Annotated in this window: 53 protein-coding genes (2 of these 53 cut by a window edge); 28 read left to right on the top strand and 25 right to left on the bottom strand. The window is 59.5% G+C overall.

Going from position 1 to position 57,671, the window contains the following annotated elements:
• The 4 genes in view from AB6Q56_RS02475 to AB6Q56_RS02460 are tightly spaced (at most 19 nt apart) and all read right to left on the bottom strand, a layout consistent with a single transcriptional unit that may run on beyond the window.
• On the bottom strand, positions 1-971 hold the 5' portion of the coding sequence (locus tag AB6Q56_RS02475) for a site-specific DNA-methyltransferase (protein WP_434515615.1). It extends 769 nt beyond the left edge of the window; the window shows 971 of its 1,740 coding nt (coding positions 1-971); its start codon is at positions 969-971; the stop codon falls past the left edge of the window.
• Between the two features lie 3 nt (positions 972-974).
• Entirely contained in the window at positions 975-3,278 is a 2,304-nt protein-coding gene (locus AB6Q56_RS02470; RefSeq protein WP_434515614.1) for an AAA family ATPase, read from the bottom strand.
• Positions 3,268-3,447, bottom strand: a complete 180-nt coding sequence (locus AB6Q56_RS02465) for a hypothetical protein (protein ID WP_434515613.1) — start codon at positions 3,445-3,447, stop codon at positions 3,268-3,270. The genes AB6Q56_RS02470 and AB6Q56_RS02465 overlap by 11 nt, the downstream gene beginning before the upstream one ends.
• 19 nt (positions 3,448-3,466) lie before the next feature.
• Positions 3,467-6,343, bottom strand: coding sequence for an SNF2-related protein (locus tag AB6Q56_RS02460; RefSeq protein WP_434515612.1), 2,877 nt, complete (start codon positions 6,341-6,343; stop codon positions 3,467-3,469).
• A 136-nt stretch (positions 6,344-6,479) separates the two neighbouring features.
• On the opposite strand from AB6Q56_RS02460, the gene AB6Q56_RS02455 reads away from it, so the two are divergent.
• The 11 genes from AB6Q56_RS02455 (at position 6,480) to AB6Q56_RS02405 (ending at position 18,465) form a co-directional block, all read left to right on the top strand.
• Positions 6,480-6,887: a hypothetical protein gene (locus AB6Q56_RS02455; protein ID WP_434515611.1), complete on the top strand. Its 408-nt coding sequence runs from the start codon at positions 6,480-6,482 to the stop codon at positions 6,885-6,887.
• A 75-nt stretch (positions 6,888-6,962) separates the two neighbouring features.
• Entirely contained in the window at positions 6,963-7,406 is a 444-nt protein-coding gene (locus AB6Q56_RS02450) for a hypothetical protein (RefSeq protein ID WP_434515610.1), read from the top strand.
• A 158-nt stretch (positions 7,407-7,564) separates the two neighbouring features.
• On the top strand, positions 7,565-8,503 hold the full coding sequence (locus AB6Q56_RS02445; protein ID WP_434515609.1) for a nucleoside recognition domain-containing protein: 939 nt from the start codon (positions 7,565-7,567) through the stop codon (positions 8,501-8,503).
• A 99-nt stretch (positions 8,504-8,602) separates the two neighbouring features.
• Entirely contained in the window at positions 8,603-8,965 is a 363-nt protein-coding gene (locus tag AB6Q56_RS02440; RefSeq protein WP_434515608.1) for a CidA/LrgA family protein, read from the top strand.
• Positions 8,962-9,684: an LrgB family protein gene (locus AB6Q56_RS02435; RefSeq protein ID WP_434515607.1), complete on the top strand. Its 723-nt coding sequence runs from the start codon at positions 8,962-8,964 to the stop codon at positions 9,682-9,684. The genes AB6Q56_RS02440 and AB6Q56_RS02435 overlap by 4 nt, the downstream gene beginning before the upstream one ends.
• 115 nt (positions 9,685-9,799) lie before the next feature.
• Positions 9,800-11,206, top strand: coding sequence for a DUF3369 domain-containing protein (locus AB6Q56_RS02430; RefSeq protein ID WP_434515606.1), 1,407 nt, complete (start codon positions 9,800-9,802; stop codon positions 11,204-11,206).
• 48 nt (positions 11,207-11,254) lie between these two features.
• A complete protein-coding gene (locus tag AB6Q56_RS02425; protein WP_434515605.1) occupies positions 11,255-12,016 on the top strand; it encodes a putative bifunctional diguanylate cyclase/phosphodiesterase in 762 nt (253 codons plus the stop codon).
• Entirely contained in the window at positions 12,013-13,116 is a 1,104-nt protein-coding gene (locus tag AB6Q56_RS02420; protein WP_434515604.1) for an ABC transporter substrate-binding protein, read from the top strand. The genes AB6Q56_RS02425 and AB6Q56_RS02420 overlap by 4 nt, the downstream gene beginning before the upstream one ends.
• Positions 13,113-15,410, top strand: coding sequence for an ATP-binding protein (locus tag AB6Q56_RS02415; RefSeq protein WP_434515603.1), 2,298 nt, complete (start codon positions 13,113-13,115; stop codon positions 15,408-15,410). Before AB6Q56_RS02420 ends, AB6Q56_RS02415 begins: the two co-directional genes overlap by 4 nt.
• A gap of 90 nt (positions 15,411-15,500) precedes the next feature.
• Positions 15,501-17,864 carry a PAS domain-containing sensor histidine kinase gene (locus tag AB6Q56_RS02410; protein ID WP_434515602.1) on the top strand — a complete coding sequence of 788 codons (2,364 nt, stop codon included), beginning with the start codon at positions 15,501-15,503 and terminating at the stop codon, positions 17,862-17,864.
• Positions 17,857-18,465 (top strand): response regulator transcription factor, encoded by a 609-nt coding sequence (locus AB6Q56_RS02405; RefSeq protein ID WP_434515601.1) that lies wholly within the window; start codon positions 17,857-17,859, stop codon positions 18,463-18,465. Before AB6Q56_RS02410 ends, AB6Q56_RS02405 begins: the two co-directional genes overlap by 8 nt.
• A 52-nt stretch (positions 18,466-18,517) precedes the next feature.
• On the opposite strand, the gene AB6Q56_RS02400 is transcribed toward AB6Q56_RS02405, so the two are convergent.
• Both AB6Q56_RS02400 and AB6Q56_RS02395 read right to left on the bottom strand, forming a co-directional pair.
• Entirely contained in the window at positions 18,518-18,850 is a 333-nt protein-coding gene (locus tag AB6Q56_RS02400) for a hypothetical protein (RefSeq protein ID WP_434515600.1), read from the bottom strand.
• Positions 18,851-18,939: 89 nt separating this feature from the next.
• Positions 18,940-19,938 carry an ankyrin repeat domain-containing protein gene (locus AB6Q56_RS02395; RefSeq protein WP_434515599.1) on the bottom strand — a complete coding sequence of 333 codons (999 nt, stop codon included), beginning with the start codon at positions 19,936-19,938 and terminating at the stop codon, positions 18,940-18,942.
• Positions 19,939-20,005: 67 nt separating this feature from the next.
• On the opposite strand from AB6Q56_RS02395, the gene AB6Q56_RS02390 reads away from it, so the two are divergent.
• Positions 20,006-20,530: an energy transducer TonB gene (locus AB6Q56_RS02390; RefSeq protein ID WP_434515598.1), complete on the top strand. Its 525-nt coding sequence runs from the start codon at positions 20,006-20,008 to the stop codon at positions 20,528-20,530.
• A 126-nt stretch (positions 20,531-20,656) separates the two neighbouring features.
• Complete coding sequence (locus tag AB6Q56_RS02385) at positions 20,657-22,294, top strand: methyl-accepting chemotaxis protein (protein ID WP_434515597.1); 1,638 nt, start codon at positions 20,657-20,659, stop codon at positions 22,292-22,294.
• Positions 22,295-22,350: 56 nt separating this feature from the next.
• On the opposite strand, the gene AB6Q56_RS02380 is transcribed toward AB6Q56_RS02385, so the two are convergent.
• The 5 genes from AB6Q56_RS02380 to AB6Q56_RS02360 all read right to left on the bottom strand — a co-directional run bounded on the left by AB6Q56_RS02380 (position 22,351) and on the right by AB6Q56_RS02360 (position 29,582).
• Positions 22,351-23,550 (bottom strand): CaiB/BaiF CoA transferase family protein, encoded by a 1,200-nt coding sequence (locus AB6Q56_RS02380; protein WP_434515596.1) that lies wholly within the window; start codon positions 23,548-23,550, stop codon positions 22,351-22,353.
• A gap of 1 nt (position 23,551) precedes the next feature.
• Positions 23,552-24,337, bottom strand: a complete 786-nt coding sequence (gene murI, locus AB6Q56_RS02375; RefSeq protein ID WP_434515595.1) for a glutamate racemase — start codon at positions 24,335-24,337, stop codon at positions 23,552-23,554.
• A gap of 64 nt (positions 24,338-24,401) precedes the next feature.
• Positions 24,402-25,643, bottom strand: coding sequence for an NADP-dependent isocitrate dehydrogenase (icd, locus tag AB6Q56_RS02370; protein WP_434515594.1), 1,242 nt, complete (start codon positions 25,641-25,643; stop codon positions 24,402-24,404).
• A gap of 169 nt (positions 25,644-25,812) precedes the next feature.
• Positions 25,813-26,799: an acyltransferase family protein gene (locus tag AB6Q56_RS02365; RefSeq protein WP_434515593.1), complete on the bottom strand. Its 987-nt coding sequence runs from the start codon at positions 26,797-26,799 to the stop codon at positions 25,813-25,815.
• 545 nt (positions 26,800-27,344) lie between these two features.
• Positions 27,345-29,582 carry an NADP-dependent isocitrate dehydrogenase gene (locus AB6Q56_RS02360; RefSeq protein WP_434515592.1) on the bottom strand — a complete coding sequence of 746 codons (2,238 nt, stop codon included), beginning with the start codon at positions 29,580-29,582 and terminating at the stop codon, positions 27,345-27,347.
• Positions 29,583-29,796: 214 nt separating this feature from the next.
• Between AB6Q56_RS02360 and aceK the strand changes: the two genes are divergently transcribed.
• From aceK to AB6Q56_RS02335, 5 genes are all read left to right on the top strand, one after another.
• Positions 29,797-31,569 (top strand): bifunctional isocitrate dehydrogenase kinase/phosphatase, encoded by a 1,773-nt coding sequence (aceK, locus tag AB6Q56_RS02355; protein WP_434515591.1) that lies wholly within the window; start codon positions 29,797-29,799, stop codon positions 31,567-31,569.
• 66 nt (positions 31,570-31,635) lie between these two features.
• Complete coding sequence (locus tag AB6Q56_RS02350; RefSeq protein WP_434515590.1) at positions 31,636-32,763, top strand: NAD(P) transhydrogenase subunit alpha; 1,128 nt, start codon at positions 31,636-31,638, stop codon at positions 32,761-32,763.
• Complete coding sequence (locus tag AB6Q56_RS02345; RefSeq protein ID WP_434515589.1) at positions 32,763-33,044, top strand: NAD(P) transhydrogenase subunit alpha; 282 nt, start codon at positions 32,763-32,765, stop codon at positions 33,042-33,044. Before AB6Q56_RS02350 ends, AB6Q56_RS02345 begins: the two co-directional genes overlap by 1 nt.
• Before the next feature lie 2 nt (positions 33,045-33,046).
• A complete protein-coding gene (locus AB6Q56_RS02340; protein ID WP_434515588.1) occupies positions 33,047-34,417 on the top strand; it encodes an NAD(P)(+) transhydrogenase (Re/Si-specific) subunit beta in 1,371 nt (456 codons plus the stop codon).
• 68 nt (positions 34,418-34,485) lie between these two features.
• Entirely contained in the window at positions 34,486-35,706 is a 1,221-nt protein-coding gene (locus tag AB6Q56_RS02335; protein ID WP_434515587.1) for a methyl-accepting chemotaxis protein, read from the top strand.
• A 62-nt stretch (positions 35,707-35,768) separates the two neighbouring features.
• Here AB6Q56_RS02335 and AB6Q56_RS02330 read toward each other — a convergent pair whose 3' ends face one another.
• Genes AB6Q56_RS02330 through coaBC form a run of 3 tightly spaced genes read right to left on the bottom strand, consistent with a single transcriptional unit; the run spans position 35,769 to position 38,010 of the window.
• Positions 35,769-36,368, bottom strand: a complete 600-nt coding sequence (locus tag AB6Q56_RS02330) for a c-type cytochrome (RefSeq protein ID WP_434515586.1) — start codon at positions 36,366-36,368, stop codon at positions 35,769-35,771.
• Positions 36,368-36,817 (bottom strand): dUTP diphosphatase, encoded by a 450-nt coding sequence (gene dut / locus AB6Q56_RS02325; protein WP_434515585.1) that lies wholly within the window; start codon positions 36,815-36,817, stop codon positions 36,368-36,370. Before dut ends, AB6Q56_RS02330 begins: the two co-directional genes overlap by 1 nt.
• Positions 36,817-38,010 carry a bifunctional phosphopantothenoylcysteine decarboxylase/phosphopantothenate--cysteine ligase CoaBC gene (gene coaBC, locus AB6Q56_RS02320; protein ID WP_434515584.1) on the bottom strand — a complete coding sequence of 398 codons (1,194 nt, stop codon included), beginning with the start codon at positions 38,008-38,010 and terminating at the stop codon, positions 36,817-36,819. Before coaBC ends, dut begins: the two co-directional genes overlap by 1 nt.
• Before the next feature lie 48 nt (positions 38,011-38,058).
• Here coaBC and radC point away from each other — a divergent pair, with 48 nt between their 5' ends.
• The 3 genes from radC (at position 38,059) to rpmG (ending at position 39,241) form a co-directional block, all read left to right on the top strand.
• Positions 38,059-38,739, top strand: a complete 681-nt coding sequence (gene radC / locus AB6Q56_RS02315; RefSeq protein WP_434515583.1) for a RadC family protein — start codon at positions 38,059-38,061, stop codon at positions 38,737-38,739.
• Between the two features lie 81 nt (positions 38,740-38,820).
• Positions 38,821-39,054 carry a 50S ribosomal protein L28 gene (gene rpmB / locus AB6Q56_RS02310; RefSeq protein WP_150429468.1) on the top strand — a complete coding sequence of 78 codons (234 nt, stop codon included), beginning with the start codon at positions 38,821-38,823 and terminating at the stop codon, positions 39,052-39,054.
• A 19-nt stretch (positions 39,055-39,073) separates the two neighbouring features.
• Positions 39,074-39,241: a 50S ribosomal protein L33 gene (gene rpmG, locus AB6Q56_RS02305; RefSeq protein ID WP_011288870.1), complete on the top strand. Its 168-nt coding sequence runs from the start codon at positions 39,074-39,076 to the stop codon at positions 39,239-39,241.
• Positions 39,242-39,292: 51 nt separating this feature from the next.
• Here rpmG and AB6Q56_RS02300 read toward each other — a convergent pair whose 3' ends face one another.
• Entirely contained in the window at positions 39,293-39,790 is a 498-nt protein-coding gene (locus AB6Q56_RS02300; protein ID WP_434515582.1) for a disulfide bond formation protein B, read from the bottom strand.
• A 127-nt stretch (positions 39,791-39,917) separates the two neighbouring features.
• Here AB6Q56_RS02300 and AB6Q56_RS02295 point away from each other — a divergent pair, with 127 nt between their 5' ends.
• From AB6Q56_RS02295 to AB6Q56_RS02280, 4 genes are all read left to right on the top strand, one after another.
• Positions 39,918-40,622: a winged helix-turn-helix domain-containing protein gene (locus tag AB6Q56_RS02295; protein ID WP_434515581.1), complete on the top strand. Its 705-nt coding sequence runs from the start codon at positions 39,918-39,920 to the stop codon at positions 40,620-40,622.
• A complete protein-coding gene (locus AB6Q56_RS02290) occupies positions 40,609-42,045 on the top strand; it encodes an ATP-binding protein (RefSeq protein ID WP_434515580.1) in 1,437 nt (478 codons plus the stop codon). The genes AB6Q56_RS02295 and AB6Q56_RS02290 overlap by 14 nt, the downstream gene beginning before the upstream one ends.
• 255 nt (positions 42,046-42,300) lie before the next feature.
• Positions 42,301-42,480, top strand: a complete 180-nt coding sequence (locus tag AB6Q56_RS02285; RefSeq protein WP_150429464.1) for a hypothetical protein — start codon at positions 42,301-42,303, stop codon at positions 42,478-42,480.
• A 389-nt stretch (positions 42,481-42,869) separates the two neighbouring features.
• Positions 42,870-43,996 (top strand): IS3 family transposase gene (locus AB6Q56_RS02280; RefSeq protein WP_374755713.1). Its coding sequence is split into 2 segments (ribosomal slippage): positions 42,870-43,128 and positions 43,128-43,996, totalling 1,128 coding nucleotides; the frame shifts between segments, so codons are not numbered across the junction.
• Positions 43,997-44,008: 12 nt separating this feature from the next.
• On the opposite strand, the gene AB6Q56_RS02275 is transcribed toward AB6Q56_RS02280, so the two are convergent.
• From AB6Q56_RS02275 to AB6Q56_RS02235, 9 genes are all read right to left on the bottom strand, one after another.
• The gene (locus AB6Q56_RS02275) at positions 44,009-46,060 is read right to left on the bottom strand and encodes a TonB-dependent receptor plug domain-containing protein (RefSeq protein ID WP_434515579.1); all 2,052 of its coding nucleotides are present in this window, start codon (positions 46,058-46,060) and stop codon (positions 44,009-44,011) included.
• A gap of 315 nt (positions 46,061-46,375) precedes the next feature.
• Positions 46,376-47,353 (bottom strand): IS5 family transposase, encoded by a 978-nt coding sequence (locus tag AB6Q56_RS02270; RefSeq protein ID WP_205231579.1) that lies wholly within the window; start codon positions 47,351-47,353, stop codon positions 46,376-46,378.
• A 100-nt stretch (positions 47,354-47,453) separates the two neighbouring features.
• The gene (locus AB6Q56_RS02265; RefSeq protein ID WP_434515578.1) at positions 47,454-48,713 is read right to left on the bottom strand and encodes a mechanosensitive ion channel family protein; all 1,260 of its coding nucleotides are present in this window, start codon (positions 48,711-48,713) and stop codon (positions 47,454-47,456) included.
• The gene (locus AB6Q56_RS02260; protein ID WP_434515577.1) at positions 48,710-49,972 is read right to left on the bottom strand and encodes an RsmB/NOP family class I SAM-dependent RNA methyltransferase; all 1,263 of its coding nucleotides are present in this window, start codon (positions 49,970-49,972) and stop codon (positions 48,710-48,712) included. Before AB6Q56_RS02260 ends, AB6Q56_RS02265 begins: the two co-directional genes overlap by 4 nt.
• Positions 49,969-50,940 (bottom strand): DUF3108 domain-containing protein, encoded by a 972-nt coding sequence (locus AB6Q56_RS02255; protein WP_434515576.1) that lies wholly within the window; start codon positions 50,938-50,940, stop codon positions 49,969-49,971. Before AB6Q56_RS02255 ends, AB6Q56_RS02260 begins: the two co-directional genes overlap by 4 nt.
• A 6-nt stretch (positions 50,941-50,946) precedes the next feature.
• The gene (purN, locus tag AB6Q56_RS02250) at positions 50,947-51,594 is read right to left on the bottom strand and encodes a phosphoribosylglycinamide formyltransferase (protein WP_434515575.1); all 648 of its coding nucleotides are present in this window, start codon (positions 51,592-51,594) and stop codon (positions 50,947-50,949) included.
• Positions 51,591-52,298: a hypothetical protein gene (locus AB6Q56_RS02245; RefSeq protein ID WP_434515574.1), complete on the bottom strand. Its 708-nt coding sequence runs from the start codon at positions 52,296-52,298 to the stop codon at positions 51,591-51,593. Before AB6Q56_RS02245 ends, purN begins: the two co-directional genes overlap by 4 nt.
• Positions 52,298-52,939, bottom strand: a complete 642-nt coding sequence (locus tag AB6Q56_RS02240) for a DedA family protein (protein WP_434515573.1) — start codon at positions 52,937-52,939, stop codon at positions 52,298-52,300. The genes AB6Q56_RS02245 and AB6Q56_RS02240 overlap by 1 nt, the downstream gene beginning before the upstream one ends.
• An 87-nt stretch (positions 52,940-53,026) precedes the next feature.
• Positions 53,027-54,085, bottom strand: a complete 1,059-nt coding sequence (locus AB6Q56_RS02235; protein ID WP_434515572.1) for an ABC transporter substrate-binding protein — start codon at positions 54,083-54,085, stop codon at positions 53,027-53,029.
• Between the two features lie 195 nt (positions 54,086-54,280).
• On the opposite strand from AB6Q56_RS02235, the gene mutL reads away from it, so the two are divergent.
• The gene (gene mutL, locus AB6Q56_RS02230) at positions 54,281-56,119 is read left to right on the top strand and encodes a DNA mismatch repair endonuclease MutL (protein ID WP_434515571.1); all 1,839 of its coding nucleotides are present in this window, start codon (positions 54,281-54,283) and stop codon (positions 56,117-56,119) included.
• Between the two features lie 108 nt (positions 56,120-56,227).
• Positions 56,228-56,461: a hypothetical protein gene (locus AB6Q56_RS02225; RefSeq protein ID WP_434515570.1), complete on the top strand. Its 234-nt coding sequence runs from the start codon at positions 56,228-56,230 to the stop codon at positions 56,459-56,461.
• On the opposite strand, the gene AB6Q56_RS02220 is transcribed toward AB6Q56_RS02225, so the two are convergent.
• Positions 56,411-57,200 (bottom strand): IS5 family transposase gene (locus tag AB6Q56_RS02220; RefSeq protein WP_434513899.1). Its coding sequence is split into 2 segments (ribosomal slippage): positions 56,411-56,939 and positions 56,938-57,200, totalling 792 coding nucleotides; the frame shifts between segments, so codons are not numbered across the junction. The two genes, AB6Q56_RS02225 and AB6Q56_RS02220, sit on opposite strands and share 51 nt — an antisense overlap.
• Before the next feature lie 68 nt (positions 57,201-57,268).
• On the opposite strand from AB6Q56_RS02220, the gene AB6Q56_RS02215 reads away from it, so the two are divergent.
• Positions 57,269-57,671 carry the start of a methyl-accepting chemotaxis protein gene (locus tag AB6Q56_RS02215; RefSeq protein WP_434515569.1) on the top strand. It continues 1,007 nt past the right edge of the window, so the window shows 403 of its 1,410 coding nt (coding positions 1-403); its start codon is at positions 57,269-57,271; the stop codon falls past the right edge of the window.

Genomic DNA, 57,671 nt, shown 5'->3' with positions numbered 1-57,671 from the left:
ACAATTCGCTGAATTAGTGTCTCAGGCTTAGGCGTAGCAAAAGGTTCTACATCTGTGAGCAGCTTGTTTAAGTGATCACGTTTCGCTTGCTGGTTAGTGCCAACCTCATCCGCTGACCACCAAGTACGAGGGGCCACACCGTCTCGCACTTCAGACAAATAACGTTTGATGATTGGCAATCTGTCGCCATCCACACCAAAGTATGCCCGCCCTTCGGACCTGGCTGTAGCTAGTGTTTCTTGAGAAAAAGCCCAATACCGTCCAGGCGGTGGCGTAACGATCCGGCCAGATGGCAAACTCACAGGGAAACGCTGTTTCTCCGTTCCGCTTTTTGCAGTGCCGTCATCCCCTTGACGCCAAGCCCCACGAGGATCGCTATCAGGATTTTTAAATCTACCAAGTTGTGTCTCGGTTCGAGGCATCAGGTTTCGGTACTTTGACCAGCACTCACGATCTTTCGCGTAAACCAGAATGTTGTCGTGAGATAAGGAAATATCAGCATCGCCTCTGCCTCCTTTGTCTTTCTCCCAGACACAAGTCGCCACAAAATTGTTCCGACCAAACAATTCATCACACAACACCTTGAGGTAGTGCGCCTCGTTGTCGTCGATGGTGATCCACAGCGAGCCGTCCTCGGCGAGCAGGCGGCGGATGATTTCCAGCCGGTCGCGCATCAGCCCCAGCCAGATCGAATGTTCCAACCCGTCATCGTAATGGGTGAAGGCGCTGCCGGTGTTGTAGGGCGGGTCGATGAACACGCACTTGACCTTGCCCGCGTACTCCGCTTCCAGCGCCTTCAAGGCCAGCAGGTTGTCGCCGAAGATCAACTGGTTGTCGAAAATATCCGTGTCCGTCACCCGCTGCCGGGCGTGATACGACTTCTCTGCTTCCTCCACCAGAATCCGCGGTTCCAGCTTCGGCCGCTTGTCCTTGCCGATCCAGGTGAGTTCGAGTTTTTGTTTTTGCGTCATGTATTACGAAGGTTTTCTATAAGGATGCAGGCGCCGCGTTTCGGAACGCGTCGCCCAGTAAGAGCCAGCTTTTTCCATCGTTGGCCAGCCCTCCTCCGGGCAGCATAAAGCTTCTGCTGCCTGATAGACGAGCCGGGCAAAATCGATGGCATCCTGATCCGGTAAATGCATTGCCAGTTCGTTGAAGTGACAGCCAAAAATATTGCGCACCTGCATGGTGTTCTGTAGTTGCTCGAAAATCGGCCCCAATTCTGTCGCCAGGTAGCTACCATCAGTTTGACGACTCTCCACCTTGAGTACGCTTTTCAGTTTCTTGTCGATGGACGGCAGCAAATCGCCCAGCGTAGGTTTGCCTTTGCGCCTGGGAACGGAACATTCGTAGTGCGCAGTCAAATAGTCACAGGTGGCTTCCAGCACGACCCCTGCGCTGGCGCAAAGCAGTTGCGGGCTGGGCGTTTCTTCCGCCAGTAGTTTACCAAGCTCGGCCACCGGCATCGGAGCCCCCTTGCCATGCGAGACGCCCTTTCCCGGACTCCAGTTTTTCAGTTCCACATACTGGCAAAAAGGCGGACGCATGTGGCCCCAACGGTACTTCTCTTTCCACGGGCGATAGTGGGTCGTCAGAACACAGTGCAGGAATTGCTGCGATTCTTCATAAAGCAGGGTGATCAGTCGATCCACGTGCGGCTCGTCGATACTGCCGAGAATGTCGTCGAGCACCAGAATCGTATTTTCGCGCCCCTGCAATCCTGCTAGCGCGAGGAAGATGCATAGTCCGAGCGAATCCAAATGAGATTCGCTGAAATAGGCATGAGGCGGCGCATCCTGTTGCCCAAGAAACTCTGCTCCCAGTTCCAAAGAGCCGCGTTTCGCCGGATCAAGTTTCAGGCTGATTTTGTTTAGCCCCTCGCCGGGATGCAATTTTTCATACAGTCGCCCGACTTCATCGGCAATCGCTTTCAATTTGGCATCGACGTAGGCGCGCCGTTCCTCCTCCATGGCTGTAAGCGACTTCCGTAGATTGGGCAGCACCCGACTGATTTCCAGCTGGCTTTCGTAGTTGGTTCGGTAGCGATCCAAGGCTAATTGCAGGGTCTCGATACCGGATTTTGAAGCTTCCAGGTTTTCTATCAGCCGGTTCATGGTTTGGCCGACGCCCAGAAGGAGATCGGCATCCGGAATTTCGGTTACCAATGCGCTCAACACGCTTGCCTCATCGCCACCTTGGGCAACGAACATGTCGCGCGCCGATTCCCAGGCTTGCCGAAACTGGGCAAGCGCCTGCTCCAAACGCAGCCGCTCGTTTTCCACAATCGTTTGTTGCTGCGCCACGGAATTGGCCGCCTGATTTCGCGCCGTCAATGCCGACTGAAGTGCACTCAGCTTCTCCAGCCGCTGCGCTACCTGCATCGGCAGCCCTTGGGCAAATTCCGCACTGCCGCAAAGCGGGCAATGATCCACGTTTTGCAGCCCTTCCAGATGCGCTTTGGCTACCAACAGCAATTCGATGGTCGTCACTTCATCCGACAGGCAGCTTGCCTTGGCTTGACTCAAGGCATTTTCTTCATATTCGAATTGCCGCTGGCTAGTTTGCAGCTTGTCTTCGGCCTGCTGCACGCGTGATGCGTCATTCTGAACGCGAACAATCGCGGAAGCGACCGTCCTGAAACAGAGCAAGCCCTTGTCAAGTTGGGCGGTGCTTTTCTTGGCTTCGCTTTCGGCCCAGGTCATGTAGTCGCTACCGGGCTTGCCAGCTACGCCCCAGCGTTCCTCCAATGCAGCGCGGTTTTCGCTGATCACTGCACTCGCTGTTGTTTGCTGACGTTCGATTTCGGCGATCAGCTTGCGCAGTTCGTTTTCGGAAGCTTCGATGGGTGATATATCGATGAAGGGGCGAATCACCGCATAGCGATTGGCGGGCGTGTCCTGGAGCAGTTGAAGCAGTTGGCTGCGCCGTAAAACCGAGATGTTCGGCATGCCGCTAACTGGCTTAACTTGGACTGCATTTTTGTTAAATACCCCCTGCCACTTTCCTGATGTTGTCTCCAACTCCACCAGAATTTGACTTTTGGCCGAGCCTAACGAGGACCAATAAGCCGTCGTTACGCCAAGTCCACGCCCATCCAGCGAACCGACCTTTCCGTTGCCGATAAAGTCGAAGGCATCGCAAATCGTCGTTTTACCTGTGCCGTTTTCGCCGTATATCAAGGTCAGGGTTTTGCTCGACTCGAAGTTCACGGAAACCGGTGTCGTCGCGCCTCGCAGCGACTGCACCGACAGGGAACGTAATGGGGTCTTAGCTGCCATGACCGTCCTCCTTGGGCATGGAGAGCTCTATCGCCGAGCGCCAATCTTCTTGCTTCAACTTTCCCTGAACCAGTTTTTCGGCGATTCGCTTGCGCTGATCTGCCGATAGCAATTTTTCTTTTTCAAGGCGATCCAGAACTTTGCTCGCCAATTCGGCACTTGGATTCACTTCTCACTCCCAAAGCTATTTATCGTAGTTCCCAAGCGACGAAAAATAGCACATTGGAATGCGTTTTTTGCGCCAATCCAGCCTGCAATTCATCAATCAAGCGCCCCCGCTCGTCGTCAATCTGATCCTGGCGGTCAAACATATCCCTGCGCTTGCGATTGCGGCTTTGCTCAAGGTCGCGCTGCCGCTTTTGGCAATTGATTTTTTCTTCCAGGGTCAGGGCCGATGAAGCTTCGCGCCGGACATCCTTGATTTGTCGGTCGAGTTCCTTGAGTTCCTGTTCCAGGCCAAGTTTGAGGTCGTCTGCCCAGGCATCGAGTTTTTGCACCTCGGCCTCAAAATAGCTGAGGTTGCGCTGGTTGATTTCTCCCAGCGCGACGGTACGACGGCTTTCCGCTTCCGTGCGTAGCGCATCGCCGGGAACACCGACCTCATGCGAGGCGTGCTCGCTGGCCGGCAAGCGCAGCATTTTTTCGCCGTCGTCGGCCGCTACGGGCTTTCCGTGGGCATCGACAGCAGACACGATGAGCCGCTCTTCTTTTCTGCCCAAGGCCTCCACGGTGAGCAGCTCGACCTGAAGCTGCCCGGATTTTCCCCTCAAAGATTCCAGTGTGGTGATTCGGCCATTTTTTCGGGCATAGGCTTCGTAGTCGAAGCAGAGTCGGGCGGGCGGCAGTTCGCCTTGTTTTGCCTGTGCGACGATCCATTCAGCCAGCGGATGGCCAACACGGTAAAGGTGAGCTTCGCCGGAGCGACGCGGCAGTTCGTAGCGCCCGAGCGGGACTTCCCCTGCAAGCGTTGGCGAAGGCAACTCCAGCAAGGTAAAGCCATGGTCATCAAATGCTGCCTTTCCTGGCAGCGCCGCCTCAGTCAGCTCGAGCAGTAGGTTCTCGTAGCGACCGCGCGTGGCTTTGCCGGCTTCGTCCCGCACCCGCAGCTTGGCTTGCACTTCTTCGTCAAAGTTCTCCAGCAGCAATTGCCGGGTTTTGACCATGGCCTGGTTGATTTCGCCGGAGAGATCGAGTTGCAGTTGCTCGAAGCTGGCCTTGATCTCTTCGTGCTGGCGGCAAGTTTTATAGATTTCGGCAATGCGTCGTTCGAAATCGATACCGGAGCCGATGGCGCCAAGCACTTCATCGCTCGCCCCGAAGACACCTTCGAAGAGTTGAAATTTCTCTGCCAAGAGTTGATAGACCCGCTGATCTGCCTCATTGGAAAGATCGACAAAATTGACCACGACTACATCGTGCTTTTGGCCGTAACGATGGCATCGACCGATGCGCTGCTCTATGCGCTGCGGATTCCAGGGCAGGTCGTAGTTGATGACCAACGAGCAGAATTGGAGGTTGATACCTTCGGCACCAGCCTCGGTGGCGATCATGATGGTGCCCGCCGGGTTGTCGCATTCGCGGAAATACTCCACCAGCGCCGCGCGAGTATCGGCGGTGCGTGAACCGCTGATGCGGTCGGTACCTTCGTGTTTCTTTAGCCAGTCTCTGTAAATCTGCTGCGCCCGTTCATCGCTATTGGTGCCATTGAACAGAACAACACCGTTGGCGTAGGGGGTTTCAGCCAATAGTTGGAGCAGATAGGCCTGAGTCCGCTTAGACTCCGTGAAGATGATGGCTTTACGTGCCGCCTTGAGCCTTTCGAGCTCGGCGAAGGCTTTATCCAGCGCCTTGAGTAGCGCAACTCCCTTGGCATTCTGCCGTATACCTGAGGCCAGTTGCTGAAAGTGACGCAGCTCACGCATTTCGCGCTCAATGGCTGTTCGTTCGGGTTGCGGGCCATCGAGCGCCGATTCGTCGCTGTCCCATTCATCGGCTGTTTCGTTCAATGCTTCGTAGTCATTGTTGAATGTTTCCACAATGTCTTCAGCGGCCTGAGTACCCAGCATTTTTTCCAGGCGGTCGGCCATTGCCCCCAACGCACCGGCAATGGCGTGGGTCGATGAGGCTAGTAGCTTCCACAAGACCAGGGAAATCAGTTGGCGCTGACTATTGGGCAAAGCTTTGAGGTCCGGGCGACGCAGGTAGTCGGAAACCAGCGCAGTCAGTTCGATTTCATCGGACGTTGGGATAAATTCTTCAACAATCGGTATGCGCCGCGTGTACGGCACATAAAGTTGCACCTGCCGGCGCAGGGTACGCAGGCATACCGGTGAAAGGCGGGCGCGCAAGTCGGCAAAGGTTTGCTCTCGGCTGATTTGCCCGAATTGCTGACGAAAGCTGTCCAGATCGCCGAAAACCCGTTCGTCGATCATGCTGACCAATCCATAAAGTTCGAGCAGCGAGTTTTGTAGCGGTGTCGCCGTCAGCAACACCTTGCCGACTGCGTGACCCACGGCATCTTTGAGCGTGCGGGCGATGACGTTTCCGGTTTTATAAACATTCCGTAGGCGGTGGGCTTCATCGAAAACAACCAAGTCCCAAGGGAGACGGCGTATATCGTCAGCTTTCGCTTTGGCGAACTGGTAGGAACAAAGCACCACTTTGCCGGGAGAACAGAAGGGATTGGCTTCCCCGTTTTTTCGTGCGGCGTTATAGCTCTTAGTTTCCAGAATGACGGATTCAAGCGCGAATTTTTCCCGCAATTCTTGATACCACTGCTTGCGCAGATTGGCGGGAACGATGATCAGAATATTGCGGCGGCGTTCAGCCCAATGCTGGGCAATCACCAAACCCGCTTCGATGGTTTTTCCGAGCCCTACCTCATCGGCAAGAATCACCCCACGCGACAGAGGATTGCGGCAGGCAAACAGCGCAGCATCGACCTGGTGAGGATTGAGATCGACTTGAGCATCGACCAAGGTCGAGGCAAGCAAATCCATCGTATCTGGCGCGGCGCGCCTCGTCAGTTGCCAAGCGAAGTATCTGGACTGTTGTTTGGTAAGCATCCGGGCATTTTATTCGAAGCCGGCGCCAAGTCTGATCAATAAACACTGACTCCTAACTTGCCAGCATCAAGTCTGCGTCTTGCTGTGATGATGTGTATTATCTAAAGCCATTTGCATACTCAAGCTGCAACCCCAAATGACCACTAAACTCAACCTCCGCCAAACCCTCGTCGATTTCCTCAAGACCCGGCCGGAGGAGCGTTTTACGGCACGGCAGATTGCCGACTGGATTTTTGCCAATCTGCGTGAGGCGTGCGAGGAGAAGCGGCGCAATTCGCAGCAGGATTTACGCGAGGATGCGGCCTTCATGTGGCAACTGGTGGCAGAAATTAGCGCCAACCGGCCGGAGATTCAGAAGCGCTGGCCGCAAGTACGCACCACCGAAGGCCGGCCACGGCAGTATTACTGGACGGCAGCGAGCGAGGCGGCCGAGGTAGCGGAGGCTGAAAAATTCAAAGCCGCCGAGTCGGGCAAGGTCAGCGAACACGATCTCTACCCCCTGCTCTGCCGCTATCTGCACGGCGAATGGCAGCTTTACCCGTAGCGTATCGACGAGAAACGCTCGTCCAATCGTAACGGGCCGAACGGCAACAAATGGCTGTTCCCAGATTTGGTTGCCTTGGAAGACTTGGGCCGCGAATGGGACCGCGAGATTCGCGCCTGTGTGCAGCAGGTAGGTGCACAACGGGCACGTCTGTGGTCATTCGAGGTCAAGTTGTTGATCAACCGGGCCAACGTGCGCGAGGCCTGGTTCCAGGCAGTGTCGAACTCCAGCTGGGCTAACCTGGGCTATCTGGTCGCGGCCGATATTCAGGAATCGGCCATGAGGGAATTGCGCCTACTCGCCGCTTCCTACGGCATCGGCCTGATCCGCCTGGACATCAACGACCCGAACGAAAGCGAAGTGCTGATCCCGGCGCGCGAACGAGGCGACATCGATTGGGATGCCTGCAACCGCCTGGCGCAAGAGAATAGCGACTTCCAGAACGTAGTCAGCTGGGTACGCCAGTTCCACCAGACCGACAACGCCTTGGTCGGCGATTGGGACATTCCCGCCGGGTAGCCGGCCGCGTGAGCCTGCAACAGTACTGGATGAACGGCCTGCCGAAAGTCCACAACGCTGCAACGTGGCGAAGGAGAGCAGGCTTTATCCCCCTTCCGTAGCCGCCAGCCGGATTCCACCGTTTTTCCACGATTCTTCACGTTTCAACGCCTCGCCCCATGGACATCCTGATCGACATCATCCTCAAGGCCGGCCGCTCGGCGGTCGAACTCTCGCTGTTCATCCTGCTGCCGGTGATGGTCGTCATGCTGTCGCTGATGCGCCTGCTCGAAGCCCGCGGCGCGCTGGATTGGGCAGTCGCCCGGCTTGGCCCGCTGCTGCGGCCGTTCGGTCTGACCGGGCTGGGCGTCTTCGCGGCCCTGCAGATCAATTTCGTCAGTTTCGCGGCGCCGATGGCGACGCTGACCATGATGGAGCAGCGCGGCACGTCGGATCGCCATCTGGCGGCAACCCTGGCCATGGTCTTCGCCATGGCCCAGGCCAACGCCGCCTTTCCGATGTTGACCATGGGCCTGCGCTTCGGCCCCTTGCTTGCGTTTTCGCTGCTCGGCGGCCTGTGCGCGGCGGCGGCTACCTACTACGTGTTCGGGCGGCATCTATCGACGGCGGAGGCCGTGGTCGACGAAACCCTGCATCATCCCGTTGCCGAAACGGCGAAGGGGGTTCTCGATGTCATCAACCGAGCCGGCGCGGAGGCCTTCAAGATCGCCGTCGGCGCGATTCCCATGCTTGTCCTGTCGCTGGTCGCCGTCACCGCCTTGAAGCACTTCGGCGCCATCGACGCTTTGACTGCGCTAATCGCGCCGGCCTTGCGACTGGCGGGTATCGACCCCATTCTGATCTTGCCTTCCTTGACCAAATACCTCGCTGGGGGGACGGCAATGATGGGCGTGATGGACGACATGCGGCGTGCCGGGCAAGTCAGCATCGAGTTGCTTAACGCCAGTGCCGGTTTCCTGATTTCACCATTCGACCTGCCCGGCGTGGCGGTACTCATTTCGGCCGGGCGGCGCGTGGCCTCGGTCTGGAAGCCGGCCGCCGTGGGCGCCTGCCTGGGTATTGCCGTACGAACCATTGGGCACGCCATCGTCGCCTGATACGATACTTTTTGTAAAAAATAATCAGACAATATCGCGTCTATTGATTACACATAATACGCAATAAACTCAGGGCATCGCTTATATGAGAGATATTCGATGCTTTCCGCACTGTCGCAATTGCTCCTTTTTCAGCTATCGGGCGAGGTCATCGCCCGCGCCCTGGCCCTGCCCGTTCCCGGCCCGGTACTCGGCATGCTGTTTCTGTTCGTTGCCCTGCTGTTGAAAGGTGGCCCCGGGCACGCTCTGCAAACGGGCAGCCAGAATCTGCTCCAGCACCTCTCGCTGCTCTTCGTTCCGGCCGGTACCGGCATCATGGTTCATTTCCACCGGGTCGGCAGCGAGTGGCTGCCCCTGCTACTCTCCCTGATCATCAGCACCGCAGCGACGCTGGTGGTGACTGCAGTGGCGATGAAGTGCTGCCTGCCCGGCACCGCAGCCGTGAAGGGAGAACAGCAATGACGCAGGATATTGGCCAGATCTGGGTCTATCTGTCCGCCTCCCCGCTGCTGGGCCTGACCATCACCCTGCTCGCCTACCAGGGTGCCTGCTGGGTCTATCAGCGCACCGGCTGCAATCCGCTGGCCAACCCCGTGCTGATCGCAGTGGTGGCCCTGGTCTTATTCCTGCTGGCCACCGAGACCCGCTATGAAACCTACTTTGCCGGAGCGCAATTCGTTCATTTTCTCCTGGGACCGGCAACCGTTGCGCTGGCTGTTCCGCTCTACACCCAATTCAAGCGCGTCCGCGCCATGGGGTTGCCCCTGCTGGCCGGCCTGGTCGCGGGGAGCCTGACAGCAATCGTTTCGGCCGTGGGGGTCGGCCAGCTATTTGGCGCCAGCACGGCTACCCAGTTGTCGCTGGCCCCGAAATCGGTGACGACGCCCATCGCCATGGGCATTGCCGAAAGAATCGGTGGAATCCCCTCGCTGACCGCCGTTCTGGTCATCGTCACCGGCATTCTTGGCGCGCTGGGTGCGCGTTGGATTTTCGACATCCTGAATTGTCGCGACCCGGCCATTCGCGGTTTTGCCATCGGTGTTGCGTCGCACGGCATCGGTACCGCACGGGCGTTTCAGGTCAACGAGCAAAGCGGGGCTTTTGCCGCCTTGGCCATGGGCTTGAACGGCGTGTTTACCGCCTTGCTCGTTCCCGCGCTGGCGGGCTGGATGCAGCGCTGAGGCGGAAAAGGCGGAATTGCCATGCAATACGACTTCGCTTGCCAGATCGCTTGCCATTCGCAGACAATTGGGAGAAACTGACAAAAGCAACAAATTATGGCAACAGGGGGCGCATATGGATGAAGGTTCGGACGACGATCTGGTCTTTATCGAGGAAGAGCGACATCCGCAGGATCTTTCGATCGAAGACCCGCGTTGGCGCATCCTGATTGCCGATGACGATCACGATGTGCACGAAGCGACGGAATTCGCCCTGTCCGGCATCGAGATTCTCGGCCGGAAACTTGAGCTGATTCACGCATTTTCCGGTAAGGAAGCGATTGCGCTGCTGGAGCGCGAGCAGGATGTCGCCGTGATCCTGCTCGACGTGGTGATGGAAAGCGACGATGCGGGCTTGAAGACCGTCGAGGCGATACGCCAGGAGCTGATGTTGCTCAACATCCGCATCATCCTGCGTACCGGCCAGCCGGGCCAGGCCCCGGAAGCGGACACCATCGCCCGCTACGACATCAACGACTACAAGACCAAGAGCGAACTCACCCACGCCCGGCTGTTCACCACGCTCACTTTGGCAATTCGCTCCTACAGCCAGCTGAAGTGCCTTGATGCCAGCCGCCAGGGCCTGGAGAAGATCGTGTCGGCAAGCAACCAGTTCATCGCCGAAAAGGGCTTGAACGCATTTGCCGATGGCGTGATCACGCAACTGGCCAGCCTGATCGGCATCGCCCCCGAAGGCCTGGTCTGCGCAAGTTCGTCCGATGGTGCCGACAACCCCGAGCAATACCGCGTCATCGCGGCGGCCGGCCGCTATCGGCATCTCATTCAGCACCGCCTGGAAGAAATCGACAATGTGCATATCGCCCGTTCGCTGAACCAGGTTCTGCGCAACCACTACAGCGTCGTCGGCAGCCGGGACATCACCCTTTTCTTCCGCAAGAACAATGAAGAGGGCTTTGCCGCATACATCGAATCGACAGCACCGATCCGGGATGTAGACCAGCACCTGCTCGAAATTTTCTGCACCAATATCGCCCTTTGCGCCAAAAACATTGATCTGGTCACCGAATTGCGTCTGGACGCATTGGTCGACCGTCAGGTCAGCCTTCCGAATCGCAATGCACTGATTGCCGAGCTCGAGCGTCGGGCAAAGCGCGGCGCGACATCCGAAGTGATTGCCCTGGTCGATGTTGACCAGTTCGCGGCCACCAACGACATACTCGGCCATACTTACGGCGACGCCCTGCTCCTGGCAATCGCGCAGCGCCTGCGCGCCCTCTTCGACAGTAGCGTATTCGTGGCGCGCCTTGCCGGCGACGCCTTTGCCCTGACCGGCCCGGCTCACCTGCTGGAAGCTGGCAGTATCCAACGCCTGTTTGCCCATCCCTTCCTGATCGACGATATCGACCATTCGGTCTCCGTCTGCCTCGGCATCGCTCCTTGCGCGGGGTGCCACGACGGTCTGGATGCCCTGAATAAAGCCTATATCGCGCTGCGCCGGGCCAAGGCGCTCGGAATCGGGTAGTCGATCAGTTATACGCCCGAAATCGGGGAAGCCGCCCGCCAACGCACCTTGCTACTCAAGGATTTACGCGAGGCTTTCGAGCAGCGTGAGCTATCCATCGTCTATCAGCCCCAGATCGACCTGCAGTCCGGTCGCATTGTCGGCGCCGAGGCGTTGATGCGTTGGCAGCGTCGTAACGGCCAATTCGTACTGCCGGAGCAGTTCATTCCCATCGCCGAGCAATCCGGCCTAATCGTGAGCCTGGGCCGCTGGATGCTACCCGAAGCCCTGCGCGCACTGAAGCGTTTCCATCAGGCCGGTCTCGACAACCTGCACATGGCGGTCAATGTTTCCAGCATTCAACTACGACAGCCGGGATTCCTCGATTTCATCAATGCCAGCCTCGCCGAAACAGGCGTTTCCCCCCACCACCTCGAACTGGAAATCACCGAGTCAATCGCGCTGGAAAGCTTGGAGGCGATGATTACGCTGCTCAATCAACTTCGTAGTCGTGGTATCACCATCGCTATCGACGATTTCGGAACCGGCTATTCGTCACTCAACTATCTGGAACAACTCCCCATCGACCATTTGAAAATCGACCGCTCCTTCGTCACCGCACTCGCCTCGAGCGAACGGGGCAGTCGCATCGTCCGCACCATCGCCTTGCTTGGCAATGAGCTCGATGTCAGGACCATTGCCGAAGGGGTCGAGAATCAAGGCACGGGTGATCGTCTGCGCGAATTCGGCTGCCATGCGGCGCAGGGCTATTACTACGCACACCCGATGGACGAAGCTGCCTTCCTGAGCTGGATGAAGGAACACGCATGACCCTCCGGCGCCGGCTCGCCACTCTTCTGGCCGCTTGCGCCCTGATGGCGGGGTGCATGGAGAAGGAACCGATCCGCATCGGATTCATCGGCGACTTGACCGGCCCTTCAGCCGACCTCGGTGAAGCCGGGCGCAACGGCGTCATGCTGGCGGTTGATCAATACAACCGCAGCGGCGGTGTAAATGGACACCAGATCGAATTGCTTGCTCGCGACACGGGAAATACGCCTGAAAAAGCAATCAAGGCTGCAAGCGAGTTGCGCGATGCCAAAGTGCTTGCCGTCATCGGCCCCATGACCAGCACGGCCGCCGACATTCTGGTGCCGTTTCACAATGCAGCCCAACTCGTTCTGCTGTCACCCACCGTCACGGCAAGCAAGTTCGCCGGCATCGACGACTATTTCTTTCGCCTCAACTGGACTACCCGCGAGGATGCCGCAATTGCGGCATCCTATTGTCTCAAGCACGGCCTCAAGCGCCTGGCCGCAGCGATCAACACAGATAACCATACCTTCACGGAAAGCTGGATGGGAGAGTTCAGGCACGCGTTCGAGAACGGCGGTGGTCAAATTCTCGGCGTCCAGACCTTTCATTCGGCGGACGAGAGCTTGCTGCAAGTTGTGCAGCAACTTCTGGCCCCCCGCCCCGACGGGCTTGTTTTTGTCGCCAACGCCGGTGACTCGGCGCGACTGGCACAGCAGACCCGAAAACTGAATACGAGCATCCCGCTGCTCGCCACCGAATGGGCGGGCACCCAACAGCTGATCGAACTGGGCGGCGCTACCGTCGAGGGCATGGCCATCCTGATGCAGTTCGATGTCGAGGATCGCTCCCCGCGTTATACCGACTTCCAGCAGCGCTACATGAAACGATTCGGCCGTCTCCCGGGAGCGCCCAGCATTCTCGCCCACGATGCCGGCACAGTCCTTTTCGAAACCCTTTCACGACGCCAGGGTGGCGCATCGCTGAAAACGGCGCTGATTGAGCTAGGACCGTTCGAAGGCCTGCAGGGCGCCGTCCAGTTCGACCGCTACGGGGACACCCGACGCAATCCCAGCATGACCGTGATTCGGAATGGTCGCCTGATTAACAAACCATGACCCTGCAACCCCGCTGGCACCTCCGCAGTTCGCTGACCCTGCTGCTGGTCGGGTCATCGACGGTTGCCCTGCTGATTGCCTTTTCGTTACTGCTCGCCTATTTCCAGCCACACCTTGCCGTGCAGACCCGCAGCGAACTGGGCAAGCTGAGCAACGATCTGGCCGGCCGTTCGGAACGCGTTCTCTCCATCCTGCAGAGCCAGCTCGAACTGGTCGCGGAAAGCGTCAAGAACGGGAATAACCGCAGCGCACAGGAACAAATGGATCTGGTGATTGGCCAGGGTACTTTTTCGGCCCTGTATCACATCGGCAGCAATGGACGCATCACCCATGCCGCCGTGAGCCGGGACAGCCAGAAACAGGCTGCCGAGCTGCTTGATTCAGACCTGAGCAACGACCGTCTTCGCCTGCGCGTCATGCAGCGCCTGCAAACAACGTGGAGCGACAAGTATCTTTCGCCTTCCTCCCGACGCCTGGCGGTCGCCATTGGCGTATGGACCGGCAACGACGTCATCATCGGCGAAATACCGCTTTCCTACATTCTCGAGATGCTGGCCGATTCGAGCGACCCGGCGGGTTGGTCGATATGGGTTGCCGATGCCTACGGGGACATCCTCGCGGACTCCGAACGCAGCGAGCGTATTGGCGTCGTCAATATCGCCAACCTGCCGATCATCGCCAAGGCAGATGCCCAGTCCCAGGTGATCGATCAGGCTGTCTTTGAAGGCCGGACCTATGACATGGCGGTATCCCGGTCGGTGCGCATGCACTGGTATTTCGTCGTGCGCAGTCCGGCCGGCCTCGCTTCGCCCCAGTTGCGCACGACCCTGAACCTGGGCATCACCGCAATGATCTCGCTGATGCTGCTCAGCCTGGTGTTCGCCCCCATTTGGGCGGCGCACACCGCTCGCCCGATCAACGCCATCGCCGAGCGCGCCCGGCAGCAGACCAAAGGAGAAACCGGCGCTGAATGGCCGCGCAGTTCGGTCATCGAGCTGAACCAACTATCCGCCGACATCGAGCACATGTCGAACGTCATCCGCGAGCGCGAGCGTGAGCTGGAAACCATCGTCGAATCGTCTCCTGTCGGCATGCTGCTGACCGAGCCTAGCCCCAGTTTTGCCTTCGCCCGGGCCAACGAAGCCATCCTGAAACTGCTGGGTTATCAACGCGACCAGGTGCTTGGCAAAAGCGGGCTGGAGTTGGGACTCTGGAAGCATCAGGCCGATCGCGAGGCGATACTGCGCCAGTTGAACAAGAAGGATATCGGCCAGATCGAGACCTGGATGTGCCGCAAGGACGGCAGCGAGTTTCTCGCCTTCGTTCAGGCGCGTACGGTCGATATCGGCGGCGCCAAGCGAACGATATGGGTCGTGGAAGACATCACCGAATTTCGCCGTATCGAAAGCGAGGTACGGGAACTGAATGCCGAGCTTGAAGCCCGCGTCCAGAAACGCACCGAACAACTGCGTAAGGCCAACAACGAGCTATCGACCACCATCGAGTATCTCAAACTTGCCCAGAACGAATTGGTTCGCTCGGAAAAGCTGGCCTCCCTGGGCTCTCTGGTTGCCGGTGTGGCGCACGAATTGAACACGCCCATCGGCAATGGCGTGATGGCGGTGAGCACCATGCGCGACTCACTGAAACGCTTCCGTGCGGAAAGTTCAAACGGTCTGAAACGCTCCGTACTCGACAGTTTCGTCGAGGCGGTCGACACCGGATCGACGATCGCCGAGCGCAATCTGGAACGCGCGGCCGAACTGGTGGCCAGCTTCAAGCAGGTAGCGGCGGACCAGACCAGCTCCCAGCGCAGGAGCTTCAAACTCGACGAAGTGGTTCGGGAAATCGCCCTGACACTGGGTCCGACGCTCAGGCACAGCGTCGCCCGGCTCAGTGTGGATATTCCATCCAGCATCACGCTGGACAGCTACCCCGGCCCCCTGGGCCAGATCCTCACCAACCTGATCACCAATGCCACCGTACACGCCTTCGCGGACAGGGATCAAGGCACAATCGAGGTTCGCGCCGGGACGGATGCAGATCACCTGAAGCTGCGCATCAGCGACGACGGCATCGGCATCGCGCCCGAGTTGCTGCCGCGCATCTTCGACCCCTTCGTCACCAGCCGGATGGGGCGCGGCGGTACGGGCCTCGGACTGCACATTGCCCACAACATCGCCGCCAACGTTCTGGGCGGCACCATATCGGTAGCCAGCACCGCCGGCAAAGGCACGACATTCGAGTTGAACATTCCGCTGACCGCCCCCACCCCGGATAGCCCTCCCGCCTGACAGCCGCTCCCTGCAGCCGATATCCGCCGATCATTCGGCTTAGGGTAACTACCAATGGCCGGAATGCCTCGGCGGGCGAAGAATTCGGCCATGTTGCCACGCATCCCGTCCAAGTCCCCGAAACAAACCTGGCTCTGGCTGGCGCCCTATCTCGCGATCGGCATATTTGCCGTGGCCATGCTCATCGTCACCGCCCTGCTCCAGTGGCGCGAGCTGGATACGGCTCGCTCGGCGCTGGAAGGCGACATGCACTGGGCGGAACGGACCATCGAGTCCCGTCTTCACGCGCATCAGGACTTTCTGGCAGAACTGGGGCGCGAACAGGAATTCAAGCAACTGACCTACGAGACCTTCCAGGTTCGCGCCTCCCGCTATGTGCGGGAAAACAGCGAAATTCAAGCCATCATCTGGGTCAACACCGATGGCAAGGTCGAATGGGTGGCACCGAACGAGGCAACGGTAACCTTTGTCGGCGAGCAAATGGAGGGCATGCGGCTGAACGCCCTGCAGGAAGCGCTGCGCACACGCCGGGAACTGGTTTCACCGGATTATCGGGATGTCGCCCAGCGCGCGGTGCACGACATCATCCTGCCTGTCCAGCGAGGCAGCGCCGATCTGGGCGCCTTTATCGCCCTGCAATCGCTGGAGGGCCTGCTGCGTTCCACGCTCCCAGCCGTCTTCACGACCCGCTACAGCCTTACCGTCGTCAACGCCGACGACCGCGAGGTATACAGCAATTCATCGGTCAAGCCGACGGATCGCCAACTCTCGGGCCTGATCAACCTGGAACTGCCGAACAACCGGCTCGGGCTGAACATCGTCGCCTATCGCGGCGGCGGCGCCTGGCTTCCCTTCCTGCCCGCGGCGCTGATCATCGTTCTGACCTTGATCGCATCGGTCACCCTGATTCTGCTGCGCCGCCATGCCAGGCATCGCGCCGCCACCGAAGAGGAACTGCGCGCCGCCTACGCCTTCCGCCAGGCCATGTCGAACTCGCTGATCACCGGCCTGCGCGCCATCGACCTCGATGGGCGGATCACCTTCGTCAACGCATCCTTCTGCCGGATGACCGGGTTCAACGAAAACGAGCTGGTCGGCATCAAGCCCCCCTACCCCTACTGGCCCCCCGAGGAATTCGACAAGCTGCAGAACAATATCGATACGGCTTTGGCGGGCAAGGCGCCAGCCAGCGGTTTCGAAATGCGGATCATGCGCAAGAACGGGGAGCGCTTCGACGTGCGCCTCTACTTCTCGCCGCTGATCGATACCAATGGCCAGCAGATCGGCTGGATGGCGTCGCTGAACGACATCACCGAACCCAAGCGGGTCCGCGTCGAACTGGAACGCGCCCATGAACGCTTCGTCACGGTCATTGACGGCCTTGATTCGGCTGTGCACGTCGCGGATGCGCAGAGCGGCGAGATTCTGTTCGCCAACCGTGCCTTCCAGAACATCTATGGATTCGATGCCGTCGGCCGCGACACGGCATTGGTCACAGCCCCCTGCCGCCCCCCGCCAGACGCCTACCTGCACGATCCGGCACAGATCGGCAGTGAGGAACTGCCCTGCGAAATTTACGACGGTGAAATCCAGCACGCCCTGTCGGGTCACTGGTATCACCTGCACGAGCGCGCCATCCGCTGGGTTGATGGTCGTACCGTGCGCGTTCAGGTAGCCGCCGACATCACCGACCGCAAGCATATCGACGAGGTCAACCTGCAGCAGCAAAAGCGCCTAGAACAAACCTCGCGCCTGATCACCATGGGCGAAATGGCATCGTCGCTGGCCCATGAGCTGAACCAGCCGCTGTCGGCCATCGCCAACTACTGCGCCGGCTGCGTCAAGCGCATGCAGGCCGGCAACTACAAGCTGGACGACTTGCTCACCGCCATGCAGAAGGCCTCCAGCCAGGCCGAGCGGGCCGGCAAGATCATTCGCCGCATGCGCGACATGGTCAAGAAGGGCGAGCCCAACCGGCAGCCCATTGCCTTGCCGGAGCTGATCGACGAAGCGCGCGCCTTCGCCGACATCGAGGCACAGCGCACCGGAACGCAAATCATCGTGGACATACCGGAAGACTTGCCACGCATCGTTGTTGACCGCATCATGATCGAACAGGTTCTGCTCAACCTGGTCAAGAACGGCATCGAAGCGATGAACGATGTCCCGGTCGAGCGGCGCCAACTGCATCTGCAGGCCCGCCTGGCCGACGAGCGGATGATGGAGGTCACCGTCTCGGATCACGGTCACGGGCTTGCCGCGGAGGACGTGGAGAAGATTTTTGCCCCCTTCTATACGACCAAACCGGAAGGCATGGGTATCGGGCTTGCCATTTGCCGCTCCATCATCGAGTTCCACCAGGGGCGCCTGTGGGTCAGCCCACGCCGGGATGGCGGCACCGATTTCCACTTCACCGTACCGACCGAGGAAAACAACGGGAATAACAATGAGTGAGCAGATTCAGACCATTCATGTCGTCGACGACGACGAGGCCATGCGCGACTCGATGACCTGGCTCCTGGAGGGAGAAGGCTATCAGGTGGCCTGCTTCGACTCGGCAGAGGCCTTCCTCAAGGCGTATCACGGTGATATGCGCGGCTGCCTGGTGCTCGACGTCCGCATGCCGGAAATGAGCGGTCTCGAATTGCAGGAAAAGCTCGATAGTCTGGGTTCGCAGTTGCCAGTCATCTTCGTCACCGGCCACGGCGACGTGCCGATGGCAGTCGGAGCCTTGCAGCGCGGCGCCTGCGATTTCATTGAAAAACCGTTCCACAACGAAGACTTGCTATCGCGTATCGTCCGCGCATTGGCGCTCGACCGGGAACAAGCCGAACGTCGCCAGCGCGACGGCGCAATTGCGTCGCGCCTCGATCAACTCACCCAGCGCGAGCGCGAAGTGATGGATCTCGTTGTCGCCGGCAAGCTGAACAAGCAGATTGCCGACGATCTCAACATCAGCATGAAGACCGTAGAGGCCCATCGGGCGCGGGTCATGGAAAAGATGGGCGTGCGCACCCTGGCCGAACTGGTCAAGGCGGTGATGTCGGTCAACTGAGCCGGCCGCACTTCCCGGTCACGGTCAATGCCAGGGCGGCGACCGTAAAGCCTCACAGGGGAATGATGTCGTCGCCGCCAATTCCCATGCCCCCAAGGTAGTGGGTCTGCTGACGCACTTCCTTGCGCCGCAGCAGCTTTTCCTGAACTTTGGCCGGCAGATCGGTAAACATGATCACCTCCTTGGCGATCAGCAACTCGATCAAGTCCTCGACCGCCCGGACAAAGCCCCGGTCCAGCTGATCCAGCTCGCTCTGGCGCCAACGGTCATGGAGATACTGGAGAACATCGGGATGGTCGCTAGGCAGCGACTCCTGCGCATCACTGACCGGCGTCGAATGCAATTCGCTGATCTGCCCTTGATCGTCCCTGCTCACGTAAAGCATGCCGGCTCCTTCATCTGTCATTCGGGGAAGTCTGCATCAGCCCGGCAACCATTGCAATTGGACCTCCGTCCAGTCCATCACATGGCGCATCAGTAATTCCGGACCGGTGCCTTGGGCGGCATTTTCGGCGTTCCGAAGTAAGTCGCCGGCGGTGCCTTGTAGCCCATGGCCTTGCCCTTGTCGTCGTAAATGATCTGGGTGGACTGTTCCTGCGGCTTGGCGCGGCTCGCCGTGATCTCCATGGTAGCGGCCCGCCCCGGTACAGTCTTGTCCATTTCGGAGCGCACGATACGCATCCGCTCGACGGCAATGCGCTTATCCACCGCCTCGGTCGAGTATCCCCGCTTGATCAGGGTTTCGCGAATATTGAGGAGATTCTCGAGTTCCTTGGAAGTGCGCAATGAACGCACCGGTTCCCCCCAACTTTCCTTGGGCTTGGCGACGGCAATGTTGAATTCCTCCGGGTTGCTGACCATGCGGGCGATTTCAAGGCGGTTCTGGCGCATCGCCCACTCCAGGGCACCATCGCCCCAGTCGTTCTTCGGGGTCCGATCGGCCCCCTTTTCGATCAGTTTACGCGCCAGATCCTGATTCCCTTCGTAAACCGCCATCATCAATACGCTGGAGCCATTGGTGCTTTGGGCATTGATATCCGCACCCTGCTCGATCAGGTAATCGGCCACCTCGGCGTGCCCGCTGAACACGGCGTAGTGCAGCGCAGACCATTTCCGGCTTGGCGCATTGATACGCGCACCGCGTTCCAGCAACCACTTGACGGCTGCCATTTGCCCCCGCCAGGCAGCCATGGCCAGCGCCGATTCGCCGTTGCTGTTGAGCAGATCGATATCCGCACCGCGCGAAATGAACAGCCGCATCAATTCGATCTTGCCTTCCCAGGCCCCGATCATCAAGCCGCTGCCTATCCGGCTGCCCATGTAATCCGGCGACATGCCGGCATCGAGCCATTGCTCGGCCTGGCGAACATCGCCCAGTTCCATGCTGTGGGTAAAAGCGACCGGATCGGGCGTCGCAGTCGCGGAAAAAACCGGGCCTGCCGCCAACAGCAAGCCACCCATCCCGATTATCATGACGACCAGTCTTTTTGCAGTCCGTCTCATTGCATTTCCATTTCCACAGGCCAGCTTCCATTTTCTCATGACCCGAACCGATTACCGGTTATTTGCGGCGCTGGCGCTGTCGCTCTCCCTGCATCTGCTGCCCTTCCTGCCGGATACGCTTCCCCGTCCGTCCCCGCCTCCGAGCGCCCCCGCGCTGCAAGCCGAATTGCGCCCGCCCCCCAGCGTCGAGAGCCCCTCCAGCCCGCCACTACACCTGCCCGATCCACCTCCGCAGCCAGCAGTGGCAACCAAACCGGTGCCTGCAAAAAGCCAGGCCGCTGCACCCAAAACCTGGACCCAGGCCGTTCGCGAACAATTGAAAAAACTCGATGCAGCAGGCCAGTTTTATCCAGCCGAAGCCATTGCGCGTGGACTGGAAGGCGAGGTTGCCATCTTGCTGATCATCGATGAAGGTGGCCAGGTCGCTGCCGCGCGCGTCGAACAAAGCAGCGGCCACCCGATTCTCGACGAAGCCGCGCTACGCGCCGCCCGCTCTTTGAAATCCCTGCCCGCCGATGCACCGCGCCAAACGGTGCTGCCGGTCCGTTTCCGCCTGCGCTGACCATCGAAACGGCGCACCGTGCAGCGGCCATGCGGCAGCAATCGAACATTTTCTTGCACATTGGGTACTTTAGGAGCAATCTACCAAGTTCATAATTTGTAAAAAATAATACAAAAAGGGGAATTCATGTTTGCACGTCTCACACTACGCACACGCCTCGCGTTAATCGTTCTGGCGGCATTGCTGGGGATGCTCCTGCTGGCCTCCATCAGCGCCCTACAGGCTCGCGCCAGCCTGATGGCAGAGAAAAAAACACTGATCCGTTACGGCACGCAAGGCGTCTTCAACGCCGTAATGCATTTACAGAAGCAGGAAATCGACGGCAAGTTGACGCGTGACGAAGCTCAGCGTCTGGCCAAGGAAATCATCCTCAATGCCCGCTACGGTGGCGCGGATGGCAAGACAGAGTACTACTATGCCTGGACAACAGACGGAGTCGGTGTCGTCCACGTCAAGCGCGAGTTGGAAGGGCGCTTGATGATCGAGAATCTGAAGGATAGCAAGGGCCGCTATACCCTCAAGGATATGAAGGCGGCACTGACCGGCAGTCCGGAAGGTTTTCTGGATGCCGAGTTCCCGCGCCCCGGCAGCACGGAAGCCGTCCCCAAGCTGCTGTTTGTCATGCTGGTGCCGAACTGGAACTGGATGCTGGGAACCGGAATCTACACCGACGATGTCGACGCCGATTTCCGCAAAAACCTTCTCCAGTCAGGCCTGGAAGCGCTTGGGCTGGCCTTGTTGATTGGCCTTCTTGGCTTCGTGATCGCCCGCAGCATTCTCCGGCAGATCGGTGGCGAGCCGGCGATGGCAAACGAAATCATGGAACGGGTTTCCAGCGGCGACCTGACGCCACAACGCAAAAAAGCCCCGGCAGGAAGCCTGCTGGCCTCTCTGGATCACATGGTCGACGCGCTGCGCCAAATGGTCGGTGCGATCAATAACGACGCCAACAATCTGGTCGCCAATGCCGAAAAAATCGCGCGCGCTTCCGACGAAGTTGCCCGGGCAGCCGAGCATCAGACCGATTCGACTTCGGCCATGGCGGCCGCCATCGAGGAGCTCACGGTGAGCTCCAATCATATTTCGGACAGCGCTCGCGAAACCGCGCGAGAAACCTCCGAAGCCGCCACTCTGGCCGGCAAGGGAAGCGAAAGGGTCAACCAGGCTGCACAGGCGATCGAAAAAATATCCGGCACGGTATCCGACGCGTCGACACGCATTCACGCTCTGGAAGAACGAGCCAACCAGGTATCCTCGATTGCCAGCGTCATCAAGGACATTGCCGGCCAGACCAATCTTCTGGCACTCAATGCCGCCATCGAAGCTGCCCGCGCCGGCGAGCAGGGACGCGGATTTGCAGTCGTCGCCGACGAAGTCCGCAAGCTGGCGGAGCGGACATCAAGCGCCACGCTGGAAATCGAGCAGATGATCAGCGGCATCCAGCAAGACACGGTGGGCGCGGTCGAAGCCATGACCTCGGCACTGCCCGAAGTTCAGGAAGGCGTGGAGCTGGCAATCTCCGCATCGGAATCGCTGCAGGCCATCGAAAACGGGGCACGACGCACCCTCGAACGTGTTGATGAAGTTGCCGACGCCACCCGGGAACAAAGCGCCGCCAGCACCTCGATTGCCCAGCGTGTCGAGCAGATCGCCAACATGGTTGAAGAAACCACGGACACCATTCGGGGGACCGCGCATTCGGCCCACGAACTGGAAAAGATTGCCGGCAATCTCAAACAATTGATCAGCCGATTCAGAACCTGAATACACCGGCAAAACCCGATGCCGCGCTCGGCCTGCGCCTCTCCTCGGGGCCTGGCCTACAGCGCGCCATCTGCCCTGAGGGCCGCTATCCGCTCAGGCGTATAGCCGAGTTCCCGCAAGACCTCGTCGGTATGCGCCCCCAGAGCCGGGCCGATCCAAGTCGTACCGCCTGGCGTTCCAGACAAGCGCGGAACGATACCCGGCATCCGGAAGGCCCGGCCATCGGGCAGGGTAGCCGTCTGGAACATCTGACGTGCGATGAACTGTGGATCGGCAAACATGTCGAGCGCCGAATAGACGCGCGACGACGGCACCTCCGCCTCCGCCAGAATCGCCAATACCTCGCTTTCGTCGTGTGAAGCGCACCAAGCATCGATCAGGGCGTAGACTTCGTCACGGCGCGCATCCCGCCCGGCGTTATCGGCAAGCGTAGGATCGTCGGCCAGATCCTGGCGCCCGATGGCCGTCATGAAACGCTTGAAGATGGCGTCGCCGTTGGCCCCGATGGTGACATGCTTGCCATCGCGCGTGGTGTGCGTGTTCGATGGCGTGATGCCGGGCATGATGTTGCCGGTCCGTTCGCGCACGAAGCCGAACACATCGCACTCGGGTACCAGCGACTCCATCATGGCGAAAACCGCCTCGTAGAGCGCTACATCGACGATCTGTCCTGCCCCGCCATTGACCTCCTTGTGGCGCAGGGCCATCAGGGCGCCAATGGCGCCCCATAGCGCGGCAATGGAATCGCCGATCGAGATGCCGGTACGCACCGGCGGCCGATCAGGAAAGCCGGTGATGTAACGCAGCCCGCCCATCGACTCGCCGACCGCGCCGAAGCCCGGCTGATCCTTGTACGGCCCGGTCTGGCCGAAGCCGGAAAGGCGCACCATGACCAGACCCGGATTATCCGCCTTGAGTTGCTCCCACCCCAGGCCGAGCTTTTCCAGCACGCCGGGCCGGAAATTCTCGACCAGGATATCGGCCCCGGCGATCAGCCGACGCACGAACTCGCGCCCTTCCGGATGCTTCAGGTTGGCCGTCACCGATTTCTTGTTGCGCGCCTGGACATACCACCACAACGATGTCCCTTCGTACAGCTTGCGCCACTTGCGCAGCGGGTCACCGCCATCCGGCGCTTCGACCTTGATCACCTCGGCGCCGAATTCGGCCATGATGCGGGTACAGAATGGTCCGGCGATCAGCGTACCGAGTTCGACGACACGCAGTCCGGCGAGCGGCTTTACGGCATCCTTCATATCAGGGCTCCCAGTGATCGACATGCATTTTCCTGCCGAGCAGGCGGTCTATCGTCGCCCCGACCGATTGCGGCGCGCCGCTGGTCGCCAGACGCAAGTGGCCGCTGCCGCCGCTGAGCAGGCCGCCGGCCGCGAGCAGGCGTTCGAGTTGTCGCGCCACCGCTTCCCCGGTGTCGAGCAGCGTCGCACCCTCCGGCAAGCGCCGCGCAATGGCAGCGGCGACCCAGGGATAGTGCGTACAGCCCAGTACGACGACATCCGCTGCAGCATTGGCCAGCGGCGCTACGTACTCATCAAGCAGGCGCTCGACCAGCGGACTGCCCGGTCCCTCGCCCTCAATTGCCTCGGCCAAACCGGGACAGGCCTGCGTCACGACGCGAAGCTGGTTCGCGTGATTGCCGACCAAGCGCTGGAAGCGTTCGCTATTCAATGTCCGGGTCGTTGCCAAAACGCCGATCACCCCGCTCCGACTCAGCAAGGCGGCCGGCTTGACCCCCGGCTCAAGGGCGACGATGGGCAAATCGATGGCGGCGCGAATGGCTTCGGCGGCTGCCGCCGTGGCCGTATTGCAGGCGACGACCAACGCCTTGGCGCCGCGACGTGCCAGCGCCTCGGCAATGACGACTCCACGCTCGCGGAGAAAGTGCTCCGAACGGTCGCCATAGGGTAAAAACCGCGTGTCGGCAAAGTAGAAATAATCTTCATGCGGCAAGCGCTCGCGCAGGGCGTGCAGCACGGTCAGGCCTCCCAGGCCTGAATCGAAGACGGCAATGTGCTGGTTACTCAAGATTGGCCTGACAAAAAAGAAGCCCCCTTGGCGGGGGCCTCATTCAATCACAATCGGCGACGAATTACATCCTGGCGATCATCGCGTCGCCGAATTCCGAGCAGGAAAGCTCGTTGGCGCCGTCCATCAGGCGTGCGAAGTCGTAGGTCACCTGCTTGTCGCCGATAGCCGCCTCCATGGACTTGATGACCAAGTTGGCGGCCTCGACCCAACCCAGATGGCGCAGCATCATTTCAGCCGAGAGGATCAGCGAACCCGGGTTCACCTTGTCCAGCCCGGCATATTTCGGCGCCGTGCCATGAGTGGCCTCGAAGCAGGCATACTTGTCGGAAATGTTGGCGCCCGGCGCGATGCCGATGCCGCCAACCTGTGCGGCCAAGGCGTCGGAGATATAGTCGCCGTTGAGGTTGGTGGTGGCGATCACGTCGTATTCGGCGGGACGGAGCAGAATCTGCTGCAGGAAGGCGTCGGCGATGGAATCCTTGACGATGATTTCGCGGCCGCTCTTCGGGTTCTTGATCTTGCACCACGGGCCGCCATCGATCAGTTCGGCACCGAACTCTTCCTGCGCCAGCTTGTAGGCCGTGTCGCGGAACAGGCCTTCCGTGAACTTCATGATGTTGCCCTTGTGCACGATGGTCACCGACTTGCGATCGTTGTCGATGGCGTACCGGATGGCGGCGCGAACCAGACGCGAGGTGCCCTCGACCGAAACCGGCTTGATGCCGATGCCCGAGCTTTCCGGGAAGCGGATCTTCTTGACGCCCATTTCCTCCTGCAGGAACTTGACGACCTTCTTCATGCCCTCCGAACCGACGGCCCACTCGATACCGGCGTAGATGTCCTCGGTGTTCTCGCGGAAGATGACCATATTGGTCAGTTCCGGATGCTTGAGCGGCGACGGCACGCCCTTGAAATACTGAACCGGACGAACGCACTGGTAGAGATCCAGCTCCTGGCGCAAGGCGACGTTCAGCGAGCGGATGCCGCCGCCGACCGGCGTCGTCATCGGACCCTTGATCGAAACCGAATATTCCTTCAGCGCATCGAAGGTTTCCTTGGGCAGCCACTCGTCCGAACCGTACAGGCGGGTCGATTTTTCGCCGGCGTACACTTCCATCCAGTGAATCTTCTTTTCCCCGCGGTACGCCTTGTCTACCGCGGCATCGATAACCTTGATCATCACCGGGGTGATGTCAATGCCGATGCCGTCTCCTTCAATGAACGGAATGATCGGATTGTCAGGAATCGGCTGACCCGGAACGATTTTCGAACCACCTTGCGGAACCTTGATGTGAGAAGTCATAGTCACTCCATGCGTGATTTCGGTATTGCCCGACGGCCCGCGTGGCCTTGCCGACGCACCGCCAGAGCGGCACATTATGGGGCAAAAGCAGTTGAATCGTTCAATCGCCTCACGCGTCTTGCCCCCTCGCCCTTCCCTCGCTGGCCGCATCGCGGGGCCGGGAGACGATTCAGGTTCCGACCGCGCCAAAGCGCCGTGACAGCCGCGCGGCCGGTGACTCTACCCAGCGATGAAAGCCCCAGGCGACGGCCAGGCTGCCGGTGAAAGCGACCGCCAGCCCGGTTACGGCAGCGGCGGCCGGCCAATCCGGCGAGAAGCGTGCCCAGACGGCGCTGACCAGCACCAGAACGGGAAAATGAACGAGGAAAAGGCTGTAGGAGATGCGCCCTATCCCGGTCAACACACCGCCATTCGGCCAAACGCGCCCCCAGCCGGCACGCTGTGCAACGTAGAGCAACAACCCGACGGCCATCGCCATGAGCAGCCGCCACCGCCAGGCGAACAGTGCCGCGCACAGCAGCAAGCCCTGAAACACCCAGAATTCGGCTTTGCCATCGAGGCGAGAGGCTTTCTGCACCAGCACCCCCAAGTAGAAATAAGGCCAGAAATACAGAGCCCAGGCGTCGCCGGCCGCATCGAGATTGAAATGAAACAGGGCATAGGCGGCGGCGCCCCAGGCCAGTAGGGCAAACACCGCCTGCCCGAACCGCCCACAGCCTTGCTGCAGGGCCAGCCCGAGCGCATAGGCGATGCCGAGTTGGAAGCTGATGCCGACGAACCACAAGCCTGCCGACAGGGCCTCGTACCCCAGGATGTCCTGCAGAAGGAAAGCGTGGGCCACCAGTTGCTCCAGCGTGGCTGGCTGCCCGAGCAATTCGTCGTCAACCCATCCGCGCGCGAAACCAATGATCGCCGGCATGACGAACACGATGGCCAGGCAGGGCAGGCCCAGCCGGCAGTAGCGCTGCAGGGCAAAGCGACCGAGATGGCTGAGCGTCCAGTCGCGACTGCCCAGCGTGCGAGCTGCGACGTAGCCCCCGACGACAAAGAACACTTGCGTCGTGCGCGCATACTCCGCCAGCCAGTCCAGCACTCCGCCCCGCAGCGGCGCCGCCCAATCACTCGACGGCACATACAGGGCGAAATGGTGAAACACGATGGACAGCGCCGCGAATGCACGCAGCGCCAAAAGAAATGATGGTTGAATCACAGCGCCGACACAAAGAAACACAAGCGGCGCATTGTTGCATCCGACGTACTGCAAACGAGCCAATCGTCACACAATTAGGGTCGTTTACCACACCCCGATCACAGTTAGTTACAAAGAAATAATAGTCAAACACCAACAAGTATGAAGTAGACCTCCACCGCACCATCTCGAGGCGGGCCAACGGCGTGTGAAGTCACCCGGAACATTACAAAAAATTCCCCTGAACCAGGTATTCGAGGGTAGTTGAGAAAATGCCCAGGTGCTGCCCCCCCGCTCCTGGCGCCGCCCTTGGACCTGCAGTGACCTCCTGGCGAATCGCATGATCGATACCGGACCTGCCCGGCCGACTCCATCTCAGAGGCCCGGACAATGCCATAGCAAAACAATCGAAATGCCGATGGCGTACAGGAAAAGGGCTGCAAAAAAAATCCCCGCCCGGCAAGCGCCGGACGGGGATTTATCTTGCCGGCCGGCTTCCACCGGCCTTGGCTTCAGGCGCGAGCCGCCTTGAGGGCAGCGTTCAGCGTCGGGCTCGGACGCATCACGGCCTTGCACTTCTCGGCGTCAGCCTTGTAGTAGCCGCCGATATCGACCGGCTTGCCTTGCACCGACTTCAATTCGGCCACGATCTGTGCTTCATTGTCAGTCAGGGTCTTGGCCAGATTGGCGAATTGAGCCGCCAGTTCGGCATCGTCCTTCTGAGCCGCCAGTTCTTGCGCCCAGTACATGGCGAGGTAGAACTGCGAACCACGGTTGTCCAGCTCACCGGTCTTCGGCGACGGCGACTTGTTGTTGTCGAGCAGCTTGCCGGTGGCAGCATCCAGGGTCTTGGCCAGCAGCTTGGCGCGGGCGTTGTTTTCCTTGATGCCCAGCTCTTCCAGCGACACGGCCAGGGCCAGGAACTCACCCAGCGAATCCCAGCGCAGGTGGTTTTCCTGCGTCAGCTGCTGGACGTGCTTCGGTGCCGAACCGCCAGCACCGGTTTCGTACATGCCGCCGCCGTTCATCAGCGGAACAATGGACAGCATCTTGGCCGAGGTGCCCAGTTCCATAATCGGGAACAGGTCGGTCAGGTAGTCGCGCAGGATGTTGCCGGTCACCGAGATGGTATCCAGACCGCGAGCGACGCGCTCCAGCGTGAAGCGCATGGCGCGGACCTGCGACATGATGCGAATTTCCAGACCGCTGGTGTCGTGATCCTTGAGGTACTTTTCGACCTTCTTGATCAGTTCTGCTTCGTGCGGACGGTACGGGTCAAGCCAGAAGACGGCCGGCGTATTGGAGTTGCGGGCGCGGGTGACGGCCAGCTTGACCCAGTCGCGGATCGGTGCGTCCTTGACCTGGCACATGCGCCAGATGTCGCCCTGCTCGACGTTCTGCGTCAGCAGCACTTCGCCGGTGTTGATATCGACCACGTTGGCGATACCGTCTTCGGCAATTTCGAAGGTCTTGTCGTGCGAGCCGTATTCCTCGGCCTGCTGGGCCATCAAACCTACGTTGGGCACGGTGCCCATGGTTTTCGGATCGAAGTTGCCGTGCCACTTACAGAAGTTGATCATCTCCTGATAGATACGAGCGAAGGTCGATTCCGGCATGACGCACTTGGAGTCGTACTGCTTGCCGTCGGCGCCCCACATTTTGCCGCCCTGACGGATCATGGCCGGCATGGAGGCGTCGACGATGATGTCGTTGGGTGAATGGAAGTTGGTGATGCCCTTGGCAGAATCGACCATGGCCAGGCGCGGGCGGTGCTCCTGGCAGGCGTGCAGGTCGCGAATGATCTCGTCGCGCTTGGACTCAGGCAGCGCCTTGATCTTCTCGTACAGATCGACCATGCCGTTATTGACGTTGATGCCTAGTTCGGCGAAGGTCTTGCCGTGCTTCTCGAATGCTTCCTTGTAGTAGATCTTGACGCAGTGGCCGAAGACGATAGGGTGCGAGACCTTCATCATCGTTGCCTTGACGTGCAGTGAGAACAGTATGCCGGACTTACGGCAGTCTTCCAGTTGCGCTTCGTAGAAGTCGCACAGCGCCTTCTTGCTCATGAACATGGAGTCGATGATCTCGCCTTCCTGCAGTGCGAGCTTCGGCTTCAGCACGGTGGTCTTGCCGCCCTTGGCGATCAATTCCATGCGCACTTCGCGCGGCTTGTCGAGGGTCATCGATTTTTCGCCATGATAGAAGTCGCCGTGGTGCATGTGCGAAACGTGGGTTTGCGACCATTGCTTCCACTCGCCCATGGAGTGCGGGTGTTTTTTAGCGTAGTTCTTGACGGCACCCGGCGCGCGGCGGTCGGAGTTGCCTTCGCGCAGCACCGGGTTGACGGCGGAACCGAGGCACTTGCCGAAGCGAGCCTTGAGCGCCTTGGCCTCATCAGTATCGGCCGTTTCCGGGTAATCGGGGATGGCATAGCCCTTTTCCTGCAATTCCTTGATACAGGCCTTGAGCTGAGCGACGGAAGCTGAAATGTTCGGCAGCTTGATGATGTTGGTTTCCGGCAGCAGGCACTTCTTACCCAGTTCGCCGAGGGTATTCGGCAGGCGCTGCGCTTCGGTCAGGAATTCCGGGAATTCGGCGATGAGGCGGGCGGACACGGAAATGTCGGCCTTTTCGACTTCGATACCAGCCGGACCGGTGAAGGTGCGGATGATCGGCAGGAACGCGCACGTCGCCAGCAGCGGCGCTTCGTCGGTCAGCGTGTAAATGATTTTTGACTTTCCACCAGCCATGTATATCCCCTTGCGTTGGATTGAGTTTTTTAGGCCGAGGGTGACACTCGACCCTTTGTAAACCGGTTTGCAGAAGCAAAACATTGAGAGTATCGACCGCCATCGAATCTCAGTCAACGAAACGCGTTTTCACATTGCGATGTCCTTGAAAAATGGCGTTTTTTTCCGTGCTTGGCCGATGCTATATTTCAGGCTGTCTATTGGATCGGGCACCATGAAGATTTCCGTCGGACTGTACGGCACCAATGCGCACCAGATCGCCCTGGCCATGATCCAGGGCTTCAACAAGCACTACACCTTGTTCCGGCAAACCAGCCGCGAGGCCAAGACGCGCTTCGAGCAAAGCGACTGGCTGGGCGTGCATAAGGCGGTCAAGGAGCGGATCCGCTTCTACGACGACCGCGTCGACGAATGCGTGGAGCGCCTGCGCAACGAATTCGATGCGGGGAGCATCGACGACACTACCTGGCAGCAGGTCAAGTTGCTTTATATCGGGCTGCTGCTCAACCACAAGCAGCCCGAACTAGCCGAGACCTTCTTCAACTCAGTCACCACCAAGATCCTGCACCGCAACTACTTCCACAACGACTTTATCTTCGTTCGTCCCACCATCTCGACGGAAAACATCGAAGGTGAAGACAGCGCGACTTACCGCAGCTATTACGCCAAAGAAGAGGGGCTTCGTGGCGCCATCCACGACATCGTGGCGGACTTCGACTGGCATCGCCCGTTTGCCGACCTGGATCGCGATGTCGACTGCGTCTATCAGGCCGTGCTCGGCTACCTCAACGGCATGCCACGACGCGAAGTCAATTTCCAGATACAGGTGCTGGCATCGGCGTTTTATCGCAACAAGGCAGCCTACATTCTGGGCAAGGCCATCAACGGCGCGAACGAGTATCCGTTCGCCATTCCCGTCCTCCACGACGACAACGACCGGCTCTACCTCGACACCATCCTGCTCGACGCCTGGCGGATCGGCCTGCTCTTCTCGCTATCCCGGGCCTATTTCATGGTCGACATGGAAGTCCCCTCGGGCTATGTGCAGTTTTTGCGCTCAATCATGCCCAACAAGCCGCGCTCCGAGATTTACATCATGCTCGGCCTCGGCAAACAGGGGAAGACCATGTTCTTCCGCGACTTCATCTATCACCTGCACCACTCGGAGGACAAATTCATCATGGCCCCGGGCATCCGCGGCCTGGTCATGCTCGTCTTCACACTGCCTTCATACCCCTACGTCTTCAAGATCATCAAGGACGTCTTCGGCAGCTCGAAAGACATGGATCAAGCGACGGTCAAGCGCAAGTTCATGATGGTCAAGCAGGTCGACCGCGTCGGGCGCATGGCCGATACGCTGGAGTTTTCCAACGTGATGTTCCCACTCAAGCGTTTCGACGACGAAGTGCTGGGCGAACTACAAAAGCTTGCTCCGTCGAAGTTCGAAGTCGATGGCGAACAACTGATCATCAAGCACCTCTATATCGAACGGCGCATGGAGCCGCTGAACATCCACCTCGACCGCATGGAGAAAACCAACAACATCGAAGGCATGGAACACGCCATCAGGGAATACGGCAGCGCCATCCGAGAGTTGGCCATGGCCAACATTTTCCCGGGGGACATGCTGTGGAAGAACTTCGGCATCACCCGTTTCGGCCGCGTCGTGTTCTACGACTACGACGAGATCGAATACATGACCGACATCAACTTCCGCAAGATTCCCCCGGCTCCCGACTTCGAAACGGAGATGTCCGGCGAGGTCTGGTATGGCGTTGCCAAGAACGACGTATTTCCTGAGGAATTCGCCACCTTCCTCCTCGCCTCACCGCAAGTTCGTAAGCTCTTCGTCAAACACCATAAGGATCTGCTCTCGCCTAAATTCTGGCAGGAATCGCAGCAAAAAATTCGCGAAGGGCACGTGGAGGACTTTTTCCCCTATCCACAAGCGCTGCGTTTCTGTAACAATCCGACCCAAGCAGACTGACGCATTTTTATCACCAATAAAATACAGGGGAAAAATACCCCTGTGCTACCCACTGGGAGTAACAGCATGCCGCTAACCATCGCGGTCGTAAGGGAGCGCTCGTCCGGCGAAAGCCGTGTCGCGCTGGTTCCCGAGACGGCCAAAAAATTCGCCGCCCTCGGCGCCCAGCTCTGTATGGAGCAAAGCGCGGGTATCCAAAGCCACTTCCTAGATTCGGACTACACCGGCGTCAAACTCGTCGGCGGCATTGCCGATGCTTATATCGACGCTGGCCTGATCCTCCGCGTTACCCCGCCCAGTACCGAGGAAATCGCCGCCATGCCGGAAGGCTCGGTCTTGATCGGCCTGCTCAAACCCTTCGAGGACAAGGCTCGCCTGGCCGCCCTCAATGCCCGCAAGATCACCGCCTTCTCGCTCGAACTGCTGCCGCGCATCTCGCGCGCCCAGAGCATGGACGCTCTGTCCAGCCAGGGTGCCTGCGCCGGCTATCAGTGCGGCCTGATCGCCGCCGCCCGCTGCACCAAGTTTTTCCCGATGTTGACCACTGCCGCCGGCACCATCCGTCCGGCCCGTGTATTGGTCATCGGCGCCGGCGTCGCCGGCCTGCAGGCCATCGCCACCAGCCGCCGCCTGGGCGCCATGGTCGAAGCCTATGACGTGCGCGCCGCCGCCCGTGAGCAGATCGAATCGCTCGGCGCCAAGTTCGTCGACACCGGCGTCTCAGCCGACGGCTCCGGCGGCTACGCCCGCGAACTGACCGCCGAGGAAAAGGCCCAACAGGCCGAAAAGCTGGCCAAGGCCGTTGCCGCCGCCGACGTGGTCATCACCACCGCCGCCATCCCCGGCAAGAAGGCTCCGGTCATCATCACCCGCGACATGGTCGGCCGCATGAAATACGGCGCCATCATCGTCGACATGGCCGCCGAATCCGGCGGCAACTGCGAACTGACGCAGCCGGGCGAGCACGTTGTCGCCAACGACGTGAACATCCATGGCCCGCTCAATCTTCCCTCGCGCATGCCCACCCACGCCTCGGAACTGTACGCCAAGAACCTGTACAACTTCCTTTCCCCGTGGATCAAGGACGGCGAGCTGAACATCGACTGGAGCGACGAAGTCGTCGCCGGCACCCTGCTTTGCAAGGATGGTGCGACGGTTCATTCCACGGTCAAACAAGTCATGGGAGAGGCGTAATGGACGGCCTGCTTGCACTCTATATCTTCATGCTCGCCGCCTTCACCGGCTACGAGATCATCGCCAAGGTGCCGGTCATCCTGCACACCCCGCTGATGTCGGGCTCCAATTTCATTCACGGCGTCGTCGTGGTCGGCGCCATGATCGCCCTCGGCGGTGCGGATACCGTTGTTGAACAGGCCATCGGCTTCTTCGCCGTCGCCCTCGGTGCGGCCAACGCCGCTGGCGGCTACGTCGTGACCGAGCGCATGCTCGGCATGTTCAAGAAGAAGGAGGGCTGAACATGACACTTCCCGCTTACGTTCAAGGCGCCTGGTTCCTCGGCGCTGCGCTCTTCATCTTCGGCCTGAAGGGCATGAGTTCCCCGGCTTCCGCCCGCAAGGGTATCGTCATTGCCGGCTACGGCATGCTGATCGCCATTGCCGGTACCTTCCTCGTCCCCGGCCTGAAGAACATAGCCCTGATGGTTGCCGCGCTGGGTATCGGCGGTGCGGCCGCCTGGATCTCCGGCCAGAAAGTCAAGATGACCGACATGCCGCAGATGGTCGCCATCTACAACGGCATGGGTGGCGGTGCGGCAGCAGCGATTGCCGCCATCGAGTTCGCCAAGGGCGACACCCACAGCACCGTGACGACCATACTGGCCGTTATTGGTGCGCTGATCGGAGCCGTCTCCTTCACCGGCTCCTGCGTTGCCTGGGCCAAACTGCAGGGTGTGCTGAAAAAAGCCATCCGTCTGCCAGCGCAGAATGCAGTCAACGTCGTCCTCGCACTCAACGCTGTCGGCCTCGGCATCGCCATGGTCGTCATGGCCCCTGCCCAACCGGAGCTGATCTACTTCTTCTTCGCCGTATCGCTGATTCTTGGCCTGATCGTCACGCTGCCCATCGGCGGTGCCGACATGCCGGTAGTGATCTCGCTGTTCAATGCCTTCACCGGCCTGGCTGTCGGCTTTGAAGGTTACGTCCTCGGCAATCCGTCGCTGATCATCGCCGGCATCGTCGTCGGCGCTGCGGGTACGCTGCTCACCCAGCTGATGGCCAAGGCGATGAACCGTCCGCTGACCAACATCCTCTTTACGCCGATGGTGGCCTCCGGCCCCGGTGAAGCGATCAGCGGATCGATGAAGGAAGTCGGCGCCATCGATGCGGCAGCGATGATGCGCTACGCCAGCAAGGTCATCATCGTGCCGGGCTACGGCATGGCGGTGGCGCACGCCCAGCACAAGGTATGGGAGATGACCTCAATCCTGGAAGAAGCCGGCGTCGAGGTGAAATTCGCCATCCACCCGGTAGCCGGCCGCATGCCGGGGCACATGAACGTGCTGCTCGCAGAAGCCGGTGTCCCGTACGACAAGATCTTCGACCTTGAGGAGATCAACGGCGAGTTCGGCCAGGCCGATGTGGCGCTGATCATCGGGGCAAACGACGTGGTGAACCCGTCGGCCCGTACCGACAAGTCCAGTCCGATCTACGGCATGCCGATTCTCAACGCCGACATGGCGCAGAACGTCATCGTGATCAAGCGCGGCAAGGGCACGGGTTACTCCGGCGTCGAAAACGCACTGTTCTACACCGATAACTGTCGCATGCTCTACGGCGATGCTCAACCCATGGCTGGAGAAATCATCCAGCATTTGAAGGCAATGGGCTAACGCTGTCTCAAAATCGTTCAAAAGCAACACATATCCGACAACCCTTCAAGCCCACCGGAACTCCGTTCATGAAACGTATCGACGACCTGTTGATCTGGGTCTCAATTGCAACCTGCCTGACACTTTGGGTGTGGTCGCTCATGGCGGGGCCGGTGACGGCTCATGCTTTTCTTGCCGTAGCTACCCTACTGCTGGCGACTACCGTGCTTTCCCTGCGTGAACGCCGCAATTGGCAAGCACGCCAGAAGACCCACTTCCAGGAACTAAATAATGTCATGTCGGAGTACCAAGTACTTTCCGACGAGGCCATGGCACACGCCGAACTGCAATTCACCTCGCTGGAAACGGAAATGCGCGAAGCCAAGGAAGTCATCCGCGCTTCCGTAAGCAGGATCTCCGGAAGCCTGACGGGCCTGGAGTCGCAATCATCGAATCAACGGCAGGTACTGCGTTCGCTGATCGATCAGATGCTCGAGATGACAGACTCCGACACCCGGGATCACGAGGAGGTCAGCCTGCAGCGCTTCTTTGACGAAACCAACACCTTGATCGCCGAATTTGCGGGCAAGATGACGTATCTCAAGGAAAGCAGCCAGGGTATCGCCAGCAGTTTCGAGCAGATGCAAGCCCAGGTCACCCGAATCTCCGGCTCGCTGAACGATATTGCCGGGATTACCAAGCAAACCGATTTGTTGGCGCTCAACGCGGCAATCGAAGCCGCCCGTGCCGGCGAGGCTGGCCGCGGATTTGCCGTTGTTGCCGACGAAGTCCGCAACCTGGCGGCGCGAACCGGCGAATTCAATGTCGACATCCGCAACGGACTGACCGAAATTCTCGACTCGCTGCGCGAGGTCGGCAACCGGATCAGCGACACCGCGAATATCGACATGAGCATCGCCGACAAGTCGCGCGCCATGCTCGGCGAACTGGGCGGCGAGTTGCTGGAGTTGACCGCCAAGGCACGCGAGCATTCGGCACAGATCACTGCAGTGACCGAACAGATGCATAGCCTGACGCAGGAAGGCGTGATGGCCATGCAGTTCGAAGATATCGTCAGCCAGATGATGGAGCGCGTCGGCCAGCGCACGGCAAACGTCGGCGAGTACATGCACGCCTTCCTGGCGCTGCATCAGGATAACGAAAGCGATGGGCTGCAACGTTTCCGCAAGCGCAGCCAAAAGCTGGTTGAACTGCTGGTCAACTCACACGTCAAGAGCGATGCCCTGCGTTCGAGCAACTCGGCAAGCAACGCCAAGTCCAACAATAACGGAGAAATCGAACTGTTCTGATCGATCAGGCCAGGTAACCGGCTGCAGTACCAGTTGCCTGCTTTCGGCTAGATATCCGGCAATCAGAGTCCGCGCAAGAACTCCGCGACAGCCCGTGCCTCATCAATGCTCAGGCGCTTGGCGATATCTTGCATTTGGGCATTGTCGTTGGTCCGCTTGCGCTCCTCGAAGAGACTCAACTGGGTTTCGATGTACAGCGTGTGCTGGCCGGCAATCCGAGGCAACCTATCCGAGCCGGCACCATTCTCGCCGTGGCAATCACGGCACGGAACCAAACCGTTTTCCGGGTTGCCTTGCATGTAAAGCCGCTCACCCACCGCCCGCATATCACCATAGGCCGACTTGCCACGGCTCGGCTTCTGATGGCTGAAGAAATGTGCCGCGGCACGCATATCGTCATCACTCATATCGACAACAATCTTGCGCATGTCGTTGCTGTCGCGCTCGCCCGACTTGAAATTGCGCAACTGTTTAAGCAGGTAGGCTTCGTTCTGGCCGGCCAATTTGGGATAGAGCGGGCTGGAACTATCGCCAGTTGCGCCGTGGCACAGAAAGCACTTTCCCATAACCTGCCCCTCACCACGCTGCATCAGCACGGGATCCTCGGCTGCCTGCACCGAGAGGGTAATGCAAGCAAGCCAGAGCACGAGCAGACCACGCATCAGGACTTGCCGGTACTGCCGAAACCACCCTCTCCACGATGACTGGCGTCAAAATCGTCCACGATATTGAAGCCTACCTGCAACACTGGCACGATGACCAGTTGGGCAATCCGATCCAGCGGATTGATGGTGAAGCCGGCATGGCCACGATTCCACACGGAAACCATCAACTCCCCCTGGTAGTCGCTATCGATCAGTCCGACCAGATTGCCAAGCACGATGCCATGCTTATGGCCCAATCCAGAGCGCGGCAGGATCATCGCTGCCAGCCCCGGATCGGCCAGATGAATCGCCATGCCGGTCGGTACCAGGGTGGTTTGCCCCGGTTCGACATGCAGCGGCCCATCAATGCAGGCGCGCAGATCAAGGCCGGCCGAGCCGGGGGTCGCATACTCGGGTGGCGTTTCCCGCAAACGGGTGTCGAGAATCTTGACATCAATATGGTGCATTACGCTTTTCCTGTTAACAATTGGGCAATGTGCTCGACCAGTTGGCGGGCAAGCACGGATTTGGGGGCAGGCGTCAGCGGATGGGTACCGTGGTCGTCGAACAGCACCAGCCGGTTGTCGTCGCCGCCGAAGCCGTCCTGAATCAGATTGCCGGCAATCAGCGGGATATTCTTCTTGCGCCGCTTGCTCTGGGCGTACTCTTCCAGATTACGGCTTTCCGCCGCGAATCCGACGCAGAACGGACCATTCGGCAACGCGGCAACTTCAGCCAGAATGTCCGGATTCTCGACCAGTTCGATCGGTGGAATGCCGCCAGTATCCTTCTTCAACTTGTGCTCGGCTGCGTTGGCGACACGGTAATCGGCCACCGCCGCCACGCCGATGAAGACATCCGAACCTCCGGCACGCGCCATCACGGCTGCATGCATATCGAGTGCGCTCCCTACCCTGACCCGCTCGACACCTTGCGGCGCGGACAAGCTGACCGGCCCGGAGACCAGTGTCACCTCGGCCCCCGCCTGCTGTGCCGCACGGGCCACGGCATAGCCCATACGACCGGAAGACAGGTTGGTGATACCACGCACCGGATCGATAGCCTCGAAAGTCGGTCCGGCAGTAATCAATACCTTGCGGCCTGCCAATACCTTGGGCGCGAAGAAGGCGATCACCGCTTCGACGATTTCATCCGGCTCGAGCATGCGCCCGGCGCCGACTTCGCCGCAGGCTTGCTCACCGCTGGCCGGGCCGAGCGTCTGCACGCCATCGGCCCTTAATTGCGCAACATTACGCTGGGTCGCCGGGTTTTCCCACATCTGGCGATTCATCGCCGGCGCCAGCAGCAAAGGGCAATCGCGTGCCAAAACCATGGTTGCGAGCAGGTCATCGGCCATGCCGTGGACAATGCGCGCAATGAAATCGGCAGAAGCCGGCGCGACCATGATCAAATCGGCGGTGCGCGAGAGATCGATGTGTGCCATGGCATTCGGCATGCGCGCGTCCCACTGGTCGAGATAGACCGGCTTGCCCGACAGCGCCTGAAAGGTGGTCGCTGTCACGAAATGTGCCGCCCCCTCGGTCATCGCCACCTGTACTTCGGCCCCCTGCTTGCCCAACAATCGAACCAGTTCGGCCGCCTTGTAAGCGGCGATACCGCCGGTCACGCCGAGAACGATGCGCTTACCCTGTAATTCCATTGTCTTACCGTTAGAATTGGATTCCGCACATTCTACCTTGGAAAGAAAATGGCGATCACCGACTGGCCCGAAGGCGAACGACCGCGCGAACGACTACTCGCCCATGGGCCAGGCGCGCTTTCCGATGCCGAATTGCTAGCCATCTATTTACGCGTCGGGGTGCGCGGCAAAAGTGCGGTCGATCTGGCACGCGACCTGCTGAACCGTTTCGATGGCCAACTCGGCGTCCTGGTCGAAGCCTCTCTGGAGGAATTGGCCAGCGTATCCGGCATCGGCATGGCCAAGGCTGCCCAGCTGAAAGCCAGCTTCGAGCTGGCACGCCGCGCCTTGTCGCAAGAAATGGCTAGCCGCGACAACTTCACCTCACCAGGCAAGGTGCGTGACTGGCTGCGGCTGAAGCTCGCCCACCGACCGCAGGAAATCTTCATGGCCCTTTGGCTGGACGCCCAGAACCGCCTGCTCAAAGCCGAGGAGTTATTTACCGGCTCGCTAACCCAAACTTCCGTCTACCCGAGGGAAGTGGTCAAGACTGCACTATTTCATAATGCAGCCGCCGTCATCCTGGCGCATAATCACCCATCCGGTGTCGCCGACCCCTCCAGGGCCGACGAGATGCTCACCCGCTCACTGAAGGAAGCCCTCGCCATGGTCGACATCAAGGTTCTCGACCATTTCATCGTCGCCGGGACTGCCACGCCGCTCTCGTTCGCCGAGCGCGGCCTTTTATGAAAATAAAGAAACCCCTTGATCCCATTCAAGACTTTTGGTTACAATCACGGGCTTTCTTCTAGCGAATTCTGGAGCACCATCATGGCGCGAGTCTGCCAAGTCACGGGTAAAGCCCCGATGGTTGGGAACAACGTTTCCCACGCCAACAACAAAACGAAGCGCCGCTTCCTGCCGAACCTGCAGTATCGTCGTTTCTGGGTCGAAACTGAAAACCGCTTCGTACGCCTGCGCGTTTCCAACGCCGGCCTGCGCATCATCGACAAGAAGGGCATCGAAGTCGTTCTGGCCGATCTGCGTGCCCGCGGCGAAGTCTGATTAAGGAAGGATACGAAAAATGGCTAAAGGCGGTCGCGAAAAGATCAAGCTGGAATCCACGGCTGGCACCGGACACTTCTACACAACCTCCAAGAACAAGCGCACGACGCCTGAAAAACTGGAGTTCATGAAGTACGATCCGAAGGCTCGTAAGCACGTCGCTTACAAGGAAGTAAAGCTGAAGTAATTCAGCAACTCCGGCATTCGACAAACCCGCCTCTCGGCGGGTTTTGTTTTTTCAGCCCTGGATCTTGCCCCGGAAAAGCAGAACGGCATATCCTACGATACCTGCGAAGACGATAGCCGACCAGTTAGCCATCGACATTCCCAGGAATTCCCAGTCCCGGCTTGTACAGAACCCGGTCGCCAGGAACAGCGAGGGCATCTGCACGCCCAGCCAATCGACCAGGCTCTCGATGGCATTCGGATCGGTAAAACTACATTCCGGTGCCAGATGCGGGTAAGCCTGCATCCAGGTCTGATAGGCCGCAACGCCGACCCCCAGGCCGGCCAGACCGACAGTCAGCGCCGACCAGAGCAGGCGCCCGCCGGGAACAGCCCAGCCGAGCAAACCGATAAAACCGATGACGATATAGAGCAGGCGCTGAAAAATACACAAGGGACACGGCGCCAGGCGCAACAAATTCTGCAACTCCATTCCGATGGCGACCAGCCCAAGACAACCGATCCCCAACGTTGCAAACCAAGCCCGGACGGGCACTTTTGACCAAATCATCCACAAGCTTCCTATGAGTAACCAGCAAGTATTCTAAGCCAGACCAAGACGTATTCACCTCCTTTGATGTCATGCCTGCACTTTGGGCATGCTGGACCCGGCCTCTGCTGACCGTTAAGATTGTCGGATGAATACACGCATACTACTTGTCGAAGACGATGAACGGCTGGCCGAACTGACCGCCGAATACCTCACCAAGAACGATCTGCAAGTTTCCGTCGAACCGCGGGGCGACGTTGCCGAAGCGCGCATACTCGCCGAACAGCCCGACCTGGTCATTCTCGACGTCATGCTCCCGGGCAAGGACGGCTTCGAAGTCTGTCGTGCCGTGCGCTCCCAGTATCGGGGCGTGATCCTGATGCTCACGGCACGTGACGAGGACTTCGACCAGATTCTCGGCCTCGAGATGGGTGCCGACGACTATATTGCCAAGCCGGTTCAGCCTCGCGTCCTGCTCGCCCGCATCAAAGCCCTCCTTCGCCGACTCCCCACCCCTGGCGACACGCCTGCTGGTGAAGCCGACAAAATGGTTTTTGGTCAGTTTCGGATCAGCCAGGCAACGCGTACCGCAACACTTGCCGGCCAATCTATCGACCTGACTACTGCCGAGTTCGACCTGCTATGGCTGCTGGCCACGCACGCTGGCAACGTCCTGTCGCGCGACGACCTGCTACAGGAATTGCGCGGCATCGGTTTCGATGGCCTGGACCGCTCCATTGATGCCCGTATCTCCCGGCTGCGCAAGAAGTTGAACGACGACCCAGAGAATCCGACCCGCATCAAGACCGTGCGCGGCAAGGGCTACCTGTTTAGCAAGCATGACTGGAACTGACACGCCGGCCGACGACAAGCCGGCCAAGGAACACAACCAGGGACTCGCCCGCTCACTGTTCCGTGTTTCGCTGCCGCGCTGGCGGGGCAGCCGCTACAGCCTGTCGCGCCTGTTCTTCAATTTTTATCTCCTGGCCATGGGCTCCTTCGTGGCCATTGCCTTCACTGCCGACTTTGTCATCTCAACGGCGCAGCGCGGCATAACCGACGACTACGCACGCCGCTTCATGCGTGGCACGATCACCCTGATCGAGGATGAATTGTTCCGGCATCCTCGTCGCGAGTGGCAAAAGAAAGTAGGCGAAATCGACGAAAAATTCTCCTACAACCTGGGCATCGTCGAACGTATTTCGCTCGACCGCACCCTGACGCCATTCCAGGTCAGCAAGCTGGATGCCGGCGATATTGCCATCGATCACGACGGCGATATCATGTACCACCGCCTGGGAACATCCAGCCTCGTACTTGTCGTCGGACCGCTCGCCTCTGGCCGGAACCCCGAACTGGCCGATCGCCTGCCACTGGAGCTCCGACTCCGCCTCCTCACCTGGAGCCTTATCGGCGTCATTTTCGCCATTGCACTGTGGTTCTGGATCCGCCCCGTCTGGCGCGATCTCGAAACACTGCGCCAAACGGCCCGCGATCTGGGCGACGGACATTTCGACGCCCGCTCGCCAGCTGCCAAAACACAGTTGTTTGCCCCCCTTGCCGACACGATGAACAGCATGGCCGACCGCATTCGCCAATTGCTGGCCACGCATCGCGAACTCTCCTGTGGCATTTCGCACGAACTGCGCACGCCCATCGCCCGCATGCGTTTTGCCTTGGAAATGCTCTCGGAGACTGAGGAAAAGGAAGAGCGGGAACGCCTCTGGGCCATGATGGAGGCTGACCTCGACGAACTCGACCAACTGATCGACACCAGCCTGACCTATGCCCGCTTCGAACGCGAAGCACCAGAACCTCATTTCTCCAGCGTCAAATTCAGCGAATGGCTGGCAGACGAAGTCGATTCCGTCCGGCTACTCGGCCGCCAACTTGAGGTTGCGGTGGATACTGCAGGGCTACCCGATGACTTGCATGTCGATCTCGACCGCAAGGCCATGCCTTACGCCCTGCGCAATTTGCTGCGCAATGCCTTCAAATACGCCAGCAAGCGCATTTCGATCAATGCCGAACTGAATGGCAACGAGATACGCGTCAACGTCGACGACGATGGAATTGGCATCCCTCCCGAAGAACGCGAACACATTTTCTCGGCCTTCACGCGACTCGATCGTTCTCGCGACCGATCCACAGGGGGCTACGGTCTCGGTTTGGCCATTGCCCGCCGGGTGCTCGAACTACACGGCGGAAACGCAACCGCCGATGCTTCGCCACTGGGCGGCGCACGCTTCACGCTCAGCTGGAAAGCTCACCAATAGGCGATCTTCGGGAAGTTACAAAGCGTCACACAAGATCAAAACCCGTTACCTCTGCGCAACGCTCATGCAACAGACGGCTCGCACCTGACTTTTTAAAATGCAAGGCATGTCAGGAAACAAAACCCGCCAAGAGGATGACGAGGAAATGATCAGCATGAATATCAAACAGTTTATCGAAGCTACCCGCCAGTATCTTTTTGCACTGGTTCCCGCACAACCGGCACTGGTTACGATTCCGCTCAAAAAGGACCGCTAATGGCCTTTGCGGATCACCTGCCGATCAGCGAGTCGCTCGGTGTCTTCGTAGGTATCGCCGGTTACGACTGGCTTGCCGAAGGCCAGGCGGAACCACTGAAGGCAGCCATCGCAGCCATCGCGGCCGGAGGCATCATCGCCATTGCCCGCGCGCTGTTGAAACACCGCAACAAGCGCTAAAAGTTACCCTCCTCTCGAATTCCCCCGATTCGAGACCTCCCTGTTACCCCGCCTTCGTGGCGGGGTTTTTTTTCAAAACCATTACTTTGGCACGGCAAGCTTGGCAAGATGAGCTCCCCGCCACCCCTGAAGCACACAGCCAGCAAAAACGGGCGACGCTGCAGCCATTCCTTTCCGAATACCAGAAGTGCCTTCCCAAAAAACGTGCGACGACACGCGTTGTTGGCGAGAAACCCTCAGTAACTCAGATGCAGGGAAAACCAGTGCACCTTGTCAGCAAGACGAAGCCACTGGCGCCCTTAGAGGTGGTTCCGCGAATCCGGACATCGAGTTAAGTGAAATCTCTGCTTCAATGGGCGATGGAAATCGCCTGCCTAGGAGCAGAAGCAATGAGAAGACCCCGCCGTAACCACACAGCCGCCTTCAAGGCCAAAGTGGCGATTGCCGCCCTCAAGGGCGATGAGACGCTGGCTGCGTTAGCAGAGAAGTTTGACGTTCATCCGAATCAGATTACGCAATGGAAGACACAATTGCTCGAGAACGCCTCGGGTGTCTTTGCGACGGCTGCCGAGAAGCAGGCGGCCACGCCGGACCTGAAGGATTTGCATGCAAAGATAGGCCAGCAGGCGTTGGAGATTGATTTTTTGGCCGTCGCGCTCGGTCGCATCGGCGATGCGAGCGCAAAACGATGATCGACAAGGCCCACGATCTGCCTGTCGTCAGGCAAGTCCAGTTACTTGAGCTTTCGCGTTCTTCTGTCTATTACCAGCCGCAGCCCACATCCGAAATCGATTTGATGCTGATGCGGCGGATTGATGAACTGCACCTGGAGCATCCCTTTGCCGGTGCGCGGATGTTGCGCGATATGCTCAAGCTCGAAGGCCATGAAATCGGTCGCAAACATGTCGGTACGCTGATGAAGAAGCTCGATATCCAGGCCATCTACCGCAAGGCCAACACCAGTCGGCGCAACCAGGCACACCGCATCTATCCCTACCTGCTGCGCGGCCTTGCCATCGAGCGTCCGAATCAGGTCTGGGCCATGGATACGACCTACATCCCGATGCGCCGGGGCTTCGTCTATCTGAGCGCGGTGCTTGATTGGGCAACCCGTCGGGTGCTGAGTTGGCGCCTGTCGAACAGCCTGACGGCTGATCCCTGCGTCGATGCTCTGGAAGAGGCCATCATGAAGTATGGCCGACCGGAAATCATGAACACAGACCAGGGCAGCCAATTCACCAGTTCGGCCTTCATTGGCTTGCTTCAGGAGCACAGCATTCAGGTCAGCATGGATGGCAAGGGCTGCTGGCGCGATAACGTATTCGTCGAACGCCTCTGGAAATCGGTCAAGTACGAGGAGATTTACCTGCACGGCTACGACACCGTTTCCGAGGTCCGACAGGCGCTGGCCCGCTACTTCGATTTTTACAATCGTCGTCGCCCGCACTCAACGCTTGACGGGCAAACCCCGGATACGGCTTACTTCAACCAGCCGCTGCTCGCCGCAGCGGCTTAACCCGCAGAGAACTCACTTAAGAAAACCAAATTTCTGTCCAACTGCGCGGGGCCACCTCTCTTCTTGCGACTCATTGGCCATTTGCACGGTATAGGCCAGTTCTCCCTTGGCGCCCCCTACCTGGAAGCGCTTGCTCGCTCGCCAATCGAAGCGTTCACTGGCTTGAATGAGCTCCCCGTTACGCCGCCAGCGCATTGGAGAGGCCCGGAAGTACATGACTGAAGCTGTCATGTCATAAGGCAACTTCTGGATCAACATCGCCGACTGGGAGTGAGCAGGTGCCGAGTCCCGGGTTTGATTGACAATTTTCGGCACATTGGTCACGTCATCCGCAATCCGCGAGCTGTCGGTAAAATCGGCTTCTATGGTAATCAGCGCGCTACCGTATATCAGCCGTGTCGTTTCGAATGGTCGCCACTGCAACTGGTATTCATAACCCTTGATGCGCACCCGTTCCAGATTGACCGCACTATCGGCACGACCATAGGGATAGATAGCGTAGTTGAAAGAAGCATCATTCCGCGTCGTAGATCGGTCCTGGTTATCCGGTATGCTGGCCGGCAAGGCTAACGGCAGTATCTGGATATAGTTGGGTATTCTCTCGCTGAACAAGCGCAGATCCAAAGTGGCCCGATAGTTCTTCAATTCAGCCAGGTAGCCAATTTCAACGGTATCGATGCGCTCCGGCTCAACGCCCTGAGCGAGATAAGCAATGTCATCTGGCATTCCGACCGGCGAATTGCGCCGCTCAAAACGCCCTGACGTTTCGTACAGACTGGGATTCCGGTGTGCGCGCGCGACGCCGAAACGCAAGGTATGTCCAGGCAATACGTGATAGCTAACGCTTACACGTGGATCGAACATCCACCCCACACGGCTATCGTGCTCCAGACTGGCACCGGCATTAAACAGCAGCGCATCAAAAGGTCGATACTCAAGATTACCAAAACCTCGATAGGCAAAGCGCTCTTGCCAACCCGGCAACGAAAACTGGGCAAAGGAAGTCACTTCCGTGTATTTGGTCCCCAGCCCCCAGACCGCCCGCGTGGCCTTGGAAAGCGACAGACGATGCTCAAGCTCCGCCTCGTGCAGCATTGAGCGCCCCCCAGGATCATAAGTGAAGCGTATCGGTAACGGAGCCCCTGCGGCTGTCGTAATGTTCTGCAGTCGCATATAGCGACCATAGGCCCAGTCTTCGGTATAGCCATAACGCAAACGGAGCTCTTCGGTTGGCGAAATGACACGACGCCACTGGACCCCAAAAGCGGTCGATGACTGCTCCAGGTTGCGCAAAGGATCGGATGTGGTGGTGACAGGCCGTCCGTATTGGGAATAATCCCGGGCAAACGTACCTGTAATCTGAAGGTCATCACGCTCGGAAAGTGGCATGTCGACACGCAGGTCGAAGAGCTGAGACTGACGGCTATCGGCTGCATAAGTCGTCGTTTTCCAGTCGTCGTACGAAGCTCTCTGGAAACCGTCATCCTGAAGCGAGCGGTAAGTCAGCCGGACATTGGCATCGCCGACACTCTCGCCCCAGCGGAGCATCTCGTCACGAATCCCATTACTCCCGTGGTTGGCAGAGACTTGCCACCCCTTAGTCAATGAGGGGTCGATGGAAATGATATTGACGACACCCATGAATGCATTCGAGCCATAGGAGACGGTATTCGAACCGCGAATGACTTCGATGCGCTCAATGTTTTCCAGCGCCACCGGCAACAAGTTCCAGTTCACGCCGGATTTGAACAGGGGCGAGTATTGCGAGCGACCATCCACCAGAACCTGAACCCGCGAACCATACTCGTCCCCGGAAAGACCGGTATTCAAGCCGTGATAAACCACATTGGCCGGATCCTGATTGTGCGAAGTCACCTGAAAGCCCGGCACAAGCCTCAACAGATCTTCCACGGTACGCATGCCCGAGGCGCGAATCATTTCCTGATCAATCACCGTGACCGAAGCGGGGGTCTCTGACAGTTGCTGCGGCAAACGGCTCACCGATGCGACGATGGGAAGACTGGAAAAAAAGACGTCCTCCTCCGCCTGCGCCTTGAAAGACAAAGCTCCTCCCAACAGCAGGGACAAGCACGAGCAAAGGGAAGAGCGGACAATAGAAGTGCTATTCACGGCATCCATTCGACGGGCGGCCCGAACAACACCCCGACTGCCACAGGGTCGCTCTGCCTGATTTTTTATGTAAACCCCTGAAACGGGCGCAATTTTATCAAAAACGGACTCAATTTAACCTAGGGAATAGACTAGGGACTCTCTGAACAACCGGCCATTTACTGGTAGGTCGTCATAAAAGCGATGAGAAATAGGCGATTTTCGACCGTTGACCGGGAAATCCAGGGAGTTTTCCCTGTATTTCACGTTTCACGGGCGCACCTCGCCCAGCAAGGGCAACAATCGCTTGCGCGCCATCCACAAATTGGCCAGCGCAAACAACGTCACGATTTGCCCGGTATTCTTCGCCAGACCACGGTAGCGAACTTTCACAAAGCCAAACTGGCGCTTCACTACTCGGAACGGATGTTCGACAATTGCCCGCACCGAGGACAGCATCCGATTGAACGCTTTCTGCTCCACAGTCAGCGTGCCGCCAGCCGGCTTCTTGGTCGGTGTCAGAACAGACAGATTGCCTTCCTTCTGGAACGCGTCAATCGTCCGGTTCTTCTTGTGATAGCCGCGATCACCGAGCGCAATGGCTTCTTCCCCGTGCAGGCACTTCTCCATCATCGCAATGTCGGCGACCTTGGCCGTCGTGCATTCAACGGTATGTATCAAGCCGCTGTCGGCATCGACGCCAATGTGCGCCTTCATGCCGAAGTGCCACTGATTGCCCTTCTTGGTCTGCGTCATTTCCGGATCGCGCTTCTTGTCTTCGTTCTTCGTCGAACTCGGTGCTGCAATCAGCGTGGCATCGACCACCGTACCGCGCTTCATCGACAGGCCTTTCTCCGACAGCACGGCATTGACCTCGGCAAAGATCGCCACCGCCAGGTCATGCTTCTCCAGCAGATGACGGAAGCGAAGAATCGTACTTTCGTCCGGCATCACGTCTTCGAAGGCATCCAGTCCGGCAAAGCGACGCAACAACGGAACATCGTGCAGTGCTTCTTCCATTGCTGGGTCGGAGTAACCAAACCATTGCTGCAAGAAGTGAATCCGCAACATCGTGCCCAACGGCATCGGCGGACGACCGTTTCCCTTCTTCGGATAGAACGGCTCGATCAGCGCCTCAAGACGCGACCACGGCACCACTGTTTCCATCTCCGCCAGGAACACTGCCTTGCGGGTTTGCTTGCCGGCTTTCGGCAAAAATCCCGTCTCAGCCAAGCTCAGTTGCTTCATCAGATTCATCTGCCTCACCAACTCAATGACAATGCCGTCATTTTCTCAAATTGCGCTGCATGATGGGCGCTTATGCAGAGTTTCCCTAGGTAACCCCTTGTTATGACGAGCTAATAATACGTATATCGCGCTGCGGGAAGGGAATGCCAATACCGTTTTCCTTGAAGGCTCGCCAGATGGCGAAATTCACGTCGGACACGATATTGCCCTTACCCTCCTCCGGATCGTTGATCCAGAACCCAACCTCGAGATTGATCGCGCTGTCGGCGAACTGGGTCAGGAAAACCTTGGGTGGCGGATCGCTCAGAGCCCGCGGATGGTTTTGTGCCGCGTCAACCATCAGACGACAGGCGAGATCGAGATCGCTGTCGTAGGCAACGCCGACACTACTCACCAACCGGATGCAGGTATTGGAATAAGTCTGGTTCTGAACGATCGACCCGATCAGCGTCTCGTTCGGAACGATGAATTCGGTGCCGCCCGGGTGCTTGAGCACCGTGTAGCGCGTGGTGATCTGCGTTACCTCGCCGCTGTCGCTACCGACCTGGACGATGTTGCCGATACGGATGGAGCGGTCGAGCAGGATGATGAAGCCGGAGACATAATTGCTGGCGATCTTCTGCAGGCCAAAACCGAGGCCGACACCGAGTGCGCCGGTGAATACCGACAGTGCGGTCATATCGATGCCGACCAACGCCAGGCTGGTCAGGATGGCGACTACGGTCAGTACGGCCTTGGCAACGCGTACGCCGACGATACGCAGGTTCACATCCAGCGACTGGATGCGCATCAATTTTGCCTCGACCAGGCCGGCGATCCAGAGCGCGAAGACGACTGTCAGGAAAACGGTGGCAATACCGCGCAGGACGGTCCACAGATCGATTTGCTGCTTGCCGACATGGAACTGCACGCTTTCCATTGCTTCGATGACGAAGGGGGCCAGATCGGTGATATACAGCGCCAGCCATCCCCACACCGTGGCGGCGATGATGCGTTCCCAGGCCGTGAGCCATGTGGCGCGTGGAAAAGCCTGGCGCAGCACGAAGATGACACCACGCACCAGAGCCATCGAGCCGAGCAGCGGCATCGCCAACTTGAGCAGGTTGAGATGCATGAAGGAGCCGAGTGTGCTCAGCGCGATCCCGGTCAGCAACATGCCGGTCAATGGGAAGACCAGGCGGGCGCCGGCATCGGTCAGGCGCCCCTCGCCTTCGGTGTGGCGGCTATGCCACCAGCGGGCGATCAGCAGGGCCGAACCGATACACGCCACCAAGGTGACGACCTGCCAAACGAAACTCGGATCGCGAATATCGGCGAGCAGATCGTTGATCAGGCGCAGTGCCTGGCTCTTTTCGCTCATGCCTTGCGCTCCAGTGCTGCAGCAAAGAAGCCGTCGGTGTTGTGCTTGTGCGGCAACAGGCGCAGCACCTCGCCTTCGCAGGCGATGCCCTGCCTGGCGAGCAGGCCGGCAGCCGGCAGCAAGGAGAAATCGGGGTGCTTTTCGAGAAACGCCGCGACGATGGCGTCGTTCTCGACTGTCAACAGGCTGCAGGTGGCATAGACCAGGCGGCCGCCCGGGCGCACCAGCGTCGACGCCGCATCGAGAATCGACGCTTGCTTGACGGTCAGCTCGACCACCGAGGTTTCATCCTGGCGCCACTTCAAATCAGGATTGCGGCGCAGGGTGCCGAGCCCCGAACATGGCGCGTCGACCAGCACGCGGTCGGCCTTGCCAGCCAGACGCTTGATCTTCTGGTCGCGCTCGTGCTCGATACGACCGGGATGCACGTTGGAGAGGCCGGAACGAGCCAGGCGCGGCTTCAGGTTGGCCAGGCGCTTGTCCGACACGTCGAAGGCGTAGAGCCGGCCGGTGTTGCGCATCAGCGCGCCGAGCAACAGCGTCTTGCCGCCAGCGCCGGCGCAGAAATCGACAACCATCTCGCCACGCTTCGGTTCGAGCAGGAAACCGAGCAACTGGCTACCCTCGTCCTGTACCTCGAACGCACCCTCCAAAAAGAGCGGATGCTTGGCCAGCGCCGGCTTGTCGCGCAGGCGAACGGCCAGCGGCGACAATTCGCCGGGCGCCGCAGCAATGCCATCGGTCGCCAGCTTGGCAAGCACCGTGTCGCGGTCGGCCTTCAACGTATTGACGCGCAGGTCGAGCGGTGCCGACTGGTTCATCGCACGGGCCAGGGCCAGCGTCTCATCGGCCCCGAACTGCTGCTCAAGGCGCTCGTACAACCAATCCGGCAGATCGCAGCGCACTGCCGGCGGCAAATCGGCCTCTGGCATGGCCTTGGCGGCTGCCAGCCATTCCGCTTCACTGCCCTTGAGAACCGGCGCCAGTTCCCTCTGGCTCCAGCCGCGCACCATAACCAGCGCGGCAAGCAGGCGGCGGCGATCGGAGAGTTGCCCGGCGCAGCGCGCCTCAATGCTTCGCCCGCGCCGCAGCACGGCAAAAACGGTTTCGGCCACGAAGGCCCGGTCGGCATGGCCGAGTTGACGATGCTCCCGGAAGTAGCGCGACACCACGGCATCGGCCGGATGATCAAAGCGCAGCAACTGGCCGAGAACGGCCTCTGCGTGGGCAAAAAGAGCGGGGGTGAAGCGGGCTTTCATGGCGTTCCTAATTCGGTGGCGATCTGCTCGAAAACGTCGCCTTTCTTGTCGGTAAAACGTATTTTAACCGGCAAACGATGATGATCGAGCGCTAGCCAGATTTCGGTCACGCTATCGGTCATCGCCCGCAGGTGCAGTGTGCGGAAGCGACCGGCCGGTGTCTCGATTTGCTCCTCGCCCAGCGAATCGAGGGCGTAACGCTCGTATTTCTTGCCGGTGACCACGCCGACCGAAGCGCCGGACTCTGGCTGGCGGATGTAGGCAAGGTGGTAGTTGAGCGACAGGATGTCCTGGGTACCGGGGGCAATCGGGCGCGTATGGCCGTCGCGCGACAGCAGTACCTGCGCGGCAGGCCAGTCGAAATCGGCATTCTCGTTGGCATCCTTGCCGTTTTTCCGAGTCAGGTAGCGTTCGGGCTGCAAGCCACCTGCCACCAGCTTTCCGTAACTTTCATTCTCGAAGCGAAGCGTTTTGAACAGGGCGGCCAAGCCGCTGGTTTCAGTCATGCCGTAGAGATGGTAATGGCCGTCCTCGGTGAATTCCCAGCGATGCTCGGCACGGCCGACCTGGAAACCCTGGCTGCCCATCAGGATGGCGAAACGGATGATCCCGTTGGCCGGCAGCAGGGGCTTGACCGGCTCCGCCGGCGGAGCCGCGGCCATTACCACCACCTCGCTCACCGGAGCGGAAAGATCCGGCTCCTCGGCAACAACCGGAATACTCGGCGGCGCCAAGCTTGGCCTGGCGCTAGCCAAGGGCACTTGCTTGGCCCTGGCCCTGGGCTTGGGCTTTGCTGGCGGCTTCTGCGCGGCAGGCGGTAGCGGCGAGGCCGGCGGAGGCTGCAGTTCGGCGCGCAGCACGACAGGTTCTTCCGTCGCGCCGCCGAACAGCTCGACATCGGTCCCGAACAAGGCTGCAGCGTGAATACCTAACGACGCCGCCAGCGCCAGGACGATGGCGATCGGCATGGCCGCCTAGCGCAGCACCGGTGATATGAAGGCGTTGCCGTCAGCCAGATCGGCGGCAATGCGGACCCGTCCGCCTTCGAGCTTTAACTTGCCTTCGGCGAACCAGCGCACGGCCTGTGGATAGACCCGGTGTTCCTGGCGCAGCACGCGAGCAGAGAGGGCGGCTTCGTCGTCGCTATCGAGCACCGGCACGGCAGCCTGGACGATGACCGGACCGTGATCCAGCGTCGGCGTGACGAAGTGGACGGTACAGCCATGGATACGCACCCCTTCCTCCAGCGCGCGCTGGTGGGTATGCAGACCGGGGAAGGAGGGTAGCAGCGACGGATGGATGTTCATCAGGCGCCCCTGGTAATGGCGGACGAAACCTTCACTCAGTATCCGCATGAACCCCGCAAGGACGACCAGATCTGGCACGAAGCCATCGATGCATTCGGCCAGCGCGGCATCGAAGGCCTCGCGGCCGGCAAAGGCCTTGTGGTCGATGTAATGCGTGACGATACCGGCCTTCGCCGCCGTTTCCAGCCCCTTGGCATCGGGCCGGTTGCTGATCACGGCAGCGATGTTGACGGGCAGATCGCCGGCATCGCGGGCGGCGATCAAGGCCTCCATATTGCTGCCGCGACCGGAAATCAGGATGACGATATTCTTCATTTCAAAAAACTCACCGGGAGAAAAATGGTGCTGACCGCCGTCTGGGTCAGTCGGGAAAAACCACGGCCGTTGCGATCGGCGACGATCTTGGCCATGAAGTCGAGCAGGCCCATGACGCGGCCAAATTCGCGCTCGAAGGACAGGTTGCGGTTGGCCGGGTCGAGCTCGTTGGAGAGCAGGAACAACTCGCCGGCGGCGTTGCGGTCATGGCCGAGCTTCCATACCGCGACATCCATGTTACGAGCCGAGTTGTAGAGCTTCATTTCGTTGAGGCTATCGAGGATATAGAACGCCTCCTTGTGCTCGTAGGCGGCATCGACCATGGTCAATAGCCCGAAGACCAGGGCGGCGACCCGGTCGCCAGGGTAAGCCTCGGTGAAGGCCAGCGCGGCAGCCTGGCCTTCGCGCAGGCCATTCAGCTCAGGCCAGCGCTGCGCATGGCGGTTGCGCAGGCGCTCCAGTGCCGCCTCGCGGCTGGGCTGGCCGGCCTTCTTCCATTCCTTCGGGTTGCGCTTGTAGAGCTTGTCGGCAATCATCAACAAGCTATCGACTACCTCGGCACGATTGGTATCGGCAATGCGATCCACCTCGGTCTTGGCCAGGTACTTGACGTCCACCGTCGTCTCGCTACGACCGTCCTTGCCCAGCCGGGTCGAGCAGGCCGCTGCCAAGACCAGGGCAAGCAGGACGGCCAGGCCGCGCATCAGGCCTCCTTGCTTTTCAGGTAACCCCAGCCGATGGGGATCAGCGACGAAACAATGATGCCAATGATGATCAACGACAGGTTGGCCTTGACCCACGGGATATTGCCCAACCAGTAACCGGCCAGGCACAGCGACACCACCCATCCCAGGGCGCCGATCAGGTTGAACAGGGTAAAACGGAGGTAGCCCATGGCCCCGATGCCCGCGACGAAGGGCGCGAACGTCCGGAACAGCGGCAGGAAGCGGGAAATCACCAGTGTCTTGCCGCCATGCTTTTCGTAGAATGCATGCGTCTTGACCAGTGCATTCCGGTTGAAGAAGCGTGAATTTTCCCAGTGGAAGACCTTGGGCCCGAGAAAGCGCCCGATCTGGTAATTGACGGTATTGCCAAGTACCGCCGCGACGACAAGGACCGCCATCAGGGTGTACACGTCCATCCCGCCCTCACCCAGGGCAGCTAGCGCGCCGGCCACGAAGAGCAGCGAATCGCCGGGCAGGAATGGGGTCACGACGAAGCCGGTTTCGGCGAAAACGATGAAGAACAGGATGCCGTAGATCCACAGACCGTACTGCTGGACCAGCACGGCCAGGTGCTTGTCGAGATGCAGGACGATGTCGATGAACTGCGCGAGAAATTCCATGCATCCGCTCCGGGTAAAAAGTTCGGCGATTCTACCCGAAGCCGCCCTTGTCGACTTGCCACCGCCCCGTGAGCTTCAATCCTCGCCTCAACGAAAGAATTTCCCGTTCTTGCCGATGATCGTCAAATCGACAAACGACGAAGCATTGTGGCCGGTTTTCGAAAAATTGATCGCAAACCCGCCAATATCCGTTTTGCTCATGCTTTCCAGACCGCCGATCAGCTTCTCCCGCGTCAGCTCCTTTCCCGCGCGACGCAGTCCGTCGACCAGAACCTGGGCGGCGATATAACCTTCCAGCGAGACGAAATCGAAGTCTTCGTGCCCGGCCTTCTTCATCATCTCCTGATAGTCGCGGGTAATCTTCAGCGTCCCTCGCCAAGGGAAAGGCACCACCTGGGCAACCGCCACACCACTCCCGTCGGCGCCGAGCTCCTTGGCCAGCGCCGTACTTCCGACAAAGGAGACGTTGTGAAACTGTGTATTGAATCCGGCGCGCTTCATGGCTTTGACGAAAGCACTGACGCTTTTGTAGGCACTGACCATGATGACCGCGTCTGCCTTTACCGGACCGATCGCCTTGACAGCCGCCGCCACGTCGCTCGAATTCCGCTCGACGGTCGCCGTGACCACCGGCGCTAATTTGCGCCTCGCCAACGCCTCCGTCACCCCCTTCAAGCCGGCCTGACCATAGGCATCGTTCTGGTAGAACACCGCAATGCGCTTCAGCGAAAGCGTCAGCAACTGCCTGACGATCTCCTCGGTTTCCTCGTTGTAACCGGCACGCACGTTGAAGATGTAGTGGTTGAAAGGTTCACGAAGCGCCTGTGCACCGGTGAACGCACCCACGAAAGGCACCTTCTCTTCGGTAAAGATCGGCAAGGCAGCCAACGAGGTTGGTGTGCCGACGTAGCCGAACAGTGCAAAGACCTTGTCCTGGTTGATCAGCTGCAGGGTATTCGCCTTGGCCCGGTCGGGTTCATAGCCGTCATCAAGCGATAACAGGCGGATTTTCCGTCCATGGATACCACCGCTTTGATTGACGTAATCGAAGTAGACCTTGGCGCCCAGCGCCATCTGCTTGCCCAGTTTTTCGGCCGGTCCGGAAAGCGCGGCCGATTGGCCGATCAAAATTTCGCTGTCGCTCACCCCAGGCTCGGCCCGCAAGCCAGCACTCAGAATAACGAGAAGAGAAAAAAGCCCCATCCAACGTTTCATCGTCACCATTGCCTCCCCTTGCACAGGCCAGCACGCGCCATTTCAATTGATATATGGTCTGGATCATACGGCCAATTCCGGCACAGCGCATCTCCGTCGCATTGGGGATTCTGGGATAATTCAGCCATGCCGACCATCGCCCGCCTCCCCGACCTCCTGATCAGCCAGATTGCAGCTGGCGAAGTGGTCGAAAGACCCGCCTCCGTCCTCAAGGAACTCCTCGAAAACAGCCTCGATGCGGGCAGCAAGGCCATCCAGGTGCATCTGGAGGAAGGCGGCGTGAAGCTGATCCGCATTACCGACGACGGATGCGGCATCGCCAAGGACCAACTGGCGCTGGCCCTGACCCGGCATGCCACTTCCAAGATCACCACGCTCGACGACCTGGAGCGGGTCGGCACCCTCGGCTTTCGCGGCGAGGCGCTGGCCTCGGTGGCATCGGTCGCTCGCCTCAGCCTGACCAGCCGTGAACGCGGCGCCAGCCATGCCTGGAAGTTGCGCGGCGAACCGGATGCCATGCCGGAACCGGCCGCCCTGATGGCCGGCACCGTGGTCGAGATGCGCGACCTGTATTACAACACCCCGGCCCGCCGCAAATTCCTGAAGTCGGAAAGTACCGAATTCGCCCATTGCGCCGACGCCGTTCGCCGCCTGGCGCTGACCCGGCCGGACGTGGCGATCAGCCTGACACACAACGGGCGCAGCCTGTTCCAGCTGGCCCCGGCCGACACCGGCCGGCGCATCGCCGACATCCTCGGCGAGGAATTCATCGGCGCCGCCCGCGCCATTGATGCTGCTTCCGGCCCGCTGACGCTGGCCGGCTTCGCCATCGACCCAACCCGCGCCACCGATGCCAAGGATGGCCAGACCGTCTTCGTCAACGGCCGTTTCGTGCGCGACAAGATCATCGGCCACGCCCTGCGCGAAGCCTATCGCGACGTGCTGCACGGCAGCCGCCAGCCAGCCGTCTGCCTCTTCCTGAACATCGACCCGGCGCTGGTTGATGTCAATGTGCACCCGGCCAAGACCGAAGTCCGCTTCCGCGATTCGCGCGCCGTACACCAATTCGTCTTTCACACCATCCAGCGTGTTCTAGCAGCACCTGTCCAGGCCGAAGCCGCACCATCGCTGGCTCCGCCTGCAGCGCAGGACACCACATCCACGGCGACCACGCCGGCCAGCGCCCCCTCTCACCCGGCTTGGACCCCATCCTACGCCGCACACAACGAAGCTCCTCGCCAGGCCAGCCTCGGCGTCGCCGAGCCTGCCGCCGCAGCCTATCTGGCTTTCGCCCGCGCCACGCAGAATACCGGTCAGACACCGGTTCCGCGCCCGCAAGCCATGCCACAATTTCAACCAGTGGAAACTGCAAGCCAGGAAGCTCCTCCGCTCGGTTACGCGCTGGCCCAGTTACACGGCATCTACATCCTGGCCCAGAATGCCCGCGGCCTGATCCTGGTCGACATGCACGCCGCGCATGAACGTATCCTGTACGAAAAGCTGAAAACTGCCTTCGACAACCGCCAAATCGCCACCCAGAACCTCTTGATCCCGGCCGTCTTCTCGGCCAATCCACTCGACATCGCCGCCGTCGAGGAACACGGCGACGCCCTGCGCGACCTTGGTTTCGATATCACCCCGCTCGGCCCCAACCAGCTCGGCGTGCGCAGCGTGCCAGCCCTGCTACAGTCCGGCGATCCGGCAGCCCTCGCCCGTTCGCTGATCGGCGAGCTGCGCGAGCACGGCATCACGCAACTGGCCACAGCACACCGCAACGAACTGCTTGCCACCATGGCCTGCCATGGCGCCGTGCGCGCGCGCCGCCAGCTCAGCGTGCCAGAAATGAACGCCCTGCTGCGCCAGATGGAAGAAACCGAACGGGCCGGCCAGTGCAACCACGGCCGACCAACATGGACGGAACTGACGCTGGATCAGCTCGACAAACTTTTCCTCCGTGGGCAGTAAGCGTGCAGCCGCCGAAAAACGAACATTGATACATTTAATACTTTAGTTATAGTAGCAACCATCCAATAACAAGCGTTCACTGAACACATCCGGCCAGAGGAAAGCCCAATGACCATCGCGAAAAAAATTGCCCTCCTGGTGTTGCTGGGGGCTTTGGCGCTGACCCTGCAAGGCGGTTTCGCCCTCTGGCAACTCTCCAGGATCAACGAAGGGGTCGTTGAAACCGAGCAGAATCTGCTACCCAGCGTCGTGACACTGGACAAGGCACAGATCGCCTTTCTTAGAACCTGTTCACGATCTTCTGAGCAAAAGCGCGAGGAAGGCGAGATGAATGAACTGTAGGCTGGTGTTCAGCTTGCGTTCGCAGTTCCTCCAAAGACGGCGGCACTTTTCAATCCAGGCAAATGATCGCTCGACAACCCAGCGTTGAGGTATGACGGCAAAGGTATGCAATTCGCTGCGCTTGGCGATTTGAACCTCGGCGCCCAGCAGTTCATCTACTGCTTGGGCAAAAGGCTGGCCGACATAGCCACCGTCGGCCAGGATGCTCTGAACGGCTTGTAAATCCGCTGCACAGCGGCTCAAAGCCTGCAATGCCCCCTTGCGGTCGGCTACATCAGCGGTCGTGACGGCGATAGCGTGCGGCAGACCTTGGGTATCGACGGCAATATGGCGCTTGATGCCGGAAACTTTCTTGCCCGCATCGTAGCCTTTCTCGCGAGCGCTATCGCTGTTCTTGACGCTCTGCGCGTCGACGATCAAGAAGCTCGTCGAGGATTTGCGCCCCTGTTTTGTACGGACCGCGCCAACCACATTTTTTTAAAGCCCGTTCCAGAACGCTGAAACCGTCTGGACCAGGCTCACTCCACTTGGCAAAATAGGCATGCACCGTGCGCCATTTCGGATATTCGCTCGGGAGCATCCGCCATTGGCAACCGCTCTTCAGCAAATACAGCACGCCACAGAACACTTCATATAAATCCACCGTTCGGGGCTTGGTCTGCTTGCGCACACTTTCCAGCAAGGGCCTGATCTCTTCAAAGGCTTCCGGGCTGATGTCACTGGGGTATCTCTTTCTCATGCCCCAGTCTACGACATCCAATTGATCGTGAACAGCCTCTTAGGGCCCGCCCCCCGCTTCTTTCACATTTGCTGGAAAACGACCCGGCCAAAAAGACAGCATTCGAAAAGCGATTTGATGAACGCATGAGCCAAATGCACCAGGAGCTGAAAAATTATGGCAGTTTGATCATTGATCAGAAGGACAAGGCTTTATACGAAGCCGACCTGAAACTGGCGGAGCAGTATGAAACCAGTGCCCGCAAGGTCTTGGCCGCATCGCGCGACGGACATCGCGAGGAGGCCAACCGGCTACTCGGAGAAATGCGCCCGGCCATTGATGGCCTCAGCAAGGCACTGGGCGAGCACGCGGCCTACAACGAGGAACTGGCCAGCCAGCATGCCAAGGAAACGGCAACGAACTATCGCTCGTCGCGCGGCATCGTGATCGCACTGATCGTTGGCAGCGCCTGTGCGCTCGGCATCATCGGGT

The sequence above is a fragment of the Dechloromonas sp. ARDL1 genome, from assembly GCF_051122455.1.
GTDB lineage: Bacteria > Pseudomonadota > Gammaproteobacteria > Burkholderiales > Rhodocyclaceae > Azonexus.
Note: the sequence above shows the minus strand (reverse complement) of the source record. Positions and strands in the feature narration are given on the sequence as shown.

Bases quoted from the DNA above. Each gene is read 5' to 3' on its own strand.
- AB6Q56_RS02470 (WP_434515614.1), bottom strand. From the start codon at position 3,278: ATGGCAGCTAAGACCCCATTACGTTCCCTGTCGGTGCAGTCGCTGCGA.
- AB6Q56_RS02460 (WP_434515612.1), bottom strand. From the start codon at position 6,343: ATGCTTACCAAACAACAGTCCAGATACTTCGCTTGGCAACTGACGAGG.
- AB6Q56_RS02455 (WP_434515611.1), top strand. From the start codon at position 6,480: ATGACCACTAAACTCAACCTCCGCCAAACCCTCGTCGATTTCCTCAAG.
- AB6Q56_RS02445 (WP_434515609.1), top strand. From the start codon at position 7,565: ATGGACATCCTGATCGACATCATCCTCAAGGCCGGCCGCTCGGCGGTC.
- AB6Q56_RS02440 (WP_434515608.1), top strand. From the start codon at position 8,603: ATGCTTTCCGCACTGTCGCAATTGCTCCTTTTTCAGCTATCGGGCGAG.
- AB6Q56_RS02435 (WP_434515607.1), top strand. From the start codon at position 8,962: ATGACGCAGGATATTGGCCAGATCTGGGTCTATCTGTCCGCCTCCCCG.
- AB6Q56_RS02430 (WP_434515606.1), top strand. From the start codon at position 9,800: ATGGATGAAGGTTCGGACGACGATCTGGTCTTTATCGAGGAAGAGCGA.
- AB6Q56_RS02420 (WP_434515604.1), top strand. From the start codon at position 12,013: ATGACCCTCCGGCGCCGGCTCGCCACTCTTCTGGCCGCTTGCGCCCTG.
- AB6Q56_RS02415 (WP_434515603.1), top strand. From the start codon at position 13,113: ATGACCCTGCAACCCCGCTGGCACCTCCGCAGTTCGCTGACCCTGCTG.
- AB6Q56_RS02410 (WP_434515602.1), top strand. From the start codon at position 15,501: ATGTTGCCACGCATCCCGTCCAAGTCCCCGAAACAAACCTGGCTCTGG.
- AB6Q56_RS02405 (WP_434515601.1), top strand. From the start codon at position 17,857: ATGAGTGAGCAGATTCAGACCATTCATGTCGTCGACGACGACGAGGCC.
- AB6Q56_RS02400 (WP_434515600.1), bottom strand. From the start codon at position 18,850: ATGCTTTACGTGAGCAGGGACGATCAAGGGCAGATCAGCGAATTGCAT.
- AB6Q56_RS02395 (WP_434515599.1), bottom strand. From the start codon at position 19,938: ATGATAATCGGGATGGGTGGCTTGCTGTTGGCGGCAGGCCCGGTTTTT.
- AB6Q56_RS02390 (WP_434515598.1), top strand. From the start codon at position 20,006: ATGACCCGAACCGATTACCGGTTATTTGCGGCGCTGGCGCTGTCGCTC.
- AB6Q56_RS02385 (WP_434515597.1), top strand. From the start codon at position 20,657: ATGTTTGCACGTCTCACACTACGCACACGCCTCGCGTTAATCGTTCTG.
- AB6Q56_RS02380 (WP_434515596.1), bottom strand. From the start codon at position 23,550: ATGAAGGATGCCGTAAAGCCGCTCGCCGGACTGCGTGTCGTCGAACTC.
- icd (WP_434515594.1), bottom strand. From the start codon at position 25,643: ATGACTTCTCACATCAAGGTTCCGCAAGGTGGTTCGAAAATCGTTCCG.
- AB6Q56_RS02360 (WP_434515592.1), bottom strand. From the start codon at position 29,582: ATGGCTGGTGGAAAGTCAAAAATCATTTACACGCTGACCGACGAAGCG.
- aceK (WP_434515591.1), top strand. From the start codon at position 29,797: ATGAAGATTTCCGTCGGACTGTACGGCACCAATGCGCACCAGATCGCC.
- AB6Q56_RS02350 (WP_434515590.1), top strand. From the start codon at position 31,636: ATGCCGCTAACCATCGCGGTCGTAAGGGAGCGCTCGTCCGGCGAAAGC.
- AB6Q56_RS02345 (WP_434515589.1), top strand. From the start codon at position 32,763: ATGGACGGCCTGCTTGCACTCTATATCTTCATGCTCGCCGCCTTCACC.
- AB6Q56_RS02340 (WP_434515588.1), top strand. From the start codon at position 33,047: ATGACACTTCCCGCTTACGTTCAAGGCGCCTGGTTCCTCGGCGCTGCG.
- AB6Q56_RS02335 (WP_434515587.1), top strand. From the start codon at position 34,486: ATGAAACGTATCGACGACCTGTTGATCTGGGTCTCAATTGCAACCTGC.
- AB6Q56_RS02330 (WP_434515586.1), bottom strand. From the start codon at position 36,368: ATGCGTGGTCTGCTCGTGCTCTGGCTTGCTTGCATTACCCTCTCGGTG.
- dut (WP_434515585.1), bottom strand. From the start codon at position 36,817: ATGCACCATATTGATGTCAAGATTCTCGACACCCGTTTGCGGGAAACG.
- coaBC (WP_434515584.1), bottom strand. From the start codon at position 38,010: ATGGAATTACAGGGTAAGCGCATCGTTCTCGGCGTGACCGGCGGTATC.
- radC (WP_434515583.1), top strand. From the start codon at position 38,059: ATGGCGATCACCGACTGGCCCGAAGGCGAACGACCGCGCGAACGACTA.
- rpmB (WP_150429468.1), top strand. From the start codon at position 38,821: ATGGCGCGAGTCTGCCAAGTCACGGGTAAAGCCCCGATGGTTGGGAAC.
- rpmG (WP_011288870.1), top strand. From the start codon at position 39,074: ATGGCTAAAGGCGGTCGCGAAAAGATCAAGCTGGAATCCACGGCTGGC.
- AB6Q56_RS02300 (WP_434515582.1), bottom strand. From the start codon at position 39,790: ATGATTTGGTCAAAAGTGCCCGTCCGGGCTTGGTTTGCAACGTTGGGG.
- AB6Q56_RS02295 (WP_434515581.1), top strand. From the start codon at position 39,918: ATGAATACACGCATACTACTTGTCGAAGACGATGAACGGCTGGCCGAA.
- AB6Q56_RS02290 (WP_434515580.1), top strand. From the start codon at position 40,609: ATGACTGGAACTGACACGCCGGCCGACGACAAGCCGGCCAAGGAACAC.
- AB6Q56_RS02285 (WP_150429464.1), top strand. From the start codon at position 42,301: ATGGCCTTTGCGGATCACCTGCCGATCAGCGAGTCGCTCGGTGTCTTC.
- AB6Q56_RS02270 (WP_205231579.1), bottom strand. From the start codon at position 47,353: ATGAAGCAACTGAGCTTGGCTGAGACGGGATTTTTGCCGAAAGCCGGC.
- AB6Q56_RS02265 (WP_434515578.1), bottom strand. From the start codon at position 48,713: ATGAGCGAAAAGAGCCAGGCACTGCGCCTGATCAACGATCTGCTCGCC.
- AB6Q56_RS02260 (WP_434515577.1), bottom strand. From the start codon at position 49,972: ATGAAAGCCCGCTTCACCCCCGCTCTTTTTGCCCACGCAGAGGCCGTT.
- AB6Q56_RS02255 (WP_434515576.1), bottom strand. From the start codon at position 50,940: ATGCCGATCGCCATCGTCCTGGCGCTGGCGGCGTCGTTAGGTATTCAC.
- purN (WP_434515575.1), bottom strand. From the start codon at position 51,594: ATGAAGAATATCGTCATCCTGATTTCCGGTCGCGGCAGCAATATGGAG.
- AB6Q56_RS02245 (WP_434515574.1), bottom strand. From the start codon at position 52,298: ATGCGCGGCCTGGCCGTCCTGCTTGCCCTGGTCTTGGCAGCGGCCTGC.
- AB6Q56_RS02240 (WP_434515573.1), bottom strand. From the start codon at position 52,939: ATGGAATTTCTCGCGCAGTTCATCGACATCGTCCTGCATCTCGACAAG.
- mutL (WP_434515571.1), top strand. From the start codon at position 54,281: ATGCCGACCATCGCCCGCCTCCCCGACCTCCTGATCAGCCAGATTGCA.
- AB6Q56_RS02225 (WP_434515570.1), top strand. From the start codon at position 56,228: ATGACCATCGCGAAAAAAATTGCCCTCCTGGTGTTGCTGGGGGCTTTG.